Annotated in this window: 60 protein-coding genes; 30 read left to right on the forward strand and 30 right to left on the reverse strand. The window is 68.0% G+C overall.

What is annotated here, in order from left to right; all coding sequences use genetic code 11:
- The 8 genes from AC1DV7_RS03200 to AC1DV7_RS03235 all read left to right on the forward strand — a co-directional run.
- Positions 1-443: lysylphosphatidylglycerol synthase domain-containing protein (locus tag AC1DV7_RS03200; protein WP_477594523.1), on the forward strand; the 443-nt coding region annotated here is incomplete at its 5' end.
- Positions 436-1,143 (forward strand): RibD family protein, encoded by a 708-nt coding sequence (locus AC1DV7_RS03205; RefSeq protein ID WP_477594525.1) that lies wholly within the window; start codon positions 436-438, stop codon positions 1,141-1,143. The genes AC1DV7_RS03200 and AC1DV7_RS03205, both read left to right, overlap by 8 nt.
- Before the next feature lie 30 nt (positions 1,144-1,173).
- On the forward strand, positions 1,174-1,836 hold the full coding sequence (locus AC1DV7_RS03210) for a GTP cyclohydrolase II (RefSeq protein ID WP_477594527.1): 663 nt from the start codon (positions 1,174-1,176) through the stop codon (positions 1,834-1,836).
- Positions 1,833-4,286 (forward strand): CDP-alcohol phosphatidyltransferase family protein, encoded by a 2,454-nt coding sequence (locus AC1DV7_RS03215; RefSeq protein ID WP_477594529.1) that lies wholly within the window; start codon positions 1,833-1,835, stop codon positions 4,284-4,286. The genes AC1DV7_RS03210 and AC1DV7_RS03215 overlap by 4 nt, the downstream gene beginning before the upstream one ends.
- The gene (locus AC1DV7_RS03220) at positions 4,283-5,146 is read left to right on the forward strand and encodes a class I SAM-dependent methyltransferase (protein ID WP_477594531.1); all 864 of its coding nucleotides are present in this window, start codon (positions 4,283-4,285) and stop codon (positions 5,144-5,146) included. The genes AC1DV7_RS03215 and AC1DV7_RS03220 overlap by 4 nt, the downstream gene beginning before the upstream one ends.
- 90 nt (positions 5,147-5,236) lie before the next feature.
- Positions 5,237-5,896 carry a hypothetical protein gene (locus AC1DV7_RS03225; RefSeq protein ID WP_477594533.1) on the forward strand — a complete coding sequence of 220 codons (660 nt, stop codon included), beginning with the start codon at positions 5,237-5,239 and terminating at the stop codon, positions 5,894-5,896.
- 374 nt (positions 5,897-6,270) lie between these two features.
- Entirely contained in the window at positions 6,271-6,756 is a 486-nt protein-coding gene (locus tag AC1DV7_RS03230; RefSeq protein WP_477594534.1) for a cupin domain-containing protein, read from the forward strand.
- On the forward strand, positions 6,753-7,229 hold the full coding sequence (locus tag AC1DV7_RS03235; protein ID WP_477594536.1) for a rhodanese-like domain-containing protein: 477 nt from the start codon (positions 6,753-6,755) through the stop codon (positions 7,227-7,229). Before AC1DV7_RS03230 ends, AC1DV7_RS03235 begins: the two co-directional genes overlap by 4 nt.
- 102 nt (positions 7,230-7,331) lie before the next feature.
- On the opposite strand, the gene AC1DV7_RS03240 is transcribed toward AC1DV7_RS03235, so the two are convergent.
- From AC1DV7_RS03240 to bcp, 3 genes are read right to left on the reverse strand one after another with little or no spacing between them, the layout of a single operon-like run.
- Positions 7,332-7,628, reverse strand: coding sequence for a GroES family chaperonin (locus tag AC1DV7_RS03240; protein ID WP_477594824.1), 297 nt, complete (start codon positions 7,626-7,628; stop codon positions 7,332-7,334).
- Between the two features lie 58 nt (positions 7,629-7,686).
- Complete coding sequence (locus AC1DV7_RS03245) at positions 7,687-7,956, reverse strand: DUF3618 domain-containing protein (RefSeq protein ID WP_477594538.1); 270 nt, start codon at positions 7,954-7,956, stop codon at positions 7,687-7,689.
- A 40-nt stretch (positions 7,957-7,996) separates the two neighbouring features.
- Positions 7,997-8,467, reverse strand: coding sequence for a thioredoxin-dependent thiol peroxidase (gene bcp, locus AC1DV7_RS03250; RefSeq protein WP_477594540.1), 471 nt, complete (start codon positions 8,465-8,467; stop codon positions 7,997-7,999).
- A gap of 113 nt (positions 8,468-8,580) precedes the next feature.
- On the opposite strand from bcp, the gene AC1DV7_RS03255 reads away from it, so the two are divergent.
- From AC1DV7_RS03255 to AC1DV7_RS03270, 4 genes are read left to right on the forward strand one after another with little or no spacing between them, the layout of a single operon-like run.
- On the forward strand, positions 8,581-9,267 hold the full coding sequence (locus AC1DV7_RS03255) for an energy-coupling factor ABC transporter permease (protein ID WP_477594542.1): 687 nt from the start codon (positions 8,581-8,583) through the stop codon (positions 9,265-9,267).
- Complete coding sequence (locus AC1DV7_RS03260; RefSeq protein WP_477594544.1) at positions 9,264-9,626, forward strand: PDGLE domain-containing protein; 363 nt, start codon at positions 9,264-9,266, stop codon at positions 9,624-9,626. The genes AC1DV7_RS03255 and AC1DV7_RS03260 overlap by 4 nt, the downstream gene beginning before the upstream one ends.
- Position 9,627: 1 nt before the next feature.
- Entirely contained in the window at positions 9,628-10,389 is a 762-nt protein-coding gene (cbiQ, locus tag AC1DV7_RS03265; protein WP_477594546.1) for a cobalt ECF transporter T component CbiQ, read from the forward strand.
- A complete protein-coding gene (locus AC1DV7_RS03270; RefSeq protein ID WP_477594548.1) occupies positions 10,386-11,135 on the forward strand; it encodes an energy-coupling factor ABC transporter ATP-binding protein in 750 nt (249 codons plus the stop codon). The genes cbiQ and AC1DV7_RS03270 overlap by 4 nt, the downstream gene beginning before the upstream one ends.
- 33 nt (positions 11,136-11,168) lie before the next feature.
- Here the strand turns inward: AC1DV7_RS03270 and AC1DV7_RS03275 are convergent, their stop codons facing one another.
- From AC1DV7_RS03275 to AC1DV7_RS03310, 8 genes are all read right to left on the reverse strand, one after another.
- Positions 11,169-12,500, reverse strand: a complete 1,332-nt coding sequence (locus AC1DV7_RS03275) for a CoA transferase (RefSeq protein ID WP_477594550.1) — start codon at positions 12,498-12,500, stop codon at positions 11,169-11,171.
- 48 nt (positions 12,501-12,548) lie between these two features.
- On the reverse strand, positions 12,549-12,803 hold the full coding sequence (locus AC1DV7_RS03280) for an Ada metal-binding domain-containing protein (protein WP_477594552.1): 255 nt from the start codon (positions 12,801-12,803) through the stop codon (positions 12,549-12,551).
- The gene (locus AC1DV7_RS03285; protein WP_477594554.1) at positions 12,800-13,426 is read right to left on the reverse strand and encodes a DUF1684 domain-containing protein; all 627 of its coding nucleotides are present in this window, start codon (positions 13,424-13,426) and stop codon (positions 12,800-12,802) included. Before AC1DV7_RS03285 ends, AC1DV7_RS03280 begins: the two co-directional genes overlap by 4 nt.
- 2 nt (positions 13,427-13,428) lie before the next feature.
- Positions 13,429-14,019: a TMEM175 family protein gene (locus tag AC1DV7_RS03290; protein ID WP_477594555.1), complete on the reverse strand. Its 591-nt coding sequence runs from the start codon at positions 14,017-14,019 to the stop codon at positions 13,429-13,431.
- A 704-nt stretch (positions 14,020-14,723) separates the two neighbouring features.
- Positions 14,724-15,287 (reverse strand): hypothetical protein, encoded by a 564-nt coding sequence (locus AC1DV7_RS03295; protein WP_477594557.1) that lies wholly within the window; start codon positions 15,285-15,287, stop codon positions 14,724-14,726.
- Between the two features lie 794 nt (positions 15,288-16,081).
- Entirely contained in the window at positions 16,082-16,714 is a 633-nt protein-coding gene (locus tag AC1DV7_RS03300) for a class I SAM-dependent methyltransferase (RefSeq protein ID WP_477594559.1), read from the reverse strand.
- A 607-nt stretch (positions 16,715-17,321) separates the two neighbouring features.
- On the reverse strand, positions 17,322-18,050 hold the full coding sequence (locus AC1DV7_RS03305) for a hypothetical protein (RefSeq protein ID WP_477594560.1): 729 nt from the start codon (positions 18,048-18,050) through the stop codon (positions 17,322-17,324).
- 182 nt (positions 18,051-18,232) lie between these two features.
- Entirely contained in the window at positions 18,233-18,577 is a 345-nt protein-coding gene (locus AC1DV7_RS03310; protein ID WP_477594562.1) for a hypothetical protein, read from the reverse strand.
- Positions 18,578-18,951: 374 nt separating this feature from the next.
- Between AC1DV7_RS03310 and AC1DV7_RS03315 the strand changes: the two genes are divergently transcribed.
- The 5 genes from AC1DV7_RS03315 (at position 18,952) to AC1DV7_RS03335 (ending at position 23,265) form a co-directional block, all read left to right on the forward strand.
- Positions 18,952-19,254 (forward strand): putative quinol monooxygenase, encoded by a 303-nt coding sequence (locus tag AC1DV7_RS03315; RefSeq protein ID WP_477594564.1) that lies wholly within the window; start codon positions 18,952-18,954, stop codon positions 19,252-19,254.
- A gap of 41 nt (positions 19,255-19,295) precedes the next feature.
- Positions 19,296-20,048: an AraC family transcriptional regulator gene (locus AC1DV7_RS03320; RefSeq protein WP_477594566.1), complete on the forward strand. Its 753-nt coding sequence runs from the start codon at positions 19,296-19,298 to the stop codon at positions 20,046-20,048.
- Positions 20,049-20,412: 364 nt separating this feature from the next.
- Positions 20,413-20,859, forward strand: coding sequence for a hypothetical protein (locus AC1DV7_RS03325; RefSeq protein ID WP_477594568.1), 447 nt, complete (start codon positions 20,413-20,415; stop codon positions 20,857-20,859).
- Positions 20,860-21,269: 410 nt separating this feature from the next.
- On the forward strand, positions 21,270-22,271 hold the full coding sequence (locus AC1DV7_RS03330; RefSeq protein WP_477594570.1) for a cell wall-binding repeat-containing protein: 1,002 nt from the start codon (positions 21,270-21,272) through the stop codon (positions 22,269-22,271).
- A gap of 379 nt (positions 22,272-22,650) precedes the next feature.
- A complete protein-coding gene (locus AC1DV7_RS03335; RefSeq protein WP_477594572.1) occupies positions 22,651-23,265 on the forward strand; it encodes a hypothetical protein in 615 nt (204 codons plus the stop codon).
- A gap of 172 nt (positions 23,266-23,437) precedes the next feature.
- Here AC1DV7_RS03335 and AC1DV7_RS03340 read toward each other — a convergent pair whose 3' ends face one another.
- A complete protein-coding gene (locus AC1DV7_RS03340) occupies positions 23,438-24,256 on the reverse strand; it encodes a hypothetical protein (RefSeq protein ID WP_477594574.1) in 819 nt (272 codons plus the stop codon).
- 294 nt (positions 24,257-24,550) lie between these two features.
- Here AC1DV7_RS03340 and AC1DV7_RS03345 point away from each other — a divergent pair, with 294 nt between their 5' ends.
- The 3 genes from AC1DV7_RS03345 to AC1DV7_RS03355 all read left to right on the forward strand — a co-directional run bounded on the left by AC1DV7_RS03345 (position 24,551) and on the right by AC1DV7_RS03355 (position 27,367).
- Positions 24,551-25,147, forward strand: coding sequence for a class I SAM-dependent methyltransferase (locus tag AC1DV7_RS03345; RefSeq protein WP_477594576.1), 597 nt, complete (start codon positions 24,551-24,553; stop codon positions 25,145-25,147).
- 802 nt (positions 25,148-25,949) lie between these two features.
- Positions 25,950-26,501, forward strand: a complete 552-nt coding sequence (locus tag AC1DV7_RS03350; protein WP_477594578.1) for a SigE family RNA polymerase sigma factor — start codon at positions 25,950-25,952, stop codon at positions 26,499-26,501.
- Entirely contained in the window at positions 26,501-27,367 is an 867-nt protein-coding gene (locus AC1DV7_RS03355; protein ID WP_477594580.1) for a hypothetical protein, read from the forward strand. Before AC1DV7_RS03350 ends, AC1DV7_RS03355 begins: the two co-directional genes overlap by 1 nt.
- A gap of 98 nt (positions 27,368-27,465) precedes the next feature.
- Here AC1DV7_RS03355 and AC1DV7_RS03360 read toward each other — a convergent pair whose 3' ends face one another.
- From AC1DV7_RS03360 to AC1DV7_RS03370, 3 genes are all read right to left on the reverse strand, one after another.
- Positions 27,466-27,732 (reverse strand): hypothetical protein, encoded by a 267-nt coding sequence (locus AC1DV7_RS03360; RefSeq protein WP_477594582.1) that lies wholly within the window; start codon positions 27,730-27,732, stop codon positions 27,466-27,468.
- 263 nt (positions 27,733-27,995) lie between these two features.
- Positions 27,996-28,658 (reverse strand): HAD family hydrolase, encoded by a 663-nt coding sequence (locus AC1DV7_RS03365; protein WP_477594584.1) that lies wholly within the window; start codon positions 28,656-28,658, stop codon positions 27,996-27,998.
- Between the two features lie 35 nt (positions 28,659-28,693).
- On the reverse strand, positions 28,694-29,524 hold the full coding sequence (locus AC1DV7_RS03370) for a phytanoyl-CoA dioxygenase family protein (RefSeq protein WP_477594586.1): 831 nt from the start codon (positions 29,522-29,524) through the stop codon (positions 28,694-28,696).
- 192 nt (positions 29,525-29,716) lie between these two features.
- Here AC1DV7_RS03370 and AC1DV7_RS03375 point away from each other — a divergent pair, with 192 nt between their 5' ends.
- The gene (locus tag AC1DV7_RS03375; RefSeq protein ID WP_477594588.1) at positions 29,717-30,742 is read left to right on the forward strand and encodes an aldose epimerase family protein; all 1,026 of its coding nucleotides are present in this window, start codon (positions 29,717-29,719) and stop codon (positions 30,740-30,742) included.
- Between the two features lie 86 nt (positions 30,743-30,828).
- Here AC1DV7_RS03375 and AC1DV7_RS03380 read toward each other — a convergent pair whose 3' ends face one another.
- The 3 genes from AC1DV7_RS03380 to AC1DV7_RS03390 form a co-directional block, all read right to left on the reverse strand.
- Positions 30,829-31,569 carry a hypothetical protein gene (locus AC1DV7_RS03380; RefSeq protein WP_477594590.1) on the reverse strand — a complete coding sequence of 247 codons (741 nt, stop codon included), beginning with the start codon at positions 31,567-31,569 and terminating at the stop codon, positions 30,829-30,831.
- 732 nt (positions 31,570-32,301) lie between these two features.
- Positions 32,302-32,916 (reverse strand): hypothetical protein, encoded by a 615-nt coding sequence (locus AC1DV7_RS03385; RefSeq protein ID WP_477594591.1) that lies wholly within the window; start codon positions 32,914-32,916, stop codon positions 32,302-32,304.
- A 157-nt stretch (positions 32,917-33,073) separates the two neighbouring features.
- Positions 33,074-34,678 (reverse strand): AlbA family DNA-binding domain-containing protein, encoded by a 1,605-nt coding sequence (locus AC1DV7_RS03390; protein ID WP_477594593.1) that lies wholly within the window; start codon positions 34,676-34,678, stop codon positions 33,074-33,076.
- 316 nt (positions 34,679-34,994) lie between these two features.
- Between AC1DV7_RS03390 and AC1DV7_RS03395 the strand changes: the two genes are divergently transcribed.
- The gene (locus AC1DV7_RS03395; RefSeq protein WP_477594595.1) at positions 34,995-36,239 is read left to right on the forward strand and encodes a threonine/serine exporter family protein; all 1,245 of its coding nucleotides are present in this window, start codon (positions 34,995-34,997) and stop codon (positions 36,237-36,239) included.
- A 240-nt stretch (positions 36,240-36,479) separates the two neighbouring features.
- Here the strand turns inward: AC1DV7_RS03395 and AC1DV7_RS03400 are convergent, their stop codons facing one another.
- Positions 36,480-37,592 carry a carbohydrate kinase family protein gene (locus tag AC1DV7_RS03400; protein ID WP_477594597.1) on the reverse strand — a complete coding sequence of 371 codons (1,113 nt, stop codon included), beginning with the start codon at positions 37,590-37,592 and terminating at the stop codon, positions 36,480-36,482.
- A 183-nt stretch (positions 37,593-37,775) separates the two neighbouring features.
- On the opposite strand from AC1DV7_RS03400, the gene AC1DV7_RS03405 reads away from it, so the two are divergent.
- Positions 37,776-39,116, forward strand: a complete 1,341-nt coding sequence (locus AC1DV7_RS03405; RefSeq protein WP_477594599.1) for a 6-phospho-beta-glucosidase — start codon at positions 37,776-37,778, stop codon at positions 39,114-39,116.
- Between the two features lie 108 nt (positions 39,117-39,224).
- Here the strand turns inward: AC1DV7_RS03405 and AC1DV7_RS03410 are convergent, their stop codons facing one another.
- The 4 genes from AC1DV7_RS03410 to AC1DV7_RS03425 all read right to left on the reverse strand — a co-directional run bounded on the left by AC1DV7_RS03410 (position 39,225) and on the right by AC1DV7_RS03425 (position 41,919).
- A complete protein-coding gene (locus AC1DV7_RS03410; RefSeq protein WP_477594601.1) occupies positions 39,225-39,809 on the reverse strand; it encodes a sugar O-acetyltransferase in 585 nt (194 codons plus the stop codon).
- Between the two features lie 13 nt (positions 39,810-39,822).
- The gene (locus tag AC1DV7_RS03415) at positions 39,823-40,878 is read right to left on the reverse strand and encodes an NAD(P)-dependent alcohol dehydrogenase (protein WP_477594603.1); all 1,056 of its coding nucleotides are present in this window, start codon (positions 40,876-40,878) and stop codon (positions 39,823-39,825) included.
- A gap of 71 nt (positions 40,879-40,949) precedes the next feature.
- Complete coding sequence (locus tag AC1DV7_RS03420) at positions 40,950-41,345, reverse strand: (R)-mandelonitrile lyase (protein WP_477594605.1); 396 nt, start codon at positions 41,343-41,345, stop codon at positions 40,950-40,952.
- 112 nt (positions 41,346-41,457) lie between these two features.
- Entirely contained in the window at positions 41,458-41,919 is a 462-nt protein-coding gene (locus tag AC1DV7_RS03425; protein ID WP_477594607.1) for a MerR family transcriptional regulator, read from the reverse strand.
- A gap of 248 nt (positions 41,920-42,167) precedes the next feature.
- Between AC1DV7_RS03425 and AC1DV7_RS03430 the strand changes: the two genes are divergently transcribed.
- From AC1DV7_RS03430 to AC1DV7_RS03445, 4 genes are all read left to right on the forward strand, one after another.
- Positions 42,168-42,773: a helix-turn-helix domain-containing protein gene (locus tag AC1DV7_RS03430; protein WP_477594609.1), complete on the forward strand. Its 606-nt coding sequence runs from the start codon at positions 42,168-42,170 to the stop codon at positions 42,771-42,773.
- Between the two features lie 107 nt (positions 42,774-42,880).
- On the forward strand, positions 42,881-43,546 hold the full coding sequence (locus tag AC1DV7_RS03435; RefSeq protein WP_477594611.1) for an FMN-binding negative transcriptional regulator: 666 nt from the start codon (positions 42,881-42,883) through the stop codon (positions 43,544-43,546).
- Entirely contained in the window at positions 43,543-44,445 is a 903-nt protein-coding gene (locus AC1DV7_RS03440) for an EamA family transporter (protein ID WP_477594613.1), read from the forward strand. Before AC1DV7_RS03435 ends, AC1DV7_RS03440 begins: the two co-directional genes overlap by 4 nt.
- 219 nt (positions 44,446-44,664) lie before the next feature.
- On the forward strand, positions 44,665-45,651 hold the full coding sequence (locus AC1DV7_RS03445; protein ID WP_477594615.1) for an aldo/keto reductase: 987 nt from the start codon (positions 44,665-44,667) through the stop codon (positions 45,649-45,651).
- 64 nt (positions 45,652-45,715) lie between these two features.
- Here AC1DV7_RS03445 and AC1DV7_RS03450 read toward each other — a convergent pair whose 3' ends face one another.
- Positions 45,716-46,318, reverse strand: coding sequence for a TetR/AcrR family transcriptional regulator C-terminal domain-containing protein (locus AC1DV7_RS03450; protein WP_477594617.1), 603 nt, complete (start codon positions 46,316-46,318; stop codon positions 45,716-45,718).
- A gap of 1,259 nt (positions 46,319-47,577) precedes the next feature.
- Between AC1DV7_RS03450 and AC1DV7_RS03455 the strand changes: the two genes are divergently transcribed.
- Entirely contained in the window at positions 47,578-47,721 is a 144-nt protein-coding gene (locus AC1DV7_RS03455; protein ID WP_477594619.1) for a hypothetical protein, read from the forward strand.
- A 451-nt stretch (positions 47,722-48,172) separates the two neighbouring features.
- Here the strand turns inward: AC1DV7_RS03455 and AC1DV7_RS03460 are convergent, their stop codons facing one another.
- The 6 genes from AC1DV7_RS03460 to AC1DV7_RS03485 all read right to left on the reverse strand — a co-directional run bounded on the left by AC1DV7_RS03460 (position 48,173) and on the right by AC1DV7_RS03485 (position 52,076).
- Complete coding sequence (locus tag AC1DV7_RS03460) at positions 48,173-48,382, reverse strand: hypothetical protein (RefSeq protein WP_477594621.1); 210 nt, start codon at positions 48,380-48,382, stop codon at positions 48,173-48,175.
- Between the two features lie 223 nt (positions 48,383-48,605).
- Positions 48,606-49,151 carry a hypothetical protein gene (locus AC1DV7_RS03465; protein WP_477594623.1) on the reverse strand — a complete coding sequence of 182 codons (546 nt, stop codon included), beginning with the start codon at positions 49,149-49,151 and terminating at the stop codon, positions 48,606-48,608.
- Between the two features lie 41 nt (positions 49,152-49,192).
- Complete coding sequence (locus tag AC1DV7_RS03470) at positions 49,193-50,362, reverse strand: LAGLIDADG family homing endonuclease (protein WP_477594625.1); 1,170 nt, start codon at positions 50,360-50,362, stop codon at positions 49,193-49,195.
- A 96-nt stretch (positions 50,363-50,458) separates the two neighbouring features.
- Complete coding sequence (locus tag AC1DV7_RS03475; protein WP_477594627.1) at positions 50,459-51,160, reverse strand: recombinase family protein; 702 nt, start codon at positions 51,158-51,160, stop codon at positions 50,459-50,461.
- A gap of 169 nt (positions 51,161-51,329) precedes the next feature.
- Positions 51,330-51,611, reverse strand: a complete 282-nt coding sequence (locus AC1DV7_RS03480) for a hypothetical protein (RefSeq protein WP_477594629.1) — start codon at positions 51,609-51,611, stop codon at positions 51,330-51,332.
- A 195-nt stretch (positions 51,612-51,806) separates the two neighbouring features.
- Positions 51,807-52,076, reverse strand: a complete 270-nt coding sequence (locus AC1DV7_RS03485) for a hypothetical protein (RefSeq protein WP_477594631.1) — start codon at positions 52,074-52,076, stop codon at positions 51,807-51,809.
- A 1,474-nt stretch (positions 52,077-53,550) separates the two neighbouring features.
- Here AC1DV7_RS03485 and AC1DV7_RS03490 point away from each other — a divergent pair.
- Both AC1DV7_RS03490 and AC1DV7_RS03495 read left to right on the forward strand, forming a co-directional pair.
- Entirely contained in the window at positions 53,551-53,781 is a 231-nt protein-coding gene (locus tag AC1DV7_RS03490; RefSeq protein ID WP_477594826.1) for a LexA family protein, read from the forward strand.
- Positions 53,778-54,233 carry a hypothetical protein gene (locus AC1DV7_RS03495; RefSeq protein WP_477594633.1) on the forward strand — a complete coding sequence of 152 codons (456 nt, stop codon included), beginning with the start codon at positions 53,778-53,780 and terminating at the stop codon, positions 54,231-54,233. The genes AC1DV7_RS03490 and AC1DV7_RS03495 overlap by 4 nt, the downstream gene beginning before the upstream one ends.
- Positions 54,234-55,135: the final 902 nt, after the last annotated feature.

Genomic DNA, 55,135 nt, shown 5'->3' on the forward strand with positions numbered 1-55,135 from the left:
GCGTCGGGCGCTGCGTCGGCCGGCGGGTCGGCCGGCGGGTCGGCCTGCGGGTCGGGCAGCGGGTGGCTCACGTGGTCGCTGACGACGTCCGCTCGCTCGTGGACCCGTCGGCGCTCTGCGGGATCGTCGTCGCCTCGCTCGTCGTGCTGGCGGGTCACCTGGCCGTCTTCGTGGTCGCCGCCCGGGCGGTGGGTGTCGGCCTGCCCGTCGGCCAGCTGGTCCCGGTGGCGCTGGTCGTCCTGCTCGGGGCGATGCTCCCCCTGAACATCGCAGGCTGGGGTCCTCGCGAGGGCGTTGCCGCCTGGGCCTTCGCCACCGCCGGCCAGGACGCGACCCGTGGTGTGGCCGTGGCCGTCGTCTTCGGGGTGATCGTGTCCGTGGCGACCCTGCCGGGGGCGCTCCTCCTCCTGCGGCGGTCGGACCGGGGGGTCGCCCGTGCCTGACCGCCCCTACACGCTGCTGAGCTGCGCGATCTCCCTCGACGGGTACCTCGACGACGCCTCGGGGCAGCGGCTCGTCCTGTCCAACGCCGCCGACCTCGACCGCGTCGACGCCCTGCGGGCGCGCAGCGACGCCATCCTCGTCGGGGCGGGCACGGTCCGGGCCGACAACCCGCGACTCCTCGTGCGTTCCGCGACCCGACAGGCCCACCGGGTCGCCGAGGGTCGGGCGCCGACACCGTGCAAGGTCACCGTCACCCGGCGCTCGCACCTGGACCCGGCGGCGGCCTTCTTCACCACCGGGGAGGGACCCAAGCTCGTCTACTGCGCGAGCGCGTCGGTGAGCCGGACCCGCGACCTGCTCGGCTCCGTCGCGACCGTGGTCGACGCCGGACCTGCCCCGTCGATGTGCACGGTGACCGAGGACCTGGCCGCGCACGGAGTCCGGCACCTCCTGGTCGAGGGCGGGCAGGACATCCACACGCAGTTCCTGCGGGCCGGACTCGCAGACGAGCTGCAGGTCGTCGTCGCCCCGCTGTTCGTGGGCGACTCCCGGGCCCCCCGTGTCGTCCGCGACGGACCGCTGCCGTGGAACCGCGACCGCCGCGCCCGGCTCGCCGAGGTCCGCCGGCTGGGTGACGTCGTCCTCCTCCGCTACGCCCTGTCGGAGCGGTTCGCCGCGTCCCGCGGAGCCGAGCCATGACCGGAGCCGAGCCATGACCGGAGCAGAGCCATGACCACGGACGTGCCTGCCGCGAGCATCCGCATCGAGGTCGTGGTCCCGCTGCGCTTCGCCGACGGGTACGACACCGTGGCGCGGGTGCTGTCCTTCGACGGGCTCGTCGACGGGCTCGAGCACGTCGCCGTCGCCCTCGGGGACCGTGCCACGGGCTCGCCGGCCGACCGCCGCCCCTCGGACCGACCGCTGGTCCGGCTGCACAGCGAGTGCCTGACGGGTGACGTCCTGGGCAGCCAGCGCTGCGACTGCGGAGCGCAGATGCGCGAGTCGGTCGAGCGCATCGCCGAGGTGGGTGGCTACCTGCTGTACCTGCGACAGGAGGGCCGCGGCATCGGGCTCTACCGCAAGCTCGACGCCTACGGTCTGCAGGACCTGGGGCTGGACACCTACGAGGCCAACCTCGCCCTGGGGTTCCGCCCGGACGCGCGCGACTACACCGTGGCCGCGCAGATGCTCCACGCCCTCGGGGTGTCCGAGCTCGCCCTGCTGAGCAACAACCCTGACAAGGCCGCCCAGCTCGCACGCCTGGGGGTCGAGGTCACCGAGGTGGTGGCCACCGGGGTGCACTGGACCCCGGCCAACGCCCGGTACCTCACGACGAAGGCGGAGCGCGGCGCCCACACGTTCGTCCTGCGTCGCGGGTCCGTGACCACGTGAGCCGCGCGACAGCCGAGTGGACATCCCTGTCCCTGCCGTCGCCGGCGCGGCGGTCGGTGGTGATGGGCACTCGCGGCGTGACGTTCGCGGGTCTGACCTCGGTCGCGTCGCTGCTCGCCGTCCTGGGCCTCACCGCGGGCCTGAGCGCTTCCGGCTGGCTGACGGGACTCGCCCTCGGCCTGGTCCTGTCAGTGGCCGTCGGTCGGGGAATGCACAGCGCCCGCCTCCTCGGCGCCGGCCACGCGGACCTCATCACCCTCTCGCGCGGAGTCCTCGCCTGCGGCCTGGGTGCCCTCGCCGTGGACGCCCTCCTCGGGCGTGGTCACACGCCGGCGCTGCTCGCGCTGGCCGTCCCAGCCCTGCTCTCGGACGCCGTGGACGGCTGGGTCGCCCGGCGCCGCGACGCGGCGACGGCCTTCGGGGGACGCCTCGACGGCGAGGTCGACGCCTTCCTCATCCTGGTCCTGAGCCTGTATGCCGTGCCGTCCGTCGGATGGTGGGTCCTGTCCGCGGGGCTGGCGCGCTATGCGTTTGGGCTCGCCGCGCGGGGACTGCCGTGGATGCGCCGGGAGTTGCCCTTCCGCTACTGGCGCAAGGTGGTGACAGCGACGGTGAGCATCGTGCTGACGGTCGCAGCGGCCGATCTCCTGCCCCCGTCGTGGACGGCCGGGGTGGTGGCCGTCGCGCTCGTGCTGCTCGCCGAGTCGTTCGGTCGCGACGTGATCTGGCTGTGGCAGCGCCGTGGGCGCCGGCGCGGCCGAGTCCTCGACGACCGGCCACCACGGGCTGCGGACGAGCGGCCTCGGGCGAGACGCCCTGGGCCCGCGTGGGCGGTCGTGCGCGACGTGCTCGCGATCGCCGTGGTGTGGGTCACCCTGCTGCTCCCCGACCAGCCGAGCCGGCTGGCTGCCCCGGCCTTCCTGCGCCTGCCGGTCGAAGCCCTGCTCCTGGCCGCTCTCGCGCTGGTCCTGCCGTCGAGGTGGGCGAGGCGGACGGCCCTGCTCCTGGGCGTGGTGCTCGCTGTCCTGACGCTGCTGAAAGTCCTCGACCTGGGGGCCTTCGCGGTCCTCGACCGCCCGTTCGACCCGGTGCCCGACCAGGGCCTGCTCGGGTCGGGTCTGGGCTTCGTGCGCGACTCGTGGGGCCCGTGGGCGGCCGCCGGCGCCGTCGTCGCAGTGGTGCTCGTCGCCGGCGCGATCCTCGCCGGAGTCCCCGTTGCCGTCGGCCGCCTCACCCGAGTCGTCGCGGGCCACCCCACCGCGGGCAGGCCACTGGTTGTCGTCCTCGCGGTCGCGTGGCTCGGGTGCGCGGTCGTGGGCCTCCAGGTCGCGCCGGGCGAACCACTGGCAGCGGCGGACGCCTCGCGGTTCGGGGTCGACTCGGTGCGGACCACGGTCACCACCCTGCGCAACCAGCAGCGCTTCGACCAGGAGGTGACGGCCGACGCGCTTCGCGACCCGGCGCGCGCCGACCTGTCGGGCCTGCGGGGCAAGGACGTCCTGGTGGTGTTCGTCGAGAGCTACGGGCGGGTCGCCCTCGAGGGGCCCGAGTCGGAGCAGATCCGGGCGATGCTCGACGACCACACAGCGCGGCTCGCGGCGGCCGGCTACACCGCCCGGAGCGCCTACCTGACCTCACCCACCTTCGGTGGCAGCAGCTGGCTGGCCCACGCGACCTTGATGTCCGGCGTCTGGACGGACTCGCAGGGGCGGCACGACCGGCTCGTGTCCGGGAGCCGCACCACGCTCTCCGGCGTGTTCGCGCGAGCGGGGTGGGACACCGTGGCGGTCGTGCCTTCGAACCACGGACCCTGGCCGGAGGCCCGTTCCTTCTACCGTTTCGACCGCATCCACGACCGTTCCGGGCTCGGGTATGCCGGGCCGAGGTTCGGCTTCTCCGCCATGCCGGACCAGTACACCTTGGCCGCGTTCGCGCGCCTCGAGCTTGCGACCCGGGATCGTCCGCCGCTCATGGCCGAGATCGACCTCACGTCGAGCCACGGGCCCTGGGCGCCCCTGCCGACCCAGGTCGACCCGGCCCTGCTGGGCGACGGCTCGGTCTTCGACCTGCAGGAGGCGAACGCCGTCACGGCCAAGGAGCTCTGGAAGGACCGGTCGAAGGTCCCGGCCGCCTACCGCACCTCGATCGCCTACTCCCTGGCGAGCCTCCTGACGTTCGTGCAGACGTCCGGTGACGAGAACCTCGTCGTGCTGTTCCTCGGGGACCACCAGCCATCGACGATCGTCACCGGATCCGGAGCACGACGGGACGTGCCCGTCACGGTCATCGCCCACGACCCCGCGGTGGTCGACCAGATCCAGGGCTGGGGCTGGCAGGAGGGACTGCGACCGGACGACGCGGCCCCCGTGTGGCGGATGGACGCGTTCCGCGACCGGTTCGTCTCCGCCTTCAGCCACCCCTCGTCACCGACGGCCGGAGCGCCCCGATGACCCACGCTGCCGAGGCCGTGGCTGGGCCGGCGGCCGGCGTCCTGGCCCGGCCGGGCGCCAATGCCGTCGCCCACCCACTCGCCGATCCACTCGCTGATCCACTCGCCGACCGGTCGGCGCTGGACCGGGCGCTGTGGCGGGCCCGAGAGTCGGCATTCGACCCGGGCGAGTTCGTGGGTCAGCAGGGGTTCATGAGGGCCCGCGACGTCCTCGCCCTCGCCGATCGAGCCGGCGTGGCCCCAGGCGTCGTCGTCCTCGACCTGTGCTGTGGCGTCGCAGGTCCCGGGCTGTTCGTCACCGCCTCGCGAGGGTGCACGTACCTCGGGGTGGATGAGGACCCCGACGCGATCGCCGTCGCGCGCCAGCGAGCCGACCACGCCGGCCTCACCGTCGACCTCGAGGTGGCCCGAGTGCCCCCCGTTCCGCCTGGGCGCTACGAGGTCGTGCTGCTGCTCGAGACCCTGCTCGCCTTCCGGGACAAGCGAGCGCTGCTCGAGGGCATCCGTGACGCGCTCGTCACGGGTGGCCGCGTCGCGTTCACCGTCGAGGAGGGCCTGCCACTGACCGACGCCGAACGACAGCAGATGCCTGCCGCGGACACGGTGTGGCCCACCCCGTTGCCGGACCTGCTGTCGGACCTGACGCGAACCGGGTTCCGGGTCACCTGGCGGCAGGAACAGACCAACGCGCACCGGGCCGTCGTCGACTCACTGCTCTGGGCCTACACGAACTCCGCACCCGATCTGCGACGCAGGGGGCACACCGTTGTCGACGACCTCGTGACGTCGCACCGGCTGTGGAGCCACTGGCTGCAGGAGGGACGGGTGCGCAAGTTCGCCGTCGTGGCGCGGAAAGTGTGACCCGAGCCCGCACCGCACCGCGTGCACGACGGCCAGGGCGCTCGTGCAAACGCGGGAGGCACGCCCCCGGGCGTCGAGCACACTGGCAGGGTGAGCAGCGACCCTCCCGCGGTCCCGGCTTCGGTCCGCGCCCAGATCCTCGCCACCGAGCACTGGAGCCTGCTCGCCACCCGGGGCATGACGGGGTCGGAGGTCATGAGCCGGATCACCATCCACCTGACCGTCACGTCGGCCTCACTCGTGGTCCTGGCGCTGGTGGCCCAGGCGACCGGCTTCGGGCCAGGGTTCCAGGTGATGGCGATCGGGCTGGCCGCGGCCGCCCTCGTCCTGGGAACGCTCACCGGCATGCGCGTCATGAACGCGAGCAACGACGACGCCGCCCTCGTGGTCGGCATGAACCGGCTCCGAGCGGCCTACGTCGACCTCGACCCGGGCATCGAGCCCTATCTCGTCACGTCCATCTACGACGACGAACGCGGGCTGACCATGACCTACTCGATGGGCTGGCCGCGCAGCACCGTCAGCCACGTGATGGCAAGCACCTCGTTCTTCATGACCGTGTTCAACAGCATGGTGGCCGGGACGCTGGGGGCGCTCGTGGCGTCGGCGGCCGGGGCCGGCACGGCGACGGTCGCGATCCTCGGCACCGCGGTGGGTCTGCTGAACCTCGGGATCCACCTGGCGATCGGCCGGCGCATGTTCTCGCAGATCCACCCCCAGTCGCGCTTCCCCAGCCCGCCTGCCGCCTGAGCCACGTCCGTCCTGCGAGACGGGCCGGCATCACTGTGGACGCCTGCCGGGCGGCCGTGCTGCACTGGTGCCATGTCTTCGACCACCGCACCGGTCTGCGCGCGCATGGGCTCCTCCATGTGTCGCTGCGCCATGCGGTGTTGCTGCCACTGCGCCTGACCAGCCCGCAGCAGCCACGGCCTCCTCCTCGTGAGTCGAGCGCCACCAGACCCGGAGACGAACCATGAGCACCACTGCACCCAGCCACACGGCATACCGCCGCATCCACCTCGACCTGCTCCTGATCCAGGGCTCGCTGTGTCCCCGAATGTGTTGCCACGCCGCACATTCCGACCTCAGCACCGACCCTTGGACCCACGTACAGGAGCAGCACCATGACCGCCATCACCACCGCCGGGACCCCCGGCGTCAACCGCTTCAGCCGCAGCCAGCTGCTGCGCACCGCCCGGCTCTTCGCCACTGACCCCGACCTGCGCCGGCTGGTCGACCTCGACGCCAGCGAGCGCACCTGGCACCGCCTCGACGCCACCGACCACCTCGAGATCTGGCTCATCGCCTGGCCCGTCGGCAGCCACACCGGTTGGCACGACCACCTCGAGTCCGAGGGCGCCTTCCTCACGGTCGAGGGCGAGCTCGCGGAGCAGACGTGGTCCGGAGGCACGACCCACGACCGCTACCTCTGGGAAGGAGAGGGCCGGTCGTTCGGTGGACACCACGTGCACAACGTGAGCAACCTCGGCGACCGACCCGCGCTGTCGGTGCACGTCTACTCCCCCGCCCTGCGCGGGATGACGCGGTACGCCCTGCTGGGCGGCGTTCTCCGCCAGACCGGCGTCGAGCGGGCAGGGGAGCAGTGGTGACCGCCACGGCCACGCGGACCGAGGCACCCGCCGCACACTGGGAGACCCGGCTGTTCAGCGGCGGACGGGGCTGGGAGGCGCCGGTCTACGAGGGCGTCGACGACCAGCTCGCGGACGCACGCAGCCGCCTGCGCCGGGTGAGCGCCCGTGCGGCCTACCAGGAGGCGTTGTACGGCCGCGCCCTGATCGTCGACATCCGTCCGGCGGCCCAGCGAGCGGCCGAGGGCGAGATCGCCGCCCACCTGGCGCCGCTCGTCGTCGAGCGCAACGTCCTCGAGTGGCGGTTCGACCCTCGCCACGAGGCGCGCCTCCCGGTGGCGGGGTTCGAGGTCAGGGTGATCGTCCTCTGCCAGGAGGGTTTCACCTCCAGCTTGGCCGCAGATGCATTGCTGCGCCTCGGAATTCGCCGCGCCACCGATGTGGTGGGTGGGTTCCGTGCGTGGCGCGAGGCAGGTCTGCCGACCGCCGCCTGAGCGGTGCGGTATGCCGCGGAGTCAGCCCCGCGGCATACCGCACCCTCGGGACCGGGCCCGACGCTAAGGTCGGGCGGCCGCGGGCACCGGGGCCCGGCAGCCTCAGAGATAGAGGCCCGTCTGTCCGTCCTGGACGCGCGCCGCGGCAACGGCGTGGATGTCGCGCTCCCGCAGCACGACGTAGTCCTTGGAGTGCACCTCGACCTCGGCGCGGTCCTCGGCGTCGAACAGGACACGGTCGCCGCTCTCGACCTGGCGGACGTTCTGCCCGGTCGCGACGACGGTGCCCCACGAGAGGCGACGACCCACCGAGGCCGTGGCGGGGATGACGATCCCGCCGCCCGAGCGGCGCTCGCCGCCCTCGCCCTCGAGCGAGACGAGCACCCGGTCGTGCAGCATGCGGATCGGGAGCCGGTCGAGCGACCGGTCGGTGGGGACGGTCTCGGCCACGGCGGACTCAGCCACGGCGGCGGCGCAGGGCCCCGATGCCGATCAGCGCGACCGCGGCGGCCGCCAGCGCGGCGATGCGCTCCGTGCGCAGGTCGCCGCTCTCGGTGCGGGTCGCCTCGGTGAACTTCGCCTTGGCCGCCTCGGCCTGACGCCGCGCGATCTCCTTGGGGGCGGTGCGGACGTGCAGCTCGTCGACCGTGCCCGCCAGCCGGTCACGAGCGGCGGCGATGTCGGCCTCGATCTGCTCGACCGACCTGGTCTCGGTGTCGTCGCTCATGGGTGCTCCTCGAAGATGCGGTTGCGGGCGGAGGCAGGTGTCAGTCGAGGCCGAGGTCGCGGCGCAGCTTGGCGACGTGACCGGTGGCCTTGACGTTGTAGAACGCGTGCGAGACCTTGCCCTCGGGGTCGACGACCACGGTGCTGCGGATGACGCCCTCGACGGTCTTGCCATAGAACTTCTTCTCACCGAAGGCCCCGTAGGCGTTCATGACCGACCGGTCCGCGTCGGACAGCAGCTGGATCGTGAGGCCGTCCTTGTCGCGGAACTTCGCGAGCTTCTCGGGCTTGTCGGGTGAGATGCCCAGGACCTCGTAGCCCTTGCCGCGCAAGGTGTTGATGTTGTCGCTGAAGTCGCAGGCCTGGGTCGTGCAGCCCGGCGTCATGGCTGCCGGGTAGAAGTACACGATCACGTTCTGGCCGCGCAGGTCCGACAGCGAGACGTCCTCGCCCTGGTCGTTGGTCAGGGTGAAGTCCGGGGCGGTGTCGCCGGGGACCAGTCGCTCGCTCACGGGTCTGCCTCTCCATGGGGCCGGTTCCTTGTTGCAAGTAGTTTGCAATAAGGTGGTTGTCGGATACCAACCTACCCAAGTGGTGCCGACGACGAACCCTGGAGACCCCCCGCATGCACGTGCCTGACGGATTCCTCGACGCCCCCACCTCGATGGGCACGGCCGCGGTGGCGGTCGTCGGCGTGGGTCTGGCGCTGCGCGGGGCGCGCCGGGAGCTCGACGACCGCACCGCTCCCCTGGCCGGTCTGGTCGCCCTGTTCATCTTCGCCACCCAGATGCTCAACTTCCCGGTCGCCGCAGGCACCTCCGGMCACCTGCTGGGCGGTGCCCTGGCGGCCGTGCTCGTCGGTCCCTGGACCGCCACCCTCGCCATCACCGTGGTGCTCATCGTCCAGGCGACGCTCATGGCCGACGGCGGCCTGACGGCGTTGGGCACCAACGTGACCCTGATGGGCCTGGTGGGTGTCTGGGTGGGCTGGCTGGTCTTCGTGGCGGTCCGGGCCGTGCTGCCGAAGCGGCCCGCCTCGGTGGTGCCGGCAGCAGCGGTCGGCGCCCTGGTCTCCGTCCCGGCAGCCGCCTTCGTGTTCTCGCTGCTGTTCGCGGTCGGCGGCGCCGACGTGCCGTTCTCGACCGTGGTCACCGCGATGGTCGGCGTCCACAGCGTCATCGGCGTCGGCGAGGCGGTCATCACCGCCCTCGCCGTGTCGAGCATCGTCGCCGTCCGGCCCGACCTCGTCCACGGCGCCCGGCCGAGCCTGCGTGAACGCACCCTGACCCTTCGCAGCGAGGTGCCGGCATGAGCACCGGGACGGCCACTCGCCCGCGCGTGACGACGCGTCGACTCGTCGTCGTCGGCGTCCTCGTCTCGCTGTTCCTCGCCGCAGTCGTGTCCTTCTACGCGTCGAGCCACCCCGATGGCCTGGAGTTCGTGGCCCGCAAGACCGGGTTCGACCGATCGCTCACCGTCCACGACACGGCGGACTCCCCGTTTGCCGGCTACGCCACCAAGGGCGTCGACGACGCGAGGCTGTCCGGCGGGGTGGCCGGGGTCGTCGGTGCCACCGTGGTGTTCGTGCTGGCCGGCGGCCTTTTCCTCGCCCTCCGGCGGCGGGACCGCGGCGACGCCACCGCCGCGGCCGACCACGACGGGGAGCGCTGACGTGGGCGCCGGGCACGGCCACCACCTGCACTTCCACGGGCACTCCGTCGTCCACCGCCTGCCGGCGCACGTCAAGCTCGTCGCCCTGGCGGTGTTCGTCGTCACCGTGGTCCTCACCCCCCGGACCGCCTTCGCCGCGTATGCCGTCCACCTCGCCCTCGTCCTCGTCGCCCAGCGCAGCTCGCGGGTCCCGTTCGGCTACTACGCCCGGCGGATGGTGGTCGAGGTCCCGTTCGTGGTGTTCGCGCTCCTGATGCCGTTCGTCGCCACCGGTCCCCGCGTCGGCCTCGGCCCGCTGCGGCTGTCCGAGAGCGGGCTGGTCGCCGCGTGGGCCCTGCTGGCCAAGGGGACCCTCGGCGTGATGGCGTCGCTGGTGCTCGCGACGACGACCGAGCCACGGCACGTGGTCGCCGGGCTCGAACGGCTGCGGCTGCCCCAGCAGCTGGTCCAGATCATGGGGTTCATGGTCCGCTACCTCGAGGTCGTCACCGGGGAGATGGCGCGGATGAAGGTGGCCCGGGAGTCGCGTGGGTTCCAGCCCCGGTCGGTCAGCTCGTGGCCGGTCCTCGCGACCACTGCCGGTGCCCTGTTCATCCGGTCCTACGAACGCGGCGAGCGAGTCCACCTCGCCATGCTGTCGCGGGGCTACACCGGCCGGCTCCCGGTCACGCACCCCATGACGGCCACCCCGTCGCAGTGGCGCCTGGCCGGCGCCCTCCCGGTCGCAGCCGTGGCGACGTTGCTCGTGGCGGTGACCCGGTGAGCGTCCCCGTGCTCGACGTCCGCGGCCTGGCCTATGCCTACCCCGATGGCCACCAGGCCCTCTTCGGCGTCAACCTGCACGTGCACCGGGGTGAGCGGGTCGCCCTGCTCGGTCCCAACGGCGCCGGCAAGACGACGCTGGTCCTCCACCTCAACGGCATCCTGAGCGCGGGCGCCGGATCGGTCGCCGTGTCCGGGCTGCCGGTGACCCCGGACAACCTCATGGAGATCCGGCGCCGGGTGGGGGTGGTGTTCCAGGACCCCGACGACCAGCTGTTCATGCCGTCCGTCCGCGCCGACGTGGAGTTCGGCCCGGCCAACCTCGGGCTGCGTGGCGCCGCCCTCGAGGCCCGGGTGCTGGGAGCGCTCGACCGCGTCGGCATGGTCGACTTCATCGACCGCCCACCGCACCACCTGTCCTTCGGGCAGCGGCGTCGGGTGGCGGTGGCGACCGTGCTCGCGATGGAGCCCGAGATCCTCGTGCTCGACGAGCCGTCGTCCAACCTCGACCCCGCGTCGCGGCGCGAGCTCGCCGACATCGTCAGGTCTCTCGACGTCACGGTGCTGATGGTCACGCACGACCTGCCCTACGCCTACGAGCTGTGCCCGCGGTCCGTCGTCCTGTCCGACGGGGTGGTGGTGGCCGACGGGCCGACTCGCGACGTCCTCAGCGACGACGCGCTGATGTCAGCGCACCGGCTCGAGCTGCCGTTCGGGTTCGACCCCCGGGCGACCCCGGCCCCCTGATCCTGCGGGCGCCATCCCGTGCCCGTGTGGCGCTCAGAGCCAGGCGGCCTCGTCGGTGCCGAAGTGGTGGCCGACCCAGGCGAACTCCCGGGGTCCGTCGTCGACCCGGAACGCCGGCCGCGCCGAGGTCACGACCCCGGATGGTGTGGACGTCGTGACGAGGGCGGGTCCCGCGTCCTCGACGGCGGCACCGGGCGCGTCCAGGGCGTCGGCCTGCAGCAGCCAGTGCGCGGTCCGTGCCAGGTGGGCCTCGACCCGCCACGTGCCGCCGTGAGCTGCCCGCTGGCGCAGCGCGGCGAGCACCCCGGCGGCGAGCAGGTAGCCGGTCGCGTGGTCGAGGGCCTGCGCGGGCAACGCGCCCGGCGTCCGGTCGTCGGTCGACTCGATCATGGCGATCCCCGTCGCGGCCTGGACGATGCTGTCGAAGCCTCGGCGCGTGCTCCACGGCCCGCCGGGCGACCACGCGCTCAATGAGGCGCAGACCAGCGTCGGGTGCGACTGCGCGAGTCGGTCGGCGTCGAGGCCGAAGGCCGCCAGGGCCCCGGGGCGGTAGCCGGTCACGAGCACGTCGGCGGCGTCGAGCAGCTCGTGGATGCGGCGTCGGGCGTGCTCGTCGTGGAGGTCCGCGAGGGTCGAGCGCTTGCCCGAGTCGGTGTCGAGGTGCTGGGCCGGCAGCTCGGGCAGGTGCGGGCTGTCGACCCGAAGGACGTCGCACCCGAGGAAGGCCAGGGTGCGGGTGGCGACCGGTCCGGCGATGACCCGGGTGAGGTCGAGGACCCGCGGCCGGTCCCAGCGCTCTGGGGGTGGCGCACCGTCTGCGATCCGGGCCACCGCCAGCAGCGGGTGGGTGTCGACGGCTGCCGCCTGCGGGTGGGTGCGCCAGTCCGCCGCGGTGCGCACGCGCACGCCGATGCCGTGGTCGGCCTCGATGGTGTCCTCGAGCTCCTGGGCGGTCCGCTCGCGGATGGCGGATGCCGCGTCGTCCCGAGTCGCCCCGTCGCCGAGCGCCAGCGCGCGCAGCAACCGGTCGCGGTGGTGGGGGTAGTTGGCGTGGGTCCGGACCCAGCCGTCGCTGGCCTCGAAGAACCCTGACAGTGCTGCGAACCCGGGTTCGTGGACCCCGTCCACCGCCAGCACCTGGTCGCTGCGGAACGACACCGCCACCTGCCGCGGGTCGACCCGGACCTGCTCTCCTCCACGCAGGGCCAGCCCTGCCAGCCCGGCCGCGGCGACCGACCCCGCCGCCAGGGTGCCCACCGGGAGCGCCGCCGGCAGCGCACTGCCGGCGGGGAGGTCGAGGTGCTCCACGGCATACGCCTCGTCGAGGCCGAGGGCGGGGAGCACCTCACGCAGCAGCGGGTTCACCCCCCGACTGTATGCCGCCCTCCCGCCGGGCAGCGCGCGTCGGAAGGGTCAGGCGCGGGCGGCCTTCCAGGCCGCGTACTCGGTGCGCAGGCAGCTGCCGCACGGTCGGTAGCCGGCGGCCTGCGCGGTGGCGCGGTCGGCGAAGAACACGCGGTGCTGGACGTACCCGCCGGCTCTGATGGCACGCAGCGCCGAGGGGCAGTCGAGCCGGCCGTAGATCCGCCCCCGCCGGTTGCCGCCGAGCGTGCCCGGCACCTCGCTGTCGTACTGCTCGCCGTCCGGACCAGTGAGGCGGTAGGTCACTCGTAACCCTCGGGCAGGAGCTCACCCACCGGGGTGCTCGCCTCGATGCGGTTGGCAGCCGGGGCGAGTGGGCACACCCAGCGGTAGTCGTAGACGCACGAGGGGTTGTAGGCGAAGTTCAGGTCGATGACCCAGCGGCCCTGGTCGTCGCGTCCGAGGTCGGTGCCCTTGACCGTGTCGAGCAGGTAGCGCCCGGCCCCGTAGGTCTCCTGGCCCGCGGAGCCGTCACGCAGCGGCAGGAACACCCCGCCGCCGTAGGAGTCGAGCCACCACATCGCCACGTCCCCGAGGTCACCGAGGCGCACCGTCCCGATGCCAGCGAACGGCACGAGGCCGTCAGTGGCGGAATGGAACTCCCAGCGGTCCAGCTGGGTCGGCGTCACGTCCGCGACGAACCGGTATGCCGGGTCGTACGGCGCGTGCCGCAGCTGCTGTCCGGGACGGCGCGGCGAGGCGGGGTGCTCGAGGAACAGCCGTGAGCGGGTGTCGACCCACAGCGCGTGGGCCGCCGCAGGGTCGGCCTCGGCGCGCACCGCGGCATACAGGGCGTGGACCTCACGCCGCCACGAGGCGACGTCGAGCGCCGACGGGTACTCCAGCTCAGCGTCGTCCAGGTCGGGCACGGTCAGTCCTCCAGGGCGTGGTCGTGGACGAACCGCTCGGCTCGACGGTCAGGCACCAGCCACGTGACGGCGACCGCCACGTACGCCAGCACGCCGATCCACGGGGCCACGAGGCACCCGAGGATACCGAGGACGTAGACGGCGGGGCTCAGCTTGCCCTTGAGGTCACGGCCGACCGCCTGGCGCAGCAGGCCGTCCGGTCCGTCGCGACGGAAGACCGCGAGCTGGAGGACGTAGTACGCGATCGCCGCACCCAGCAGGTTGACGCCGTAGACGACGACCGGCAGCTGGGCGAACCGCGTGTCGTCCATCCACGCCGTCGTGAACGGCACCAGCGACAGCATGAAGAGCAACCCGAGGTTGGCCCACAGGATGGCCCCGCTGACGTGCCGCACCAGCTGGAACATGTGGTGGTGGTTGTTCCAGTAGATGCCGATGTAGACGAAGCTCAGCAGGTACGTCAGCAGCCCCACGAGTGAAGGCCTGAGGGCCTCGAACGTGGGCTCCTCGGGGACTTTGAGCTCGAGCACCATGATCGTGATGAGGATGGCCAGGACGCCGTCGCTGAACGCCTCGAGCCGGCCGGTTCGCATGTCGGGAGTCTAGGCACATCGCACCGACAGCAGCGTTCGCGCCGAGATGGTGCGCAAGGCGGGACTTGAACCAGTAGGAAGCTCCTCGGATTCCCGAGTCGCGACACACAGTATGGCTCACCGTGGCCCGGGATGGCCGCACCAGTGGACATGTCCACAGGTGCGGTCCATACGTTGCCCATGCGCGCCGGCGCGCGACTCCCAACGGCACCGCACACTCATCCCCAGAAGGTGCGTCACAGCGCCCACAAAGACGCCGGCAAACTGTCCTCCCGCCCAACGACCCTCAAGTTGTGCCCTGCTGGCCACCAGCGCGACCTCGTTGACACCCTGCTCAGGGCGGCAGCATCCTCGAGCACCGTGGAGGTCTCCAGGATGGTGTCGGGGTGTCCATGCGAGCGCGGTGACCGCCGCGACCTGGGCCGCGTCCCCACCACCAGTGCCACCGAGGACTGACATGACCAACCAACGCCAGCCGGTCAGATTTCACCCGTCGATAAGCAATCAATTTTTCAGCCGCCGTTGACGGCCTTAGGGGTGGGCTGCAGGGTCTACAGCCCACCCGTGTCTGAGGTGGCTCGGCCGACTTCCCCCGCCGGAGGCCGGATTGCACGGCCGCATTCACTGCGCAATGAACTCGTTCAGCTCCCTGTGCAGTTGGAGCGACGTGCCTGCGGTGCTCCTCCACGATGGGCGACCGCGCGTCAGGGCAGGGCGATGTGGCCTCTGTACACGTACGTACCGTTCGCCACRACATCCTTAAAGTCGACGCGGCCGACAGCACCGGCGAACCCTCCGGTGCCGGATCCCACCCCGATCGGATGCTGGCACCGTCCGCGGGTCTCCGCGCCTGTTGAGACGTCGGGAGACCATCGGGACTCGAACCTGTACGTCGTGGCGAAGGTTCCCCGTGGCCCGCCATTGAGTGTGCCGACGAAGACCTCCTCGCCTGACTCCAGATAGATGCCGCTCGGCGCGCCGTTGTCCCGGATACTTTCCACCTTCGTGAACCAGCAACCTTCCAGGCTGCCCATCATCACGATGGCCGGATAACTGGTGAAGTCCGCATACCCCGCAGGAGGTGCCCCGCAGGCGGCAGCGGTGTCGAAAGCGGCAGTCCCAGCGAGTTGCTGGACGACCGGGCTCGCGCTCGAGGGCAGAACGCACACCGCGCCGGAAACCCCGGCCAGTAGCGCCACCGCAGCGAGTCGGCCAATGTTCGATTTGACGGTAGTCCTGATGGCGTCCAGCCATTGGCCGTTGCCCATGACATTTCCTTTCGTAGGGGTCCGTGTGGGGAAGGCGGCAGCGCGCACAGAAGGCCAGGCGGTTGGCGGGCTCGACTGTGCTGCAGGGGCACCGGTGCCCCAGGCTCTGAGTGCGCCGATGCCTCGCGTCCCTCTGAGCATTCTGTGCGTGTTTCGCATGGTTCGGTTCCTGCCTGAGCGATGGTTGGAGAGTTCAACGGGAGATGGGCTGGCTGCGTGGTCAGGTTGTCTATTGCGGACCGGCCTCCCCGCCGGGCCTCACGGCTTGGCGCGGCGTCTACGGCGCTGACGAGTGTGTGGCGGGGCAGTATCAGGTGGGTAACGGCGCTGCGGGCGGCGGAGCTTCCGCCGGTAGTAGGCCCGGCCGGGAGTCTCGAGGCGGATCTGGGTGGCCGCTGCGATCTGGCCGGCTCAGGCCAATGACCGGACGCATGCCCCTTCAACTGAAGAGGACTAGCGGCCCTGAGAATGCCTGTGCGCCATGCCGAGGAGCAGGCCGCCGCAGAGGTAGCCCGGCGGGCGGCAGGGGTGAACACCCAAGGGCAGGAGGTGGGGGCGATACGCCACATCAGGAAAGCTCAGTTGTGGGCTGGATGGAGACTAGGCGGCTCAGCTCTTTGGTAAGGGATGACGATCACGACCCCTGGTATGACCATCACGCAGGTGGGCAGAGAAGGCCGAAGCCGCCGCGCATCAGCGGCGGGTGCCGGCGAATCCCATATCGATTATCAGTCATCCGGTGATTCGCGGGGGCGCGTCGTTACGCCGCGAGGTGACCACAGGCAGGAGCCGATCTATGAGCCGCCCGCGTAATTGGTCGAATGTGCCTCTCCTCTTGAGAGTTCGGCTCGCCACCAAGCGCCGCCCTCGATCCGCTCGACCCGGCGCAAGATGAGGTCGCCGTGGGCAAAGTCCTCCAGCTCCACGCGGGACAGCGGCCACGGCGGTCCCTTCACCTCGGCCCCTTCGTCCCGGGTGGTCGCAAGGACCAGCAGCGTGCCTTCTGGTGCCACTAGCGAGCCGATCCTCTGCGCAGCTTCCGTGTGCTGCTCTGGCGGCATCGATTGCACGGTGAGACTTTCGACGACCAGGTCGAACCGACGCCGCCACTCACCAGGAAGATCCAGGACATCGGCAACGAGGTACTTCACCTCGCTGGCGGGATACTTCCGCCGCGCTCCAGCGATCGCGGTCGGCGCGAAGTCGAACCCGGTGGTGCGATATCCCAGCGAGGCAAGGTACTCGGCGTCAGCTCCGTAGCCACACCCGACGACCAGCGCATCGCGGCCACCCCCGGCCAGGCTCTGCGCCTCAGCCCACGCCACGAGCTGTGGACGAGGGGCGCCGTAGTCCCAGGGCGGCTTGGCCCCGCCCGCCTCCGCGCCGGCGTACATCCTCTCGAACATGCCGAATGGCTCGCTCGTCACCGCTCGAGACTACCGACCACGTTGTTTCAAGGCACCAGTACAGACCAGAGAAGAGGCATGAAGGACTGATCCACCAATCGCTCTCTACTCGTGCCTGTCCCATTCCGCCGCCTGACGACCGGCCGGCCTCCGCGCGGAGCGGTCCTCACTTAGACGTGTGGTCGAAGGGCTGGCAACCGATTGCTAGCGCCACACTTGGCTCGGCGAGCAGGTATTGCCGTCCACATGGGACATCCCACACTGGGGACATGCCCCAGCCGCTGCGCCGGGTCGGTTTGGTAGAGGCGAGGTGGTGGCGCTTCGCACAGCAGCGGTGGTGTTCGTCTCTCCATTGCTCTGAGGTGGCCGAGCGCTCGTGCCGATCACGACGGGATGCCACTGATCCTGCTGCTTGCGGAAGTGGACGGGGTAGGACTCCAAGACGTGACGTAGCCCTCGGACCGACACAGAAATGCCTTGCCCGGACAGGAGAGCGTGGATGTCCTCGATGCTTGCCGGCCGATCCATCAGCAGGTTTTTGACCACTGGGATTAGCTGTCGCGGCTGAATCAATGGCGTTTGCACGTCCTGGCCCCCAAGAGTTCTGCACACCCATTTGCTTCCGGCATCATGCCGAAACCGAAACCGATGCGGGGTCGGTTCTGGCAATCCCGTAAACACCCTGATCCAAAGTGGATGTCGCGTCCCTCCGCCGTAGACCCAGCGTGGGTCTTTCCGCCGCGTGTCCCGGAGCGCTCAATCGTCCTGGTCTCGCCACAACACATCGCCGGCGACGAAGTGTCGGCGGTAGTTGAGACTTCGCAGAAGACGGACCGATTGGTCGATTCCCAGACCGAAAACGTGACCAAATCTCGAGCGTCCAATTGCGTTCGGCCTTGACGAGCTGGACCAGGTTCATCGCAGGCTCGTCGGGACTTCCCCGCTCGATCCACTCACGCGCAGCTTGTCGCTGCAACGCATAGCGCTTGGCCGCGGCGACGTCACCAATTTTGACGCCAGCCTCCCACAGGCCGAGCAGGGTGAGTCCAGCGTTGACCAGCTCCAAGAGGGTCGTTGCCCCATCGCCACCACGCTCATGCGCATCGACATGCAGAGGCTCGCCGCGAGTGAAGTCCGCGACTTGGGCAAAGGTCACCTCGGGGTCGATGGCTATGGGTATGTAGAGGCTGGGATCACCGACCACGACTGAGTAACTTGAGTCGCGGACCCTTCCGAGCGCCGTTGCAAGACAATCGGCGAATTGAGTGTCGCCCCGTCCCTCAACGACCCGCACCTCGCCGCCCATGGCGAACGCCGGATTCTCGTAGTCGTCGTTGCACACTTCGATTCGCACCATGGGTTGATTGTGCCCGCGCCGACGTGGCGCTCCCTGCATGAGAAGCACAGGATTTACGACCGCGCGTACGAGCGCTTCTTCAACAACCTCTAGGCAGGCGAGTCATACCGCCGCGTTCGTGGGCGACCGGTGGTCGTCCGGCTCGCTAGGGGCGGAACGGAACGCGCGTGCCTAGTTCGAGGTCAGAGCATCGATCCGCCCAAGGCCTTGACGGCGTCGCCAACGACCCCGGCATCATCCCCGTGGACCACCCACCTGTCTCCCTGACCGTAGACGCCACCAAACGACTTGGCGACCTTGACGTAGTTGTCGCGGGCAGTGTTGTCGTTGAAGGTGTCGATGCTGATGGTCTGCCCGTTGAGCGTGCAATCACCGCCTTCCTTGACGTACATCTCGTTGGACGAGTTGGAGTAGCCGGAACACCCGATCTTGGAAGCAAGTCCGGTCGCAGTTACGGGCTTGCCGCCATCCCGGGAACCATCTTTGGGCGAACTGCCGCCTGAGGAGCATGCACTGATGGCGAGCATGAGTATGGCTGAGAGGGTGATAGTGATTGCTCGGGTAAGCACGAGACCTCCTAGGGCCGAGGAGCTGTGCATGCTGGATACCCCTCGACGACGCGCCTTACTCCTTACCTGGACGCCGCCAAGAGCCAAAGCCCAGCCCAACTCAACCACCGGGCCGTTCTACGACCCGGGATCGATGCCCATCAGTGTTGTCAGCCTTTGAAGCCAGCAGGCGTCCTTTCGCCGCATGTCGACCAATCCTGATGGCGGTATTCGCGGCGATGCGTGGGTGTGTCCGTTAGCCGTGTGTACGGGTCCGCTGTACGGAGGCGGACCCGGGGGCCCTCGGGTGACGCTGGAGCAGCCATCCACACCAGCAGCATTTAGGAGACAAAGTGTTCATCGCCATCCTCGATTTCGGGACCTCCGCAGCAGACCGCTCCCGTGCGTTGGATCAGCTCGAACGCGAGCGGCCCCTCGTCCGCTCGATGCCGGGCAACCTTGCCTTCCGCGTTTATGAATCGCGCGAGGACGACCGCTCCGTGACGGTCGTCCATGAGTGGACTGACCAGCCCTCATTCGTCGCCTACCTGGCCTCCGACGCCTTCGCTCGTTCCAACGCCGTACTGCGACCGTTGGTCACCCAAGGGCCGGTGAGTCGTCGGTTCCGCGCCGAACTCGTTGAGTCGGTCGCCTGACTGGTACGGCGTCCCTACGATCGGTGCGTGGGAGTCCATCCGTGACCCGTGAGGCGTTCGCGTTCACCCGGTCCTTCGCGCCGACCGGGCCAACCGAGCTGCTCGTCGACCGTCACTACTTGCTGTGCGCCTCCAAAGGCGCACTACGGCTCGAGGCCGAGGGTCAGCGTTGGCTCCTGCCCCCGGCCCGGGCCGCCCTGCTACGCGCCGGGCGGCCGGCCACGGTCACTATTCCGCAGCCGGCGACGACCGCGTCGGTGCTCTTCCATGTCGACTTCGTGCCACTGCCGCCGCAGGACCTCACAGTCTTCGACCTCGACCCGCTGGCTCGGGCACTCATCGCCGAGTGCGGCGGGTGGCCGGAGGCGAAGGAGCCGCTGCCTCCGTACGCCCGCACCATGTTCGCTGCCCTGGCCGCGGTGGTGTGGCGGCTGGCCAAGCGACCTAGCCCCGTCGTTATGCCGGCCGGCAACTCGCCAGAGGTGCGGACCGCGTTGCGGCTCACCGAGGAACGGCTTGGCGATGAGGTCCGATTCGAGAAGGTCGCGGCCGAGGTCGGGCTCGTGCCGCGCTCCCTGGCACGCCGGTTCGAGGCCGAGGTCGGGATGACCTGGCGCGCCACCCTCCGACGGATGCGGGTCCTGCGGGCAGTCGAGCGGCTCGCAGCCGACGACACCCCAGTCACGACGATCGCCCACGACGTCGGCTACAGCTCACTGTCGGCGTTCAACGCCGCCTTTCGTGAACTGACCGGGACCACACCATCGGACTACCGTGGCACGTTCACCCGCTGAACCCCGCAGCGATCGCACCCCGCCGAACCAACGATGCCAAGCCTGGCTCGGTCCAGGACCAGCTGGCCACGCCGACAGCCACGCTCCACGTTGCCTCCTCATCTGCCGGTCTGGGAGTGCGTCTATTCGCCGCAAAGGCGGGCACCCGCTGATCACCGGGAGCGAGTCCAGCCAGACTGGCCGTATGCGCAATCGTCCTGTGGCCACGGCGGCCGCGCCCAGGCACACGCGAGGGTGCTTCGGGTCGACGGCGGCAAAGTCGAGCCGCGGGCAAGGGAAAGGGGTCAGGTGATTGGGCCAAGAACGTGTCGGGCACGTGGGCCAAAACGGCACGATTGTCCAATTTCGCTGCTACTTTCCCGCCATGACTCTTCACCCCTTCCGCACCCTCCTCATTGCGGCTGCGTTCAGCCTCCTTCTGTCCGCGTGCGGAAGCTCAGGTGGCGGGGGTTCCGATGCGGATGCTTTGGTCAGTGCGACGCAAGTCTGCAACAAGGCACTCACGAAACAGTCAGGTCAGAACGACGATGCGATGGTGGCTGCAGACAAAGCAGTGGCCGACCAAGCAGCCAAAGCGGCCGCAGGGGACGCGAAGTTCGGCGAGCTGGCCAAGGCGGCGAGCGATTGGGCACTGACCCGTCAAGACCTGGTGAGTGCAACCAAGAAGCTTCAGAGCGGTGGCGATGTCACCATGGAACTTGAGCAACTGCCTGCTCGCGTTGATGATGCACGGCGCGGGCTGATCGCGGCGCGCCGTGGCGTCAAGGCCTCAGGTGGGAAGGTCGACGAAAACCTCCTCAACTCCATGTAGGCCCAGTACAAAGCGCCGACCTGCTTCACCCAACTGCGGATGTCACCGCTGGCCGTGGGTCCCATCGGGCGCGCTGATGCACGCCCCCGATAGGCAGGCATGTTGCCGCGTCGGGTGCGTCCTTTCGCCGCGAGCGGGCGTCCTGCCCGTCGACCTTGCCGCCAGGTTGACCGGGTCGTCGCGACCGGGCCTTCATGATGGCTCTGTGTCTAGGGCACGGGGATCCCTCCATTGAAGCGGCCCATCCCGCTCCAAACGCCGGCTGTACCGATTCCTCATTACCTGCATGCCCGTACGCCATTCGCGGGATGGGCACATTGCCCGCGAGTCGTAAACTTTGCTTGCGTTTGCGTTGGTCACGCGTGGGAGGGAGATGCGTCATCATGAAGGGTCAGCGAGGTTGCGCGGCGGTGGGCATCGTGGCCATTGCTCTGTTGTCGTCATTCCTGTCTGCCGCACCTGTGATCGCGGACGCGACGCCAGTCAGCGGAACAGGAACAGTGCGCCTGTCTGGAAGTGATCGCTACGCAACGGCCGCTGCGATCTCTCAGCGGGTCTTCGCCCCACCGCAAGATGTCATGTTCGTGGTGTCGGGAGAAGACTTCCCCGATGCCCTTGCCGCAGGCCCGGCCGCCGCACACTTTCGTGCCCCGATCTTGCTGGTCCGTCGGTCGAGCGTTCCAAAGTCGACCCTTGAGGAAATGCAACGACTCGCCCCCGCCCGTGTCTTCGTAATCGGCGGCCCAGGCGTTATCAACGGCCCCGTCGTCGAAACGCTCCAGACCGCCATCGGTGGCGCAACCATCACCCGCGTCAGCGGACGCGACCGCTACGAGACAGCGGAGGCGGTGTCTCACCTCTTCACCGGGATCAGCAGATACGTTCTAGCCTCGGGTCAAGACTTCCCGGATGGGCTGTCTGGTGGGGCATACGCGGCCGCGGTTGGCGCAAAGCTGATCCTGACCCGCCGTGACGACCTCCCTGCGCCGACGCGCCGGGTCCTTGCGGCCGAACAGGCCACTGTGTCACCCGACGTTATAGTCGTTGGAGGTACTGGGGTTATCTCGAGCACCGTCGTCGCTGAGATTCGGGCGCTCTTGCCCGACGTGGAGATGTACAGGCGGGGCGGGCTCGACAGGTATGAGACGGCCGCGATCATCGCGAGGGACTTTGACATTCACCCAGCCCAGTCTGCGTATCTCGCCTCAGGTACGTCCTTCGCGGATGCGCTATCTGGTTCGCCTGTGGCAGGTATTGCGGAAAGAGACCCAGTTCAGGGGTCCCCAATAATCCTGACAAGGCCAACCTGCCACCCTGCTCCGACGTGGCAGGTGCTACAAGACCATGCCTATCCGCTCAAGGTTGTGTTGGGAGGTTCCGCAGTCGCATACGCTGGCATCATCAAGTGCTGAGGTCGAAAGGCTGGCGGCGTACGCTGCCCCACCCGGTTCTTTGGCCGCGTTCCTGCGACTTGGGCCCTGGGCAAGACCTCGCCGACGCGGTTGAGTTTCGGAGATGGTGATTGCAGTCCCGCCGCAATGGATTTGGTCACAGGCACGCTCGAGGGCGTCGTCCACCCGAACGCGTCGTAGGTCCAGTGCCGCACTGGCGGACAATGAAGTCGGCCAGGCAGATGTCCAGGAAGATCGCCCACAGGAGCTGTCCATCACGGCGCTACGTCGAGGAGCCCGAGCCCGAGCTCGACCGACTCGCTCGGACGGCGGCTGGCCCTTTGGCGTTCTACGACGGGTGTTGTACCCACTTGGTGTCCATCTGGGCTTGGGTGACGCCATGAGGATGAAGCCATGGCGCCTGCGCGCCGCCGTGATCGCAGCGCTCATGGTCCTGATGGGTGCCATGTCGACAACAGCGATCGCTGGACCCGTCAAGGTGGACACGACAGGGGCTACGTTGCGCTACTTCGACGGCCTCCAGCAGTGCCCCAACTCAACGGTCAGTTCGATGTCATGGATGGGCACCAGTGGTGGCGACATTCGTTTGGGGAATTTCGGGAAGAACGGTCAGGTCGTCAACGGGGATGCCGTGCTGGCCGTAGCGGCTGATCTTGGCACGGCCCCTGTCACGTCCCTTTACCTACCAGGGGTGATGGACCCCACCACGGGCAGCTTCCTACATCTGACTCCAGACCGCCCGACCGGGTCAGGCGCCCTCATCGGAGGCTCCGGGATCAACTGGAACAACGGCCTCGCTATGCAACCGGGTTTCACGACCGTCGCAGAGGGCTCTGGCACCGCGGTTGTCCGCTTTGCGCTACTGACGCGCGACAACCAGTCTTGGACCAAAGCGCCCGGTGCCACCCTCCCCCTGAACATCCTCGTTGGCTCTACGTGCCCTGTCTGGGGCGCGATCGCCGAGGTGCGATTGACAGTCGGCGGCGGCACCTGATCGCGGATTGGCAATGCGTGCGCTGCGTGTTTTCGCCGCGTGCCGCGCACTGCCACGCCGAGTTCCGTGAGGTTCCCCGGCGATTCCCAGTACTGAATGGACTTGCAGTACTGAATGATGGCCCTTGGAAAGTCACCGCTCGCTCCTCGGTAAACCGCGAAGGATGCTGGGGTCAGGCGTGGTCACGACGGCGCATGAGCAGGGCAGAGACGGCCAGAGCGACCCCCCAGGCCACACACGCCGCGCCACCCAGCGCTCCAAGGCTGCCCAGGTGGTTCGGGTAGAGCATCGACACCACGCCGAACCACGCCGCTGACAGGGCGGCAGGCATGAAGGACAGCTGCCATCCGGGTGTCCCGGCCGCCGCGGCGGTCACACCAACGACCGCGGACGCCGCCAGCGCCAGGCCGAACCCTGCCTGCATCGGCAGGTGCCACAGTCCCCACGTCTCGTCATCGACCGCATCGGAGTACGCCGCCGCGACCATGGCGACCGCGTAGATGACGGACGCGACGACCGCGACCATCGCCAAGGTCAGCAGCCCAAGGTTGGCGCCCCGGATACTCAGGCCCTTCCACAGCAGGGCCGGTCGACCTGCAACCCGAAGAGGTGCCACCGCGCTGAGTGCCACCAGGGCTGCGGCTACGCACTGCCCGACGGCGAGGGCTGCAAGGCCCGAGAGCATCACGGCGACCCCGGTGGCGAAGACCTGCTGAAGGAGGACCTCCTGACGGGGGTGCACTCCCCACAGCAGTAGCGGGACCATGACCAGGACCGTGTAAAGCAGGCCCCACCCGGTCTCCAGCAGGTAGTGCTCAAGGAACCGTTCGTCCTGGTCGATCGCGACCGTCAGGTCGATGATCCCGAAGAAGAGAACCCCCAGAACAGCGCTGCTCCGGTGGCGACTAGCCGCGCTGCCAGCAGACCCCTGTCGGCCGCGGTCGGTGACGCATTTTGCGAGCTGGACGACATCCCTACCTCCCGTGTCCATTCCACCGCAACGAGCTGCGGGGAACGTGTGCCTGGTTGGTTCTCTTGGTCGACCTCAGCGCCATGGGGACCCGTCGGCGCCTGTCCCCGCGCCAACCGTTGTCAGGGTCTCACCTGCGCTGACGGCCCGTCCATGATCGGTGACAGTGGTGCTGGCCCACCACGTGGCCGTAAGACGCCGGGCGTGCCGTGTTCGACGAAGAGTCCGCCGCCAAAATGCCCGGAATGCCGAGCACCGGCCGACGAGGAGCCGGAGCGCTACCCTTGACCTGGGTGTGTCGGAAGGGCCGGCCGAATGACGAACTACGAACGCATGTACCGCTTCGGGGTCAGGCCTTGGGAGCGTTACGGCATCGCCGCGGGAGCAAGCATCGGGGCTCTGCTCGATCGCGAGGAGGCCGAGCGTTCCCGCCCGCTGGGGCGGGCCTTGGATCTCGGGTGTGGCCGTGGCCAGTACACCCCGGAGCTGGCGCGCCGAGGGTGGTACGCAGTGGGCCTCGACTATGTCCCGGTCGCGATCGAGGCCGCGCGGCGCCAGAGCGTGAACGGGGAGAGGTATGTCGTGGGGGATGTGACGGACCTGCCGGCATCTCGGTTGGGTACGTTCGACTTCTTCCTCGATGTTGGTTGCTTCCAGGGTTTGACCGATGAAGAGCGTCGGGCCGCAGGCCTTGGGATCACGGCCGTGGCCAACCCCGGAGCCACGACGCTGATGCTTGCCTTTGGACCCACCCGGACGTGGTCCTTCCTCGGTGCGGCGTCCCAGCAGGACGTCGAGACCGCGTTCCCGGACTGGGAGATGATGACGGTCGAGCCTGCAGACACCGCCGGGCTGGGCTGGCCATTGAACAGGACGGCGCCACAGTGGTACCGGCTGCGCCGACGGGGCTAGCCTCACTGCCCTGATGTGGCAGGGCGGTGAAACAGGCGATCGCGCCGACCGACGAATACCAGCCAAACCCAACAGGCGGTTCGCACCCATGATCCCGTGGCGCACCACGGGGCGAAACTCATGAGCAAACGCCGCTTGCCCGGTCAAACGTCCAGATATGCCTGCGGGTTCAGGCGATCAACGCAGTGCCCCCGCTAGTGATTCTGATGCCGGACCTGAGACTCGTGGCGACCTTGGACGACCCGGGTCGCGAACGGTAGATGCGTTACCTGACAAGCGCACAGACCGGCACGCGAGTGTCCTGCGGCCGTTGCTGCTTGCCCATCCCCATCGGATGCCTCGTGGCGGTTGTCGCGGTTGCAGCACCGGGAGTGATCGGCCACCTGCAGCACCGACGGCGAACGAGGTCGTAGGCGTGAGGACGTCGGATACAACACCACTGTGCGAGCAGAGGCCCGTGCGATGACCCCCCGGCACCCCTCTCAAGGCCGATCCCGACATCCGCGCGTGGACGTAGCCCATTTCGCCGCGAGTCGGATCGCCGCGACGTCCGCTCATGCCGATGTGCGGATGAGCGACGTTCTCGCCGTGAAGCGCGGAATCTGGGAACTCGCGGGGGCAGTCGATCGGAGCACGAATGGATGGTCCCGCCCGACGTTGGGCGGATGAGACCGGCCCCACGCTGGCCGCCGCACCCGACGTAGCGGGGAGCGAACGGGAACGGTTCGTTGGTCGATGTCACCGACTGGCTTCCCCAGACGTCATCAGGGTGAGACGGTCGATGGTGACGGAGGTGCCCGCGGTGAACGATGGCGACGGTCGGGTTGGCACGGCGGCGGCGGAGTTCGACGCGTTCTACACCGTGAGCGCTACGCGCGTGGTGCGTCAGCTGATGCTGCTCACAGGGGACGTCGGCGAGGCCGAGGACGTAGCCCAGGAGGCGTTCGAGCGGGCGTGGTTGCGGTGGTCGAAAGTGCGGGATCTAGAGTCCCCAGAGGCGTGGGTGCGTACGGTCTCGCGTCGTCTGGCGGTGAGCCGGTGGCGGCGGATGCGTAACGCGGCTGTGGCATGGCGTCGGTACGGGCCGCCGGCGGGGCAGCCAGAACTGGACCCCGATCACGTGGCCCTGATCGCGGCGCTGGCGAAGCTCCCGCGGGCGCAGCGGGTGAGCATCGGGTTGCATCACCTGGCTGATCTGTCCGTGGAACAGGTCGCCGAGGAGACCGGGGCGAGCGTGTCCGCCGTTAAGCAGCAGCTGGTGCGGGGGCGCGCGGCGCTGGCGGCCTTGTTGGACGAGCGTCCCACCGTGCCGACCCCGGAACCAACTCTTGTTCACCGGACGGAGGAACTGTGATGGACGCCCTGACCAGGAGCCTGCAGGAGGCGGTCGAGGACCTTCCGGGCCGTATGCCTGCCGCAGACCAGGTCCGGCACAGCGCCGAGCACGCCCGCCGGATCCGGCGGGCGGTCGCGGGGTCAGCCGCGGCGGGGTTGCTCGCGCTCCTTGCCCTCGGTGTCGGCGTCTTTGGTGGCGGAGTCCGTCCCCAGCTGGCCCCCGCGGGGCCTGCATCCCGTTGGGCCACATCGGTGGGCAGTGTGTTCACCGCCGATCCGGTAATGCCCAAGGCGGGGTGGGTCGCCATGACCAGGGGCAAGTGGGAGGCAGTTCAGCACCTCGACGCGCCGGGGGCGCAAAGCCTGAAGGACGACGAGGGAATCGTGATGACGGCAGACATGCCGCGACCATTGGCCTGTATCACGGACCCTCAGGCCCTGGGGGCTGACGAAGTGCAGGGGGCCGCCCTCGTGCAGCCCGGGAACCACATCGATGCTGTGCCCTTGAGCGGGGGGTTGAACGAGTACGTGCTCTGGTTCGCCGACCCCTCGCAGGCTCGGCGTGCGTTCGCCGAACTCCGCAAGGAGTTTCAGGACTGCCGCACCCGGCCGGATCCCACCTATCGTGTCGACGGCTCCTATCTGGCCTATGACGAGGCGCTTCACCCGCCGATCGAGGAACAGTTCACTGGGGAGATCAACCGGGTCCCCAAGAACGGAAGGGGCGGTGGGTACGGAAATGGTTTGAGCGTCGCCCGCGTAGGCAGCTTGGTTGTCGTCCACGAGTGGCTGGAAGCCCCGGAGAAGCGTCCCGACCTGACGTTGTTGGCACTCACTGTGTACGCCCAGGATCGGTTGTCGACCACGGTGGCCCCCTCGCGATAGACGGGCCCCCGCGTGCGGACTTCGAGTCACGGATTCATCCGCACATGCCGCTCCGGGGGCGCATCCCACCGCGCCCCGCCCGAGGGCGATGACCAGAATTACTTGGCCGACTCCGGACTCCGGCCCACCGCTCTGATCTGCTTAACCGCGGCGATGCAGAACAAGAGCAAGCCGACCGGTGGAAGCAAGATCACCACCAGGAACCAGACGATCGGTCGATGCCCGCCCCAAGGCTCGCTGATGTCGCCGGACCACATCTTGGCAACGAGCGCGATCGCCGTCGCCGTCACCAACACTGCAAGGAAGCCCCACCAGTTGACCGAGACGGAGACGTCACAGATCAGGGTGGCGCATTCGTCGTCCACGACTCGTCCCCATTCTCCGACGTCAGGTACCACCATGACCGTCCAGATGCTAGTTCCTCCTTCCCCGCAGCTCGGGAGGAGTTCGAAACGCCGGGGACTGCGCCCGGGCAACGAGCAACCAGGGATGAGGTTGCTGGCAACGTCCGCTTCTGCCGCAGTCCGGGTGGTGCGTCATTCCGCCGCGTTTGCGCGCCAGCGGCGAGAACCGCCGTGGGGACGGCGGTGGTGACGGCCTCGGGGTGGGGCAGCCCACGTGTCCTCGCTCAGCGGCTGGCCCGAGCTAGTGGCGTGCCGTCCAGGGCGTTGCGGAAGGCCACCAGCGAGTCGAAGACCTGCATCACGCCCGACTCCTGCAGCTCACCGACCGAGAAGCCGCCCGTGCGTACGCCGAGGGTAGGGATGTTGAGCTTGGCTGCGGCCTGGGCGTCGTAGATCGAATCGCCCACCATGATGCCGCTGGCGCCCTTGACCTTGGCCAGGGCCGCCGCCACGAGGTCCGGCTCGGGCTTGCTCTTCTCCACGTCGTCGGAGGTGGTCCAGGCATCGGCGAGGGACTTGCCGTCGATGAGGTCCAGGAAAGCTTCTACGTGCGTGGTCTTGCCCGAGCTGGCAAGAACGAGCCGGAAGCCACGTTCCTTGACTTCGGCCAGCAGCTCGTGCGCGCCCTCGAAGGGCTGGATCTCGCCGACGAGCTGGTCGAATTCCTCCGCCCACGCGTCGCGCAGGTCGTCTCCGTGCGCATCTTCGACCTCTTGGCCCGCGACCGCGGAGACGAACAGGTCACCACCCATCCCGATGCCGCGGTGGATGCGCCAGATCGGCCTGGTGATGTCATAACGACGAAAGGCACGGAACCACGCCAAGGCGTGCTGGTAGTTGGTGTCCACGAGGGTTCCGTCAACGTCGAAGATTGCCGTGTCTGCCATGGCCCCTGCCTACCCGCACCGGGACGCTGCCACACTCAGCCCATCACCAGGCCCTCGATGTCGTGCTTCTGCGTGATCGGTGACAGTGCGTCGACGACCCGGCACGAGAGATGGTCACGGACGCGCTGAGGGAGCGCCTCCCAGTAACTCCTTGTCACCGCGGGGTCGTGGTGGGCGTCGTTGCCGGCTCCCGGGGCATCGACGCCTAGCACGAGGACTGGCCGCGCAACCTGCGATCGGTTCGGTGTCCCGCGGTGGATGGTCAGGGCCGAGCGGGCGGAGATATCTCCGACCCGCGGATACTTCCGCTGCGCCAACGCTTCGTAGCGGGCGTACTCGGACTGTGGCGGAAACTGTTCATGGTCAAAGCTTTTCCCGGTGTCCCACTGGGTGCCGGGCGCGACCTCGAAGGGTCCCATCTCGTCGGTGGTGTCCACGGTCGTCAGGTTGAACGCCAGGGAAGTGAGCCGGTGCCCTTCGGTGGTCTCCGCAGGGCTGGGGAAGTCTCGGTGCCACGGCTGCAGCGTCGCGCCGGGGAACGGGGTGTCAAAGCCGAGCTCGACGATCTGGTAGTCGGGCCCGAGCATCGTCTCGCACACCGCGCGGACCCAGGGGTGCTCGACCAGCTCGACGAAGCCGCGTAGTGCCTCGGGATGGATCTCGACATACCACCGGTTCGGCCCCCTGCCGACCGCTCCGCCCTCGCGGGACCTCGCCTCCTCGAACGCGGCGTCGATGTCCTCGCGCACTTGCTGGACCCAAGCGGGGGTGAAGGCACCCTTGAGGGCGATGACCCCATCGGTCTCCAGACCGTGCCGGATCTCATCCACGTCGAACTCTTCGTCTGGCGCCGTGTCTTCGATCATGCTGCGACGTTACCTCGCAGCCGCCGGCTCGGGGGATGGAGCGGATCCGCACGGCCCATCGGCGGCACCAGCTCCGCACACCGCGACAGCCCGACTCTCCGGGATGCCCCTTGACCGTGCGGATGGGTGCCGTACACAGTCGGTAGCGACCCGGCGTGTCTTAGCCACCAAGCTCCAAGCCCAAGGGGACCCATGGCCACCCGTTGGTTGTTCGGCGAAACGCCTGAGGGCGCGCCGGTCACGGCATACGAGGTGGGTAGTGCCCCAGGCCCGGTGCTCACCGTCCTCGACCTCGGGGCCACGATCCAGTCGCTGGCCTGGGGTCCGCGCCAGCCCAGCATCGTGCTCGGCTACGACGACGTTGCCGCGTACCTGTCGTCCGACAACGACTACCAGGGCGCCGTCGTCGGTAGGTACGCCAACCGAATCGCGGGCGCGCGGTTCACCCTGGACGGGACGACGCACCGCCTCGACGCGAACGACGGAGAGAACAGTCTGCACGGCGGGCACCAGGGCTATGACCAGCGCGTCTGGACGCTGGTCGGTCACGACGACAACTCCCTGACCCTGGGACTGGTCAGCCCCGACGGCGACCAGAGATACCCAGGATCCCTATCCATTCAGGCCCGGTATGAGGTGGGGCAGGACTCCGTGCGGCTAACCCTCTGGGCCACGTGTGACCGCAGGAGCGTGGTGAACCTGACCAACCACAGCTACTTCAACCTTGCAGCGGACGGGTCGTCCATCGACGACCACCTGCTCGAGGTGCACGCGGACCGGTATCTGCCCGTCGACGCAGGATCGATCCCCCTGGGGCATCTGGAGGATGTCACCGGCACGCCGTTCGATCTGCGAACGGCAGCCCGCATCGGGGACCGCGTCCGCGACACCCACCCACAGGTTCGCCAGGCGCGCGGTATCGACCACTCCTTCGACCTGCACGGAAGTGGTCTGCGCCGAGTGGCCGTGCTTGCAGAGCCAACGACCGGTCGGCGGCTGTCCGTCCTCACGGACCAGCCTGCGCTGCAGGTCTACACGGGCAACTTCCTCAACGGCGGCACCGTGGCCAGGAACCGGCTGCTACGGCAGGGCGACGGCATCGCGCTGGAGACCCAGCGACACCCCGACGCCCCCAACCAGGCACACCTCGGCCTCGCAACGCTCGAGCCGCGGGACGAGTACCGAAACACCACCGTGTGGATGCTCGACCAGACGTAGTTCGCTTGGGCAGGACAGCGCCACTGCGGGCTACCTCGCCCCCGGCTCTCGTTCCACAGACTGTCGGGTAGTCGCCCGCACCGGCATCAGAAGTCGCCGCCGCCGAAGTCGCCACCGAAGTCACCGCCACCGAAGTCACCGCCGCTGGAGTCACCGCCGCTGGAGTCACCGCCGCTGGAGTCACCGCCAGTGGCCTCGGACCCGCCGTACGCGGGATCGGCATAACCGGCGTCCCCGTAGTCCGAACCGGTGTCCCCGGCGCTCTGACCATCGGAGCCTGTGCCGTCCGAAGCACCGTCGTTGCTGGTGTCGCCGTTGCCGCTGTCGTCGTTGCCAGTGTCGTTGCTGGTGTCGTCGCCCGTGGTGTCTGTGTCGTGGGCCTGCGCGGCCTCGGGCGAGTCGCCGTAGCCATCGAACAACGCGTCAGCTATGGCCGAGCCGACGACCACACCGGCGATGGTGCCCATCATCGAGCCCAAGATGGTGCCGCCCATCCCCACGCCGCCCATGCCCATGCCGCCCATGCCCCCGAAACGGCTGCGGCTGAACGTCTGCTCGAGGTATCCGGGCTGGCGCAGCTCGGCACGGGTCGCCGTGCGCGCGAGGGACTGCGGGTCGTCACCAGCCGGGCGCTCGCCCGGTGGCAGGTCGCGGCTCAGCTCGGCGAGGACCTGGGCCCGCTGGTCCGGCGTCAGACGCGCGAAGGCTTCGGCGTGTACCTGCTCGAGCGCCTCGGGCGGAGCGGTGCGCAGCAGGTAGCGGTAGCGCGCGATGGCCCCCTCGTCCTCCCCGCCACCTGCCTCCGTCCTGCCCGGACCGGGAGACATCACCGGAGCTGCGTTCTGGGGTGGATACTGCTGCGGCCCGCGCCCGGGCTGTCCCTGTGGCTCACGCCCCAGGAGCCTGTCCAAGAAACCCATCACGACCTCCGTGTCCCTTCAAGTCTTGGTTGAGCCTATGGCCGGGGCCAGCGCAGCGCCTCTCCACGAGAGCTCGCGAGCCGTCGGAGCTCGCGCCGCCGGCCTGGTCCGTCAGACGGCGCGAGCCGGCCTTCTGGTTTCGGCTAGGTTCGCGAACATGCCGACTGCCGGGGGCGAGCCGTGGGGCTGGGCCGATGCCTGGATCCTCGCAGCCACCACGGACGCCGCCGAGGGATGCTGCCTCAGCGAGTTGATCGACCGCCGACGGCATCAACCATGCGATCCCGACTCGGGCCGAACTTGCGCGCGGGCTGAGTGCTCTAGCGGCCGCCAACCTGATCAGCAGACCTGCGATCGGTTTGCGACCACGCGGGAGGGCAAGTCTGTGAAGAAGCACTGGAAGGGGGCCTCTTTCGGTGGAGCAAGTCAATCCTGCCCGCACTCGGCGGGGTCCCGCGCCCGAGCGCCGAGCTCGCACTGACCGATGATGAGGTTCAGGACGCGAACGGGGCGTACCGAAGAGGTCTCGATTGATCCCGCCGCGCCCAGACACTGGGGCGGGCCGCGTCATTCCGCCGCCAGTCGGACTCGGATCCGTTGAGCGCTCTGTCCACCGCCATGGAGCAGCGCGCTTGAGGGTCAGCCCTTGATCAGGGGTCTCGAGTCACCAGTGAGCAACCTCGCAAGCGATTCGATTGTTGCGTCCCCGTCGGGGTCGAAGTATCCGGGCGCGATAACAAGGACTTGCGGAACCGTGCTGGCTCCACCTGACGTCATTGCCTCAACAGGCGACGAGGCGGACATGGCTAGCAGCGGGCTTCCTACGACGTTCATGCTGAGCAGGTCATCCCCCAGCAACTCCCTCTTGGCCCCGGCGTCATATGTCATCGAGACCCGCTCGATGTCCGACAAGGCTAGATCGTAATTCAGCCACTGCATGCTCGCCCGCATGTCCGGTGGAATGTGGAACAGCTGAAGGCAGTCAGCAAGCAGGACGCAATGCATCTGCTGCCACGGCATTTGGAAGGCGCCATCTGCTCGGAACGGGGTTCGAATGATCGACGCGAAGCGGACCTGACAGCGTCGCTGCTCCAGCATCGCCACCAAATCGGCCTGTTGAAAGCGTGCGGTCTGCCCAGCAGGCCGCCCAGCGTCTTGCCGTTTCCTGCCAAAGATCACTCGGCCAACCCTTTCTGACAGCTGGGTGTTCGCGCCAATGCCGAGGCGATGCGCCCGCTCATCTGCAGAGTGCATCGACTCGACCCTCCTCGCACTACGCGAGTATCTCAAAACGCCATATCTCGCATCTGCACTTCCGCGGATCCCGCGCTCCAGGGGGGCATCGACCGCCGCGCGCGGCGGTCGATACAAGGGCCGCCGGTTCGTCGTGTCGCAGCGCGAGCGGCGGCTCTCAAGTCTTGGCTTCTAGCTCTTCCCTCTGTTCGGTATCCCGCCGACGCCATTCCTGTATGAACTCTCCAACCGCCTTTTCGTTCACTTCCCACAGCCCCCAGCGGCCCTGGACGACACTGTGTGCCACGTCGGCGACTCCAGCCATAGCCATCGCGACAGCGTCATCGTCGGCGTCGGGCAGCAGCGCCGTACGCATTGCATTGTCCTTGAGTAGGCGAGCCCAGTGCGGCTCCGAGCGCTTGGAGTAGTAGTGCCCAAATGACGGGTAGTACTGGTGCGCGTCGAACCGTTCGGGATCGATCTGGGTCAAGACCACTAGGGCCGCTAGTGCATCGAATGCGCAGAGCGAGTTAAGGATTGGGTCGGTCGGCGCAATCTCAGCACCGGGTTCCGGGTCATAGCCATCGTCATCGACGACGTATGGTCGGAGAGCGGGGAGATGGTGTACCACTCTGCGAGCAAGCGGGATAAGCGCCCCTTGCTCCTCCTGGCCGCTCGCCGTCTTGGGGAATGCATTGCTGCGAGCCGCGATCGTGAGGCCATGCCGAAGCCAGGAGACGTACCAGCTGTCGGGCGAAGCCTGGATCGCCAGCATTCGCACCGTCGCCCAATCCTTTAGAACAACCGCCAACCCCCCGAGTGCCACGACACGGCTGAGGATGTCGAGCCAATAGACCGACTGAGCAAGCGGTCTAGCTTCCAAACTGGCGGTGGCCTCAAGCGGCGCGCCATAGACGTCGGTGAGGCACTCGATCACGTCAGCCGCAATGTCCGCCCGGTCAAGCGTCAGGGCAAGCGCACCAACGGAGACCAACCGATCCAGGATCGTGCCGAAGACGTCTCGATCACCACGACCAGCGGCTGATTTAGCTTCCCCTGGTAGCCGGATCATCAACAGCCGGATGGGAACTAGGTCGTTGCGGCGAATGAGTTCCACGACTGCGCCGTCAAACGACCCTTGGTCGAGCTGCCAAACGAGCGCCTGCACGGGCCCAGATGCGATCGCCTGGCCCTTCGCGCCGGTCTGGATCGCCGCGACCATCTCTGCAAACTCTGCTCGATGCGTCTCACGCAGCGATGAATCACGGGGACCAAGGAGTGCCTGTACGTCATGTTCACCCCAGCGTTCGCTGGACGTACCGCGGCGCACAAACACATCACCCGGACGCAGCACCGTCTTCTGTCCGCCTCCCGGCTTGGTGTACTCGCCGATCGCCCTGATGACGGTGAATCCAAGTTGGTGCCTGGGCACGAACAGCAAGACAAGGTGTTTGCCGTCAATCACATGCTGGGCCGACACGACGTCGGTTCGGTGCAACAACCGCTCCAGCTTCTGGCGAAGATTCGCCTCGTCGAACTTCTCCGACAAGGCAGCCACCATGAGGCCCGTTGGGTTCCCGTGGTCGTCCGCGCCAATGATCAAATAGCCACCGCACGACCTCATCGCCGCCACATCCTTGGCCAACTCCACCACTTCGCCGTGATCGTCGAGATCCACCCGCTGCTTGAAATCGAGGCTCGACACCTCGCAACCGACGGCAAGGAGGGTTCGCAACTTCTCCGCCGTCACGACGGGCTCGACAACCACGGTGGAGTCACTCATAACGAGCATTCGACCATCTCGGACTGACATCGTGCGCAAAGCACGTGGCGTTCGAGGGCGTCTCCTTCCGCCCTCGGCGTTTCGCGAACCGCGTCATACCGCCGCTTGTGCCGCGTTGATGCAGGTTGGTCGTCTGCCTTGACATGATGACGAGCATGACCGGACACCTGGCAGCGGATAGCTATGAGGACTCGGGTGGAAAGGCGCGGACGCAAGCACATGTAGAGGCGGCCGACTCCGGGTATCGAGCCGCGCGGGTATTACTAGGACCGGCAGGCTTGTCCCAGTCAGGCCCGTCGGCGCGCGCTGAGTCGTGATGCCCCCACCCAGTACCGCTGACGACGCCCACGCAACCGAGACCCGCGCCCTGCTGGCCCACCTCGGCACCGCCATGATCGCGACCGGACAACCGGTGCAGGAGATGGAGGAGGAGCTCGCCGAGGTCGCCGTCCAACTGGGCTACCCCGACGTCCAGACAGCAGTCGGTCCCACGGGCCTGGTCGTCACCCTCACTGAAGGGGGTCCCTCAACGTATCGGTCGGCTCCCCCCGGTATGCGTCTCCACCAGTCCGCGAGCGTGCGCCGAATCCGCTACCAACTGATCCGGGGCGAGCTCGCACCCGGAGCCGCCCGCGAGCAGCTCGCGGAGGTCGCGCGTCGCCCTGTCCGGCACCCGCAGTGGTTGGTCGCCCTGGCCTGGCCCGTGCTCGCCGTCGGTATTGCGCTGATCCTGCAACCCGGCTGGGCCAACCTCGCCGCGGCCGCCGCGGGGGCAGTCATCGTGTTCGTGCTCGTCCAGCTGGCCGAGCGGTACCAAGTGGTGAAGGCGCTGCTGCCGACCCTTGCCGCGTTCGTGGTCTCCTTGGCCGTCTTCGGTGCCGCCAACGCGGGACTGCTGGAGGGTCCCTTGCGCACCGTCCTGCCGCCACTGGCGGTCCTGCTACCCGGAGCGCTGGTCGTCAACGGCATGTCAGAGCTCGCCGCCGGACACATGCAGGCCGGGTCGGCCAGGCTCACCTACGGCCTGGTGCAGCTGGCGTTGTTCGCGCTGGGACTCCTCATGGCCACTGCCCTGCTTCGCGTGCCGTCCGCGACGCTGGCCAATGTCCGGGTCGACGAGATCGGGTGGAGCGGTGCGCCTGTCGGCCTGCTGCTCATCGGGTTGAGCATCTGCCTGATGGAGGGCGTGCCGTTGCGGATGCAGGGCTGGGTACTGCTCGTGCTGAGCCTGGCCTTCGGCGCCCAGGTCGCCGGGCAACAGCTCGGCTCGATAGGTCTGGGAGGGTTCCTCGGGGCGATCGCGGCCAGCCTCGGTGCCAGCGTGGTAGAGCTCCGACGACCGCAGGTGGCACGTCTTGTGCTCTTCCTGCCGGCGTTCTGGCTGCTCGTGCCCGGAAGCCTGGGCCTCGTGGGAGTGACCGAACTCGCGGCGGGTCGCGAGTCGGCCACCGACCTCGCCCTGGGCGTGCTCGGGGTCGTCATCGCCATCTCTCTCGGCCTGCTGGTGGGCTCCTCCCTCGGCAGCTCCCTGCGTGGGCGGCTGGCCGCGCCCCCCACGTGAGCCATCACGAACAGCTGCCGATGCGAGAGGGGGGCCTCTGTGCAAGAAACGACCACGAGCTCGCAGCGTTGCTTCCAAAGGCGTACTCACTCCTCCAGAAGTTCGTCTATCCGCCGCTAGAGGACTATGACGTCCCCGTTTCATGATCTGCCGACTTGGCGCATCTTTGGCTTCTAGAACCAAGACCTGAAGCACTCGACGACGTGCGACAAGGCTTGCCGGGAGGCCGGTCTGGTTGCGTCAGACGTCCGACTGCTTGGCAATGGTGGCGGCGGCGCGACGGACGGCGTCGGATGGCCCGACAGGTACCAGCGCCTCGAGGAAAGCGAAACGTCGACGCATGGACGACGCGGCCGCGCTGCTGTCGTCGTTGTCGCGTAGGCGGTGCCACCAGTCAGCGATGTCTCCCCACCCGGGCGCCGCGAGCGACCCGCCGAACTCCTGGACCGCCAGGGCTGAGCAGAGGCTGGCGAAGTTGAGGCGATGGGCCAGCGGCCAGCCGGCGAGTGTGCCCAGCGTGATCGCAGCGTCGAAGACGTCCCCGGCACCTGTCGGGTCCATCGCGTTGACGCGCAGTGCTTGCGCCGCGGCCTCCTCGCCCGTCGAGCCGTCGATCGCGAGCGCGCCGTCGTTGCCGTTGGTCACGACTGCTAGCGGTACTCGGTCGGCCAGGGCGAAGAGGGCGTCTTGCGCGGTCTCGGTGCGGGTGTAGGACATCGCTTCGACGGCGTTGGGCATGAAGGCGTGGCAGTGCTCGAGCTGGTCTACCACGTGGGTCGGCCATTTCCCGGTGTGATCCCATCCGACGTCGGCAAAGATCAACGCGCCGTCCTTGCGCGCCTGGTCGGCCCACTCGCGACCGGCGTGGCCGGCACCGAGCGGCTGGTCGGCCTTGAGGTCGAGCAGCACAGCCCGAGCCCTGGGCGGGGTGCCGATCATGGCGCTGGCGTTCTCCGGGGCCGCATGGCCGTGGGTGACCATGCGACGGTCCCGCCCGACCGCGATGGAAACGGTGACGGGCGAGTGCCACGAGGAGTAGCGACGCGAGCGGGACAGGTCGATGCCCTCCTGCTCCTCAAGGGTGCGCCAGCAGAACTCGCCGTAGTCATCGTCGCCGAACGCCGCACCCAGGGCGGTGTGCATGCCGAGTCGCGAGGCGGCGACGGCAAGGTTGGCGATGCCGCCCGGCGAAGACCCCATCCCCTCGGCCCACACCTCAGTGCCGTTCTTGGGCATGCTCGCGAGTCCGGTGAAGATGATGTCGAGGAAGACGGTGCCCTGCAGGAAGACGTCGACCTCCGGGCCCCCGGGCGCTCGTAGCCCGGCAAGGGGGTCGAAGACGTGGGCGCCCATGGGTGTCCTCCTCCTCTCACCCCCGGACCCGGCCAGGCAACAGGGGAAGCTCCGTCTTTGGCGAGTCCGGGCCATGGTGACGCGACGGGACCCCACCGTGCAACCACCCTCATGACGAGCCTGGGGTACGTCTCGCGATGGACGTGGGTAGCCTGCCGAGCAGTGAGTGGAGGTGGTGCGGCAATGAAGCTGGCGATTCTCGGCGGCGGAGGCTTTCGCGTTCCGCTGGTCTACGGCGCGTTGTTGGGCGACTCCTCGCTGCACCGGGTCGACGAGGTCGTCCTGTTCGACCTCGATGTCACGCGTCTCTCCGCGATCGGACAAGTCGTGCGGCAGATGGCCCAGGGGGTTGACGGCTCGCCGTCGGTGGCCGAGACCACTGACCTCGACGAAGCCCTGCGAGGAGCCGACTTCGTGTTCTCGGCGATCCGCGTTGGTGGCCTGCGGGGCCGGGTCGTCGACGAGCGGGTGGCCCTCGACCTCGGCGTGCTGGGACAGGAGACCACCGGTCCGGGCGGACTGGCATATGCCCTGCGTACGGTGCCAGTCGCTCTGCACATTGCCCAGCGGGCTTCCGAGGTGGCTCCCGACGCGTGGTTCATCAACTTCACCAATCCCGCCGGTATTGTCACCGAGGCTATGCAGGGCGTGCTCGGCGATCACGTCCTCGGCATCTGTGACTCCCCGATCGCCTTGGCGCGCAGAGCTATTGGCGTTTTGGGCCTCCCGCAGGATGGCACCACGATTGACTACGTCGGTCTCAACCACCTCGGGTGGCTGCGCGCTCTGCACCACGACGGCACCGATCACCTGCCGCGCCTGCTGTCCTCGCCCGACCTACTGGCCCGCACCGAGGAGGGTCGGCTGTTCGGCGCGCAGTGGTTGCACGCGCTTGGGGCGGTCCCCAACGAGTACCTCTACTACTACTACTTCACCCGGGAGGCGGTGGCCGCCATCAAGACGGCCGACCAGACCCGCGGCGAGTTCCTCCACGACCAGCAGGGTGGCTTTTACGCCGCCGTGACCGCTAACCCACGGACTGCCTTGCAGGTATGGCGGCGGGTGCGCGCCGAGCGAGACTCGACCTACATGAAGGAGGCTCGGGCGGAAGATGAGTCACGCGACGACGCCGACATCGCGGGCGGGGGGTACGAGGGCGTCGCCCTGGCAGTCATGGCGGCCATCGCGCGCGGCGAGGTAGCCGACCTGATCCTCAACGTCCGCAATGCTGGAGCGATCCCGGGTCTGCCCGAGGACGCCGTGGTCGAGATCCCGTGCACCGTGGACCGCGCCGGCCCCCACGCCCGACATCTGCCAGCGCCTGAGGAACACATGCTTGGTCTGATGCAGCAAGTCAAGGCGGTCGAACGGCTCGTCATCGAAGCCGTGACCACCCGGTCCGAAAGCGCGGCGCTCAAGGCCTTCGCCCTGCACCCTTTGGTCGACTCGGTGAGCACGGCCCGCGCCCTGCTAGATGGCTACCGCCGCAGGTCACCCGAGATTGGTGCCCTGTTCAGCGACTAGCCGACTGGGCGGCAGGTCTTTGCGCTGCTGGTCAGGACGCAGATAGGACTTGCTTGGAGGGGAGCAGGATCTGCCTGCAGAGATGATGCCCGGGCCGGCGTGCTCGGCTCAGGTCGAGCGGGCGTCGAAGCCAGTGAATCGGATGAGTTTGGCAGGGACGCCGGCGACGATCGCGTTGGCCGGCACGTCTTTGGTGACCACAGCACCAGCCCCCACGATCGCGCCGTCGCCGATGGTCACGCCCGGGACGACCGTCACTGCGGCACCGAGCCACACCTTGCGGCCGATGACGATGGGCGCCGGGGTCATGTCCGCCCGCCGGTCCGGTTCCATCCCGTGGTTCAGCGTCGTCAGCGTGCTGCCGTGGCCAATCAGTGTGCCGTCCCCGATGGTGATGCCACCGGTGTCCTGAAAGGTGCAGCCGATGTTGATGAAGACGTTCTTGCCGAGCGACAGGTTCTTGCCGAACTCGCTGTAGAACGGGGGGAAAACCGCGACCGACTCGTCCACGGTCCTACCCGTGAGTCGAGACAGCAGGGCCCGCACCTCCTCGGGTGTGCGGTACCCGCTGTTCATCTCGGCGACGATCTGAAGCGCCTCCTGGGCGGCGTCGTGCATGAAGGTGTGTTCTTCCGAACCACCCTCGATGACCGCGCCGCGGTTGACGTGGTCCAGGAAGTCCTGCAGCTCCATCCCCATCACCGGCTCAGAGGGTGGCGGTGTCGATGACGAAGCGGTATCGGACGTCGGAGGCCAGGACTCGTTCGTACGCCTCGTTGACCTGATCGGCGGCGATGACCTCGACGTCGGCGCTGATGCGGTGCTCGGCGCAGAAGTCGAGCATCTCCTGGGTCAGGGCGATGCCGCCGATCATGGAGCCGGCGAAGGAGCGCCGCGCCCCGATGAGCGAGAACACGTTGACGCTCAGCGGTTCTGCGGGTGCGCCGACGTTGACGAGCGTGCCGTCCACGGCCAGCAGACCGAGATAGGCATCGAGGTCGATGGCGGCGCTGACGGTGTTGACGATGAGGTCGAACCGACCAGCCAGAGCTTCGAAGGTGGACGGGTCCGAGGTGGCGTAGTAGTGGTCGGCACCGAGTCGGAGGCCGTCCTCCTGCTTCTTCAGCGACTGCGAGAGCACGGTCACCTCGGCGCCGAGGGCGTGCGCGATCTGGACGCCCATGTGCCCGAGGCCGCCGAGGCCGACGATGGCGACCTTCTTCCCGGGTCCCGCATTCCAGTGGCGCAGCGGGGCGTAGGTGGTGATGCCGGCGCACAGCAGCGGCGCGGCGGCGGCCGGGTCGATGCCCTCCGGCACGGTCAGGACGTAGTCCGCGTCGACGACGACGTGGGTGGAGTAGCCGCCCTGGGTGGAGTAGCCGCCCTGGGTGGTGGTTCCGTCGCGGTCCGTGGCGGCGTACGTGCCGACCATTCCGTTCAGGCAGTACTGCTCGTCGCCGTTGCGGCAGTTGGCGCACTCGCCGCAGGAGTTGACCATGCAGCCGACGCCGACGCGGTCGCCGACCTGGTGGCGGGTGACGTCGGCACCCACCTCGGTGACGAGGCCGACGATCTCGTGCCCGGGGACCACCGGGAAGGGCTGCGGGCCCCAGTCGCCGTTGACGGTGTGGATGTCCGAGTGGCAGATGCCGGCGAACTCGATCTGGATGAGGACGTCGTTCGATCCGACTGCTCGGCGCTCAATGACGGTGGGGGCCAAGGGCTGGCCTGCCGCGGGTGCTGCATAGGCGTTGACGCGCATGTGAAGGGTTCCTTCGTGTCTGGGTGATCAGTGGCTGTGGTGGGTGGCTGTAGAGGGCGGAGCAGGTCGGCTCAGGCGCCGTACTCCTCGTCGGTGACGTGGTCGAGCCAGGTCACGACCTCGCCCTGGTCGTCGGCCTCCTGCATGGCGACGTGCGCCATGAACCGGTCGGCGGTGGCGCCGTGCCAGTGCTCCTCGTTCGGCTCGATCTGGACGACGTCGCCGGGACGGATCTCCTGCACGCCGCCGCCTCGGCGGGCGACGTAACCGATCCCGTCGGTGACGTACAAGGTCTGTCCCTTCGGGTGGCGGTGCCAGGCGGTCCTCGCGCCCGGAGTGAAACGGACATGGGCGCAACCGATGGCCGACGCCTCGTCGGGGTTGCGTATCCCGTCGATGTAGACGGTGCCGGTGAACCAGTCCGCCGGCCCCACGGCGGTCTGACCGCCGCTCTGGATGAATTTCATGAGTGGTGCACTTCCTTCGTGTCACGGTCCGGGGCGCGCGAGGCGCGCTGCCCGGGACTCGGTGCAGGTGCCTGAGGTATGCCGCCGCGAGGCTGGGCGCGGCGGCATGGCTCTACTGCTTGCTGGCTCGCTTGAGCTCGTCGGCCAAGGTGCGGGCCTCGCTGGAGAGCAGCTCGGCCCGGCCGTCGTCACCCGCGGCCACGGCGTGCCAGTAGTCGATCTTCAACGCGACGTAACGCTGCCGGAGGACGAGCTGCTTGGCCTCCGACTCCAGTCGACGCTGCTGCCCAGTGAGCAGCTCGATCTGCTCAGCAGCGGCGGCTGGGCCCATCTGCCCGTTCGCGACGTACTTGCGCATGTCGCCAACGGACATCCCGGTGGCCGCGAGGCAGGCCACCCACATGATCTGGTCGAGGTCCTCCTCTCCGTACACGCGGTGCCCACTGCTTGCCCCGCGGCCGACCGGGGCGATGACCCCGATGGATTCGTAGTACCGGAGCGTGCTGGCCGGCAGGCCGGTCAACGCTGCGGCCTCCTTGATGGTGTAGTCGTGCCGGGTGGTCATCGCGCTCATGTCCACCACGCTAGGAACTTCAAGTACTTGAAGTCAAAGCCTGGAAGACAGCGAGGTCACGCACCGCAAACCGATGGTGCTCCCCCTCTTGCTCGAGAACTGGGTGGACGCAGGAGCTCGATTGGCCACGCGTCAATTCGCCGCGTGGCGGCTGAGGCAGTCCCACCCTTCGAGGCAGCTACGGCGGACCGGAGGGGGCGCGATGAGGGTCGGTACGCTGCACTTGATAGTGCAGTATGCTGCACTCCATGGACGAAGGTGCGACGGCTCTGTCGGTGACGATTGGAGCGCGTGTAAAGGATCTACGGCATGCCCGTCGTTGGACGCTGGACCAGCTTGCCGTGGCGGCGGGCGTCAGTCGCCGCATGGTGGTGAACGTCGAGCAGGGGACCGCGAACCCCAGTGTCGGGACGCTGCTACGGATCAGTGACGCGTTGGGTGTCGGGCTGCCGGCGCTGGTCGAGCAGCCCGAGCCCAAGCGAGTAAAGGTGACTCGTCGTGGTGCGGGCGCCGCTCTGTGGACCGGGGCAGCCGGCGGCCGCGGAGTGCTGGTGGCCGGCACCCAGCCACCGGATGTACTCGAGCTCTGGGACTGGACCTTGGGCCCCGGTGACGAGCACCGGAGCGAGGCGCACACAGCAGGGACCAAGGAGCTCATCCAAGTCCTGAAAGGTGTCGTCACCCTCGAGGTCGCGGACCAGTCCATCGTCCTGCAGACCGGCGACGCCGTCTCCTTCCCGGGTGATGTCGCGCACGCTTACGCCAACCCGCGGACCAAGGACGCGAGGTTCTCCCTGACCGTATTCGAGCCCGGCGTCGGGACGTCGAACGGGACGGAGGCCCACATTGGCTGACACCGACGACCTCGAGGTGAGGTGGCTTCACGACGCCGCCGACGCGCTCGCCAGCACGCATCCGGGCAACACCCCATGCGGTACCGCCACCCCCGAAAGACGCTGACATGCTCATCCACCCCTGGGACGCCGCCCTCGACCCGGCGGAATGGCAGCAGTGGCTGGCCTCCACCGACCGGTTCGGGGTGCTCGCCGTCAACAACCTCGACCCGGCTCAGGCGCCCTGGGTGCTGCCGACCCACTTCACCCTGGCCGGCAACCAGCTGCTCATGCACCTCGCCCGACCCAACCCGGTCTGGGCACACCTCGAAACAGCCGCGCAGGTGCGCCTCGCAGTGGTGGGCGACTACGCCTACATCCCCACCCACTGGCGCGCCAAGGCCGGCGGCCCCGACGAGGACGGCGTCCCCACCAGCTACTACACCTCAGTGCAGTTCGTGTGCCGCCCCACCATCGTCGACGACCCTCAGGACAAGGTGAGCATCCTCGACGCGCAGCTTGCAGACCTCCAGCCCGAGGGTGGTCATGCGGAGGTGTCGGTCGACGCACCGCCATACGGGCGCATGCTCTCGGGCATCCGTGGCGTCCGCCTGCAGATCCTGGGGGTCGATGCGAAGTTCAAGTACGACGACGCCAACCCCGTCGACCACCGAGCGCGGGTCAGCGACCGCTTGGACGCACGGGACCACGCACTCGACCGAGGCGCCGCCACACAGCAGCGCCGCCGCCTGGCCCGGGTCGGGGACTGGCAGTCCCACCGGGACCGGCCATGACCGCCACTCTCCGGTCCATCGTGGTCCCGCCCTGGGCGCTGGCCCTGACCGCGATGCTCTCCGTCCAGCTCGGCTCAGCCCTGTCGGTCGACGTCATCCATGCTGTGGGCGCGGCCGGGACGGCGTGGCTGCGGCTCAGCATGGGCGCGGTCGTCTTCCTCCTCCTCGCCCGCCCACCCCTACGTCAGGTGCGCCGGCACGACATACCAGCGTTGGTCGGGCTCGGTGTCACCACCGGCCTGGTGACCATCGCATTCCTCGCCGCCATCGAGCGCATTCCCCTGGGCGCGGCAGTCTCGATCGAGTTCCTCGGCCCGCTGACCGTGGCGGCCATCCGCGCCGACTCCCGACGAGCCCTGACCTGGCCGGCACTGGCTCTGCTGGGTGTCCTTCTGCTCACCGAACCCTGTCACGGACACCTCAACCCGGCAGGGGTGTGCTTCGCCGCGATGGCCGCGCTCGGCTGGGCCACCTACATCGTCCTCACCCAGCGCATCGGCGACCGGTTCACTGGCCTCGGCGGACTGTCCATCACCGTTCCCATCGCCGCCCTCACCGCCGCAACGGTCGGCATCCCGCAGGCGGTCGGACACATGACGCCCGGCATCCTGCTCGCCGCTGCCGGACTCGCCGTTCTACTACCCGTCCTGCCGTTCGCCCTCGAGATGCTCGCCCTACGACAGATGACCTCGACAGCCTTCGGGACATTGATGGCGCTCGAGCCCGCCATCGGCGTCGCCCTCGGTCTGGTCGTCCTGCACCAGACTCCCGCAGCCATCCACATCGTCGGCATCACACTGGTCGTCTGCGCCGGCGCCGCAGCCCAACACCGCGGCCTGCGCGACCCTGAAACGGAGGAGGGCACCGACCTCGAACCCGAGCTCCTGACTTCGCGGTAGCCGGCACGCCGTGCGCGACCTACCTGACCGCCCATCCAACGTTGAGCGCGTCCTTCCGCCGCGTGCGGGTACGGGTCGCCTTCCGAGCACCACTCGTGATCCCTTGGCACTGTCGCACACGGGCAGTCGACAGACCGTCCGAGTGGGCTGGTGCCTCATAGAGTTGCAGCGATCGCTCGGCGCGAGTGGTCAGCTCGCGACGAACAAGGAGGACTCGCCATGGAGACCAGGACGCTGGGCCAGGGGTTGCGCGTTTCGGCCTTGGGTCTGGGATGCATGGGGATGAGCCAGAGCTACGGGCCGAACCCGGGCGACCGCGACGAGATGATCGCCGTCCTACGAGGTGCGGTCGAGCACGGCGTCACGTTCTTCGACACCGCCGAGGTCTACGGCCCGTACGTCAACGAAGAGCTTGTCGGCGAGGCGCTCCAGCCCTTCCGCGACCAGGTGGTGATCGCGACCAAGTTCGGTTGGGACATCCGCGATGGACGCTCGGTGGGCCTGAACAGCCGACCGGATCAGATCCGCCGGGTTGCCGATGAGTCCCTGGCGCGGCTGCGCACGGACCGGATCGACCTGTTCTACCAACACCGGGTCGACCCGTCTGTGCCGATCGAGGAGGTCGCCGGAGCCGTGGCCGAGCTCGTGCAGCAGGGCAAGGTGAACCACTTCGGCCTCTCGGAGGCCGGGGCCGGCACGATCCGTCGGGCGCACGCCGTCCACCCGGTCACCGCGCTGCAGAGTGAGTACTCGCTGTGGACCCGCGACATCGAGGCGGAGATCCTGCCCACACTCGACGAGCTCGGTATCGGCTTGGTCCCGTTCAGCCCTCTGGGCAAAGGGTTCCTCACTGGCACGGTGAGCACCGACACCGAGTTCGCGGCGGGCGACATCCGCACCTCCATCCCGCGGTTCACCGAGGAGAACCGTGCAGCCAACCAAGCGCTGGTCGACCGCATCACCGAGGTCGCCGCAGCGAACGAAGCAACGCCTGCCCAAATCGCCCTGGCCTGGCTGCTCGCCCAACGTCCCTCGATCGCGCCCATCCCCGGCACTCGTCGACTGTCGCGCCTTGAGGAGAACATCGGCGCCACACGGATCGAGCTGTCCGCGGGGGACCTCACCGCACTAGGGGAGGCTGCCGCGCGCGTTGGTGTCGCAGGAGCCCGCTACAGCGAAGAGATGCAGAAGATGACGGGACTCTAGAGGCCGTTCACGCGAGCTGAAACCCAATCCGAGCAGTGCGTCATGTCGCCGCTCGTGGACTGAGTCAGTTGGGCAGTTGAAGCAACGCAGCGACACCCTCAAGTACGGCCGTCAGCCCGGAGTCGAACTCCTTGCCGTAGTCGTAGCCCGGCTTGAGGACGTGCTCGACGGTCATCTCGAAGAGGTATGGGAACTCGGAGGCGGGAAAGGTGTCCATGATGGCCCCAGTCATGGCAGCCAGTTCCGACTCGTCTCGGAATGGCAGGTTGACCTCTTGGAGCACGAAGCCGTGCACGTAGCTGTCGACCACGGAGACTGCGTGGGCCGCCTGGGGGACCGAGAAGCCACCTTCGCGGAAGCACCTGATCCCCGCCTCCAGGAGTCCTAGGGTGGCTGGCCCTGGGCTCGTCCTCGAGGCCATCAAGCTCACAGCCCAGGGGTGGCGGCGTAGCCGTGCGCGGGTGTTGTGGGCCCGCTCGCTGATCGCCGCCCGCCAGTCCGTGGTCGGCAGGGGGCGGTCGATCTCGGCGGCAACGAGCTCTACCAACCCGTCCAAGAAGATCTCGTCTTGCCGGAGAGTTGTGGAGCGTTTCAAGGTTTCACGCAGGCGATTGATGAATGCGGGCGGCCTTCCCGTACGCCAGGCCTTCGCCAAGTCTCCTGGCATCACTTCGTCTGTGAGCTTCAGGGCCAGCGCTTCTCACTGAGAAGGCCGCCGCGCAGACGGCAACGACTCCTGCGTTCAGTTCGTCGTCTAGGGCGATGGAGTCGCGAGACGAGTCCTCGCTCTGACCCACGCGAGCCCTCGCTTCGGACGCCAAGTCCGCTTGCTGACGGGCGATGCGTCCCCACACGAGCCAGAACTCGGTGCTCATCAAGAATCTCGAAGCTCATCGATGCATTTGTTCCCGTCGTCACAAAGCGCGGCAACGCGGTTCACAACCTCAGCACGCTGGAACCGCCGGTGCCACACCCAGTAGCCGGGAACTCAACGCGGGCCATGGTTGAGTTCGGGGCAGAGGCCGCCGACGAGGCGGTGGCCGCCATGGCGGCCATTTACGGTGCGCTGCTAAATGGCGTTAAGCCGGCCGCACAACCTTGGGTGAGCCAACAGAGTCTCGGCCTCGCGACACTCGCCGGCATCCCGTGAAGGCGATAGGCGGTGCTTGCCTCCTACGCGAGCACCAGCGCATCCTTCCGTGGCTGGCCCTGAGAACTTCAGGCAGAGACTAAGGGAGTGACGGATAGCCAGCCGTACGTAACCTGTGGGACCTTCATTTGGGTAAAGGCTCCCATCGGAGGTCAGGGTGGCAGGTGCTGGAGGCGACGACGCCCTTCCCGAGCCTCGCCTGCCGCGCGAGCCAGCGCGCGATAGTCGCACGCCTCCATACATCGCTGATGCCGAACGACTTGGTGTCCCTCTGTCCGTCCCGGATCCCTCGGTGCGCGTGCGGGAGCTACGTCAAAACCTCGATGTCGTAAAAGTCGAGACAACCCATGACAAGCTAGTGGGACATCTGCAGAGCTTCGAGCGCGGCATCGCGCGTCGGTACGCAGCGCGACTTGCCTTTGTCGAATCACTTGGCCTCTTCGGGGTCGCTCTGGCCCTCTTGTTGCCCCTATTTACAGCTAGCTTTCAACAATTCGGTCCATTCACCCCCGAAGCCCTGAAAGGGATGTGCGGCACAGGGGCGGCAGTCTTCACGATATGGAGCGTTCGTCGGCTGTGGATGGGGGCAAGGCTGTCCCGTGTACAGCCTGGCGCGGCCGATCACGGTGGTGTGGCTGCCACTGCCCATGCGATCGAAGCCACGCGGGACTTTCCGTCGTCGTCGTGAGCGACCTCACTTGGCGGGACGTCATTCCGCCGCTTAGGGCGTAGCTGCAAAGAGGTCAATCTCCCGGTTCGTGGCTAGCCTCCATCCGATGATCCACAGCTACCAGCGGCGCCTGGGCGCTGCGTTCGAGCTGGGTCACGACATGGGCCGCAGGGATGCGATTCGGGAGGCGAACGGCCGCGGCCCGAACGGTGGCAAGCCGGTGTTCCTCGATCGGGAACAGTCTGCCTAGTCTCTCGACGTCAAGACAGTACCCCCGCGTGGTCCATGAGCGGGGGTGTTGCTCTGACGTTCAGGCAAGGCGCCCACGTCTTGCCCCCGGACCCGTCCGGCGCGGGGACCTCTACCCACGCTCAGCGCGTCCTCTCCCAGCGTCACCGGCAATCCGCGCAATGGTGGATACCCGCGGCGGCCGAACGGTGGCAAGATGTCTGGGCGCGCCCCTTCCCCATTCCCCCGTGGGTCTGAGGGGGCGCGTTCACATCGAAACGGCGGTGCCCCCACTCCTCCGGAGAGTGGGGGCACCGTTTCGGTCGACGTCGCCAGACGTCCCCTGATGTCGGACGTCGCCCGGATGACTGCGTCCCCGAGAGCCACGCTGCTGGACCCGGACGCTCGCCATCGAGTGTGGCGTGTGCGGGTCCGGGCAGGCGCCAAGCGCGATGCTACTCGCGACGATCGCGTTAGTCATGCCCCCAACTGAATGTGACGTTGACCAGATGCGAGGCGAGATCCCCCCGAGCCACCACGACGGAGGGTTCCTCGGCCAGCGCGTCTTCGRTGGCCAGACCCAACTCCACGAGGCGGATGCGCGCTTCCGTGATGAGCCGGGCGTGAGCTGCGGGGTCGTGGACGGCCACGAGGGGCACGGTGACGGTGGTCGCGACACGCATGGGGCGACTTTCTGCCTGGTGGCGTTCTCAGGGCGCGCCTTGGCCCTTCCGCGAGTGTTGTTGCGGGCGCGAACCCCTGCTACCTGAACAGCGTGGCGCTCCGCGGTGGCCTTGCCTATGACCCATCAGGGCCCCCGCCTCGACCAAGCTCGTGCGGCCACGCCGGCCAGCATCGAAGTCCACTCGGTCCCACAACCGGTTCAGATCCCGCAGCGGGGCATAGCTAGTCACGATCACCCACGCAGCCCTCCCGTGACGAGACTGTGCAGTTCTTCAGAATCTCGGAGCGGACGGTGCCGTCCACGGCGTTGCCTTCACGGTCGGCGTCGGCCGGCCGGTACAGGGACAGCAGGATGTCGGCGGTGTCCTCGATGACACCCGAGTCGCGGGCGTCAGTGATGGAAACGGGCGTTCCCCCGGCGGCGGTGCGGCCAGCCTGGTGAGGCACGATGCCGGCGACACCGGACGCCTTCAGCTCCTCCTTCAAGGAGATGACCGCCTTGGACACCCGCTCGTATGGCGAGCCACCCCGCACGCTGTTGGCGTAGTAGCCGAGGTAGTCGACCATCGCCAGGTGCGGGCGCTCCCCCGTCTCCTCCTCGAACTCGTCCACCAGCCGGGTCAGGTCGCCCTCGACCATGCGCTGGTCCACGATCCGCAGCCGCGACAGCATGGTGGTGATGTCGTCGTCGGTGGCCAGCGGGTTCCAGAACTGGGCGACGCGGCGCAGCCGGTTGTACACCTCGGGGGCCGTCATCTCCAGGGTCACCAGCAGCGTCGGGTGCTGCCGGTTGTTGTAGGCGATGTTGACTAGAAAGGGCCGTTGTAGGCGAGGATATGGTCACGCCCAACCACGTAGCCGCGATCCGCTGCTGCCACGCTGAGACAGCGAATCTGCCTGTGGCCAAGCGGCTCCACAGCCACCACCGCCCGTCGCGGTTGCGTGACCCTACGCGGCACCCCCCGACGCTTCGCACAACTGTGAAATGGCTCGATAGCCGCCGGCAGCATCAGGTCCATGACCCCCTCAGGGCGTCGACCCGACCGGGTATACCACCGCGCGCTGGCCGTTCCGCCCAGACTCGTCACCAGTTCCCTCACGTCACGCGCCAACGCTTCGCTGGAAGTGAAGTACTGCACCGACGCCCGGCGTGGCCCTCGACTTGCGCCGTCCCCGTCCATCAGTCCCTGCAGCAGCGCAACACGTTGCCCGACACTGCCGCGGAGGTATGTCGGCGGGATGAACTTTTCGGCGCTGTGCACGTCAAGCCCTAACCGCCGAACAGCTCCGATGACTCCAAGAACCGCGCCCCTGGCGCACACCTCCCCGGGAGCGCTGGGCCGCCAAGCAGGCATCGCATAGTGCCGACGGACTCGCGCGGCAACGTCCTGGTCTGGTGTCGTCAGGATGGCGCTGTTCGTCGTGAGGCCACCATTGGCAATGAGCGCGCCCAGGGTGTAGGGCTCCACCGGCAACAGCCGCTCGCTGTGCTGGAGTGGCTCTGCCATCGGGATTGTGAACCGCCAACCGCGCGAACGACCGTCCGCATGCGTTGGAGCCTGCAGGTTGGTCGACAGCAGTTCGGCCGTGGTGAGCGTCAGCCCTCGCCAGTCGGCATACTTGCCACTCCGTTGACGCAGACCCCAAGGGTGGGCACCGTCCACCACCGAACTGGACCCGTCACTGAAGCGAACGCGGAAGGTCGGCAGAAGGCCTTGTTCACGGGCGTCGGTCACGACGATGGCGCGCCCATTGCTGCCGAACACCTCGTCCCCGACATGCAGTTCACCCCACTTGCGCCATCCCTGAGGCGTGGGGACGTCCTCATCCGGGGCGTGCCCATGGCTGACCGGCACCGCCGAGGCGGCCGGTGATATCGAGTCGGCGATCTCGTGAGCAACCGTTGCGCGCCGAGCGAGGTCGTTGTCCCGTTCATTCGGGCCGCCGGTCTGATCTTGCTGGCAAGTCATTTTCTGCATGGGCTGTCATCGGCACGCGGACAGAGAAACGAGCACGAGGGACTCGTCCTGACATCGCGTGTGACGGGCGATCCGTTCGTATGCCGCCACACGCCATCACGTCAGGTGCCGCCCCTGGAGCTCAGCCACCATCCGCTTTCCCGTCAGGGAACCGAGGAGCCCCTGGACCGACGAGGTCCGCCACTGGTTGCTGCCGCGGGCAGTCGGAACACCGTCCGCCGTCAATCCCTCCGCGATCTGCCGCAGCGTCGCCCCGGATGCGCGTTCGTGTGCGACCCGAGCTATCACCCATTCTGGAACCACCCGAGGGCGTCCGAGGTGCACGCCCTCAAGCCGGCGTTGGGCCATGCCCTCACGCGTTCGAGCCGCAATGAGATCCCTTTCGTACTCCGCAGCGGCAGCCAACACGTGTGCGGTGAACTTTCCCGCCGCATCCTCGCTATCCATGCCCGGCGAGAGGAGGACTACTCGCCAGCGTCTCTGGCGTGCCCTGGCGAGCAAACCGGCGAAGTCCAAAACCGAACGTGACAATCGGTCCAGGCGTACCGCCATCAGGACATCAGCTTGCCCGGCGTCCAGACGCTCCAACGCCGCAAGGAGGCCGGGCCGCTTCAGGTTCTTTGCGCTGAGTCCCTCGTCCACGACGACATCGACATCCCAACCGCGACTACGCCCTTCGTTGAGGAGTGCATTCCGCTGGGCCTCGAGACTCGCCCCGTCCGTGGCTTGAGTGCCAGTCGAGACTCGCACGTATGCCAAGGCCAAAGGCCGCCGTATGCCGCCAGATTGCTGAGCCATGCCGACCTCTGACGTCCCAGAACCGAACCCTTTGCGTAAGCGCAGCTTGCAATTCCCCTCAAACGTCCGTTTTCAGGCGTTTTCTGGAGTCCACGCCCTCATCGTGAGCACACAGTGGAGGCTAAGTTGATGGCGGTCACGGGAAGGACGGCCTGAGCGACAATCGGCCTCACACAGCGAGCCGCGTCCACAGCTCGCCGAGGACGATGAGGCCCATCGTCAACACTGCGACATGCGTCCAGAACTTGGCGCGCAGACCAGGGTCGCCCTCACGGATATGGACGGCAAGAGGACAGCGTTCCGAGCCGTCGCATCCAGGCCGACACCAGATCGCGTGCTTGTGGCCGTACCAGTCGATGACGTTGAAGAAGCACTTGGCCCTCCATGCCAGACAGGTAAGGGATGCGGGCAGAACGGTGTAGAGGAGCAGTAGGAGCAGGCGCAGGGTCATAAGTTCCTTCAATGAACACGCGGGTGCATTGACGGCCGCGATAGGTGGGCTTCATCGACTCTCTTCGACTACGGACTATGTGCCGCCGCAGACACAGTCACTGCCCCTCCGTCGTGTACCAAAGACGGGGTCAGTGCAAGTCTCATACGGACGGCCGAAATGCTGGCGGCCAGAACGGCCCTCGGCGGTTTGCAGTCACACACCGAAGCGGGTCAGGAGTACCCCCATGAAGAGGAGTCCGAGCACGATAAGGGCGACCTCGATATGAAGCCGGCGGTGCCGCTTCCGCTCGCCAAGGATATATTTCGCCGCCGCGGGGCAGTCGGCGGGATCGTCACATTCGTGCCAGTCGTGGAACTTCTCGGGCAACCGTCCGACTGGCTCGAGTCCGTCGTAGATGCAGAAGGCCTCCCAAATCAGCCACGTCAAGGAGACGGAGAGTAGTGGGAGCAAGAGCAGGGTCATGGCTTTCCTTCGATGATGGAGGCTGGTGGGTAACGCAGTTGCGGAGGGTCCGGATCTTCGGAGCCGTTAGCCGACATTCGCCGCCCCACAGGGGGCATAGTCGGGCACACGAAAGATCACCCGTCGCGAACGCCGTCGAATAGCTTCCGAGGCCACCCGGTAGAGAGACAAGGTCAGAGGTGCGCGTGCATGTTGACCACTTCCGGTCGGGGCATGGGAAAGGCGACGACCGGAACGTCCGCGCAGAGGACACACCTCGTGGACGAATCGATCGCCGCCTACATCTCTCGGACCTGCCGGAGAACGGCCCCTAGCTCGGCTCGTGCCGCAGCTTCGAGTGGTCTGTCGCCAGACCTATGCAGTTGGTCCCACACCGTGGTGGGCTGACGTGGGAACACTAGGGCAAAGGTCCGAGCGTGACAAGTGAATCCCAAATATGCACTGCCGCATAGGAATCCGGTCGCCCAGCGACCAGAGCCTCCGTGCCGGGCCTTCGTCATCTGGGCAGCCGGCAGGGATGGCGAGGATCAGTGACAGGTGGGCGCGCCGTCGCGACCTAGAGCGGTTGCCCCCTTGGCGAGCGTTGCAGCCGTCGGCCGACAGGACCGTCGCCGAATCCACACACGGGAGGGTGCGGGCAAGCGTCGTTGGGTGGACCGCAGGACCGTGAGGCGGGCATCCCATTGCCCACCCCTTCGAGTTGGGCAACACCTCGACGTTGTCTCCGCGACATCCGGCGTACTCCGGTAACACATTGCCCACCGGGCGGCCGAGGGCTCCCTCACATGCGTGGAACCAACGTCTCGATCAGAAGTCGGCGTGAGAACGCTCGTTTTCATCCCACCCCTACTGCTAGCCCGACGGTCAGCCCGCGAGCATCCCCAGGCGGTATGTCATCACAGCCCAGCAGCGGAGTTCTGCAGGGACTTTCGGAGGGTTACCGTGCCTCTTCGCGGGAACACCGGCAGACGAACGGTCATATCGCGGTCCCGCCACCCCATGCCGCATTCGGATGCCTCAGCACGTGATCTTTACAGCTTCGCCGCGCACCTGCCGCCATGCCACAGTGTCCCTACCCCTGCTGGCTCCCCGGGTAGCAGCCTCAGCGCGGGCGGACATCGTCCAAATTCCCATGGCTGACGCGCGCGCGAGCAGGTCTTCGTCTGGCGAAACGACCGTTGCCAGCCCTAGTTACTGCAGTTATGCAGGATGGCTCTAGTACTAGTGAATGCAGTGCGTCTCGGACCTTCGGTCCTCCTCGACGCCCCTCGCTCCGCTCGGGATTCGCCTTCGGCTAGTTGGCTGCCGCAGATGCAGTTCAAGTACTAGTTTCAAGTATAACAACCTTACCTGACATCGCGTTCACAGCGGGGCAAAGCCGGGCAGACACGCCGAACGATCTCGCCGATGGTCTACGGGCTGCTCGTACCGCTAGCATTTTCTCCAGTCACTTCGGCAGGAGATAAACGTGGGGATGCACAGGACGGACGAGGGACGGGCGACGCGGGAGCGGCTGCTCGACTACCTGCGCCAGCAGCAGGCGGAGAAGGGCTACCTGCCTCCCATCGCGGAGATGGGCAGGGCGATGGGCATGGCGCGCAACGGGGTGAAGTGGCACCTGAACATCCTGCGCGAGGAGGGCAAGATCGACTACGACCAGGCCAACATGTCCCGCTCGATGAAGCTGAAGCGGGTGCGCTCGTGAGCCGCCGGGTCTACCGCCAGATCGTGGACGAGGTGTGCCCGTTCACCGGGCTGAACCGCATTCGCATGGAGCGGCTGATGTCCTCCGGCGAGGGCTGGCTCAACGGCCACCCGGTCAGCAAGGACCATCGGTTCTACCTGGACGGGTCCGAGGTTGTCGTCATGACCGCAGGCGACGTGACGATGCACCAGCAGCGCTGGGAGGCCGTCCCGGCCCGTACGCAGGACGTCCTGGACTTCGGCAGGCTGGAGATGGCTGCCAGCGCCCTGACCCGCCAGATGGCCGCGTTCGACCGGGACAACCCGCCTGCGGCGGAGCAGGTGGCGCTGTGGCTGCAGGGGTGGGCGAACCTGCAGGCGTGGCGCAAGGAGGCCGAGTCCCGCTTCACGGCGGCGGACGGGCAGATCGACACCGTGCGCATCCTCGTGAGGTCATTCATCACCGGATCCTGAGGAACGCGCCCGCCAGTTGCAGGATCCGATATCGAAGGCCATCCATGGTGTCGACACGCTGCCGAGCGAGGTGGTGGGGCATCGGGTCGTGCCAGTGGCGCATGAAGCATCCCTCCCCCAAGCACAGTCAAAGCGGGACGAGGCGTGAAAACGTTCGTTTGCATCCGGACTTTCCGGTGTGGCTCCCGGTCGGCCCGCAGCGCCTGGGCATCTGACCCGTCACCAAGGGCGAGGCTGCGGTTCCGGGAACAGCTGTCGCCATTTCGGCGACAGTCCCAGGAGCGGGCCGCAAGCGGACGTTCCTGCGGCGCAAGCCGCCCGGGTTCCGCTAACGGAACCGTATGGCGCGCGAGAGCCGGCACGCGGACGGCCTCGTAGCCTGACGCGGTTTCCCGCGCGGAACGGCCGAGGGCATCGCATGACCACCACCCTTCGCACAGACCCCACTCCCCTGAACGCACCCAAAGGGACCGCGCGAAAGCATGGGTCGCACGCCGACGGCCGCGGCTCAGCATTCCACCGCGCCAGCGCCCACCTCTTCGCTGAAATCCTTCGTGTGATGGAGGCGGTTGATGACCCCCGTCGCCATATGTCGCGGACAGACCATGCCTTCGGCGAGTGGCACTGCCACCGGTGCCACGTACGCCACACGCTGTGGGGGCTCGCGGGTCGCCTGAGCCGGGCTGGCCGGGTGGCGCAGCGCTCCGAGGAGTCGCATCTCCACGGTGGACCGTCCATTACCGCTCCCCTGGCCACGACAGCTCCGGCAGCAGACTCAGCTGCGGCCTCGCTCGGGGCCGCGTCGTCGTTGCGCACGCGTGAGCAAGTCGTCGCACGCGGCAGGGAGGATCACCTCACGGTGATGCTCCTGTGCCCCTCGGTCACTTGGCCTCTCGCCGTAC

This window comes from Pedococcus sp. P2_E4, assembly GCF_056403935.1.

Coding starts and splice junctions, on each gene's coding strand:
- AC1DV7_RS03380 (WP_477594590.1), bottom strand. CDS start 31,569: ATGTCTCCCGGTCCGGGCAGGACGGAGGCAGGTGGCGGGGAGGACGAG.
- AC1DV7_RS03355 (WP_477594580.1), top strand. CDS start 26,501: ATGGACGCCCTGACCAGGAGCCTGCAGGAGGCGGTCGAGGACCTTCCG.
- AC1DV7_RS03365 (WP_477594584.1), bottom strand. CDS start 28,658: ATGGCAGACACGGCAATCTTCGACGTTGACGGAACCCTCGTGGACACC.
- AC1DV7_RS03230 (WP_477594534.1), top strand. CDS start 6,271: ATGACCGCCATCACCACCGCCGGGACCCCCGGCGTCAACCGCTTCAGC.
- AC1DV7_RS03480 (WP_477594629.1), bottom strand. CDS start 51,611: ATGACCCTGCGCCTGCTCCTACTGCTCCTCTACACCGTTCTGCCCGCA.
- AC1DV7_RS03450 (WP_477594617.1), bottom strand. CDS start 46,318: ATGCCAGGAGACTTGGCGAAGGCCTGGCGTACGGGAAGGCCGCCCGCA.
- AC1DV7_RS03470 (WP_477594625.1), bottom strand. CDS start 50,362: ATGCAGAAAATGACTTGCCAGCAAGATCAGACCGGCGGCCCGAATGAA.
- AC1DV7_RS03220 (WP_477594531.1), top strand. CDS start 4,283: ATGACCCACGCTGCCGAGGCCGTGGCTGGGCCGGCGGCCGGCGTCCTG.
- AC1DV7_RS03485 (WP_477594631.1), bottom strand. CDS start 52,076: ATGACCCTGCTCTTGCTCCCACTACTCTCCGTCTCCTTGACGTGGCTG.
- AC1DV7_RS03340 (WP_477594574.1), bottom strand. CDS start 24,256: ATGGACACGGGAGGTAGGGATGTCGTCCAGCTCGCAAAATGCGTCACC.
- AC1DV7_RS03210 (WP_477594527.1), top strand. CDS start 1,174: ATGACCACGGACGTGCCTGCCGCGAGCATCCGCATCGAGGTCGTGGTC.
- AC1DV7_RS03405 (WP_477594599.1), top strand. CDS start 37,776: ATGAAGCTGGCGATTCTCGGCGGCGGAGGCTTTCGCGTTCCGCTGGTC.
- AC1DV7_RS03245 (WP_477594538.1), bottom strand. CDS start 7,956: ATGAGCGACGACACCGAGACCAGGTCGGTCGAGCAGATCGAGGCCGAC.
- AC1DV7_RS03310 (WP_477594562.1), bottom strand. CDS start 18,577: ATGCTCGCCATCAGTGCATGCTCCTCAGGCGGCAGTTCGCCCAAAGAT.
- AC1DV7_RS03385 (WP_477594591.1), bottom strand. CDS start 32,916: ATGCACTCTGCAGATGAGCGGGCGCATCGCCTCGGCATTGGCGCGAAC.
- AC1DV7_RS03410 (WP_477594601.1), bottom strand. CDS start 39,809: ATGGAGCTGCAGGACTTCCTGGACCACGTCAACCGCGGCGCGGTCATC.
- AC1DV7_RS03400 (WP_477594597.1), bottom strand. CDS start 37,592: ATGGGCGCCCACGTCTTCGACCCCCTTGCCGGGCTACGAGCGCCCGGG.
- AC1DV7_RS03305 (WP_477594560.1), bottom strand. CDS start 18,050: ATGGTGCGAATCGAAGTGTGCAACGACGACTACGAGAATCCGGCGTTC.
- AC1DV7_RS03440 (WP_477594613.1), top strand. CDS start 43,543: ATGACCGCCACTCTCCGGTCCATCGTGGTCCCGCCCTGGGCGCTGGCC.
- AC1DV7_RS03375 (WP_477594588.1), top strand. CDS start 29,717: ATGGCCACCCGTTGGTTGTTCGGCGAAACGCCTGAGGGCGCGCCGGTC.
- AC1DV7_RS03415 (WP_477594603.1), bottom strand. CDS start 40,878: ATGCGCGTCAACGCCTATGCAGCACCCGCGGCAGGCCAGCCCTTGGCC.
- AC1DV7_RS03325 (WP_477594568.1), top strand. CDS start 20,413: ATGACTCTTCACCCCTTCCGCACCCTCCTCATTGCGGCTGCGTTCAGC.
- AC1DV7_RS03490 (WP_477594826.1), top strand. CDS start 53,551: ATGCACAGGACGGACGAGGGACGGGCGACGCGGGAGCGGCTGCTCGAC.
- AC1DV7_RS03290 (WP_477594555.1), bottom strand. CDS start 14,019: ATGCGAACCGGCCGGCTCGAGGCGTTCAGCGACGGCGTCCTGGCCATC.
- AC1DV7_RS03430 (WP_477594609.1), top strand. CDS start 42,168: ATGGACGAAGGTGCGACGGCTCTGTCGGTGACGATTGGAGCGCGTGTA.
- AC1DV7_RS03260 (WP_477594544.1), top strand. CDS start 9,264: ATGAGCACCGGGACGGCCACTCGCCCGCGCGTGACGACGCGTCGACTC.
- AC1DV7_RS03345 (WP_477594576.1), top strand. CDS start 24,551: ATGACGAACTACGAACGCATGTACCGCTTCGGGGTCAGGCCTTGGGAG.
- AC1DV7_RS03475 (WP_477594627.1), bottom strand. CDS start 51,160: ATGGCTCAGCAATCTGGCGGCATACGGCGGCCTTTGGCCTTGGCATAC.
- AC1DV7_RS03335 (WP_477594572.1), top strand. CDS start 22,651: ATGAGGATGAAGCCATGGCGCCTGCGCGCCGCCGTGATCGCAGCGCTC.
- AC1DV7_RS03240 (WP_477594824.1), bottom strand. CDS start 7,628: ATGCTGCACGACCGGGTGCTCGTCTCGCTCGAGGGCGAGGGCGGCGAG.
- AC1DV7_RS03455 (WP_477594619.1), top strand. CDS start 47,578: ATGATCCACAGCTACCAGCGGCGCCTGGGCGCTGCGTTCGAGCTGGGT.
- AC1DV7_RS03425 (WP_477594607.1), bottom strand. CDS start 41,919: ATGAGCGCGATGACCACCCGGCACGACTACACCATCAAGGAGGCCGCA.
- AC1DV7_RS03390 (WP_477594593.1), bottom strand. CDS start 34,678: ATGAGTGACTCCACCGTGGTTGTCGAGCCCGTCGTGACGGCGGAGAAG.
- AC1DV7_RS03370 (WP_477594586.1), bottom strand. CDS start 29,524: ATGATCGAAGACACGGCGCCAGACGAAGAGTTCGACGTGGATGAGATC.
- AC1DV7_RS03445 (WP_477594615.1), top strand. CDS start 44,665: ATGGAGACCAGGACGCTGGGCCAGGGGTTGCGCGTTTCGGCCTTGGGT.
- AC1DV7_RS03420 (WP_477594605.1), bottom strand. CDS start 41,345: ATGAAATTCATCCAGAGCGGCGGTCAGACCGCCGTGGGGCCGGCGGAC.
- AC1DV7_RS03435 (WP_477594611.1), top strand. CDS start 42,881: ATGCTCATCCACCCCTGGGACGCCGCCCTCGACCCGGCGGAATGGCAG.
- AC1DV7_RS03395 (WP_477594595.1), top strand. CDS start 34,995: ATGCCCCCACCCAGTACCGCTGACGACGCCCACGCAACCGAGACCCGC.